Genomic DNA, 56,553 nt, shown 5'->3' on the forward strand with positions numbered 1-56,553 from the left:
AGGTCGTCCTGCGGGTGCAGCGCATGGCGATGGAGCTCGGGGACGAGCTGGCGGAGCTCGACATCAACCCGCTGATGGTGCTGCCCCGGGGGCAGGGGGCGGTGGCGCTGGACGCGCTGGCGGTGTGCCGGTGACCGGGATCCTGCACACGACCGACGGCCACGTCACCCACCTCACCCTCGACCGGCCCGAGGCCCTCAACGCCCTCACACCCAATCAACGGGACCTGCTCATCGAGCTGTTGGCGGACGCGTCGGCCGACCCGGACGTCCGGGCGGTGGTGATCACCGGGACCGGGCGCGGCTTCTGCGCGGGCGCGGACCTGCGCGGTGGCTCGGCGGGCGGTGAGCGGGTGGCGGGGGACGTGGCCCGTGTCCTGCGCCTCGGCGCCCAGCGGCTGACGGCGGCCGTCCTGGACTGCGAGAAGCCGGTGATCGCGGCGGTGAACGGCACGGCGGCCGGCCTCGGCGCCCATCTCGCCCTCGCCTGCGACCTCGTCCTGGCGGCGGAATCGGCGAAGTTCATCGAGGTGTTCGTACGCCGGGGCCTGGTCCCCGACGGCGGCGGCGCCTACCTCCTCCCCCGCCTGATCGGCCCGCAGCGCGCCAAAGAGCTGATGTTCTTCGGCGACGCGCTCTCCGCGACCGACGCCGAACGCCTGGGCCTGGTCAACCGGGTCGTGGCCGACGAGGAGTTGGCGAAGACGGCCCGCGCCTGGGCGGAACGCCTCGCCACCGGCCCCACCCGCGCCCTCGCCCTCACCAAACAGCTCGTCAACGCCTCCCTGGACACCGACCGCTCGACCGCCTTCGCCGCCGAGGCCGCCGCGCAGGAGATCAACATGACCACGCGGGACGCCCAGGAAGGCATACGGGCCTTCGTGGAACGCAGAAGCCCCGAGTACGAGGGCCGTTGACCTTCCCATCTGACGAACCGTCAGCTTCAATGGAGGGGTGATGGGACACGCAGGAGCGGCCGCGGCCGCCGTCCGATACCTCAGGTCGACCGGGGCCACGGCCCCCGTGGAGCCGCTGCCGCGCCCGGAACTGCGGTGCGTCGGCGAGGACGAACGCGCCCCCGTCGACCAGACGGAGTTCCGCCGCGTCCTGGGCACCTTCCCGACCGGCGTCACCATCGTGACCGCGCCCCCCGAGGCCGGCTTCGCCTGCCAGTCCTTCTCCTCCCTCTCCCTCGACCCGCCCCTGGTCGCCTTCATGGTCGGCCGTACGTCGACAACCTGGCCGCGCATCGCCCGCGCCGGCGTCTTCTGCGTCAACATCCTCGCCGCCGACCAGGGCGACCTGTGCCGCGCCTTCGCGGTACGCGGCGCCGACAAGTTCGCGAACGTCCCCCACGACCCGGCCCCCACCACCGGCTCCCCCCGCCTGACCGGCGCGGTCGCCTGGATCGACTGCACGATCCACGCGGTCCACACCGGCGGCGACCACCTGATCGTGGTGGGCCGCGTGAAGTCCCTGGGCACGTCGGCCACCCAGGACGCCCCTCTGCTCTTCCACCGGGGGCGGTTCGGGCGCCTGCACGACGACGAGCCGCCACGGTGAGGACAGATCCTCAGGAGTGCACTCCTTAGAAGTGTGCTCCCAAGGAGATGCCCTTGCCGCAGCCACGAAGCCGCACAAGCCGAGCCACCTCTTCGGCCGGGACGCCAAATGGGGCGCCCTGGCCGCCTTCCTCGGGCGCCCGTCGCCGCACGCGATGCTCGGGATCGTCAGCGGCAGGCGGCGCCTGGGCAAGACGTATCTCCTGAGGGCGCTGTTCGAGCAGCACGGCGGCTTCTATTTCGGTGCCACCGCCGCGACAGCGACGGACGTACGGCACCGGCGACGGGCCCGGGCTAACCGGCCGTCGCGAGCTGCGGCACCCCCGCCCTCGGCCTTCGCCGGATGACCAGGGCCATCAGGGCCGCCGCCGCGCACAGGGCTCCTGAGGCGTACCAGACCATGTCGTAGGAGCCGAAGACGTCTCGGGCGACGCCGCCGAGGAAGGCCACGAGGGCGGCGCCGACCTGGTGGGAGGCGAGGACCCAGCCGAAGACGATGGCGCTGTCGTCGCCGTAGTGCTCGCGGCACAGGGCGACGGTGGGCGGGACGGTGGCGACCCAGTCGAGGCCGTAGAAGACGATGAAGAACAGCATCGGGGGGTGGACCGAGGGCGCGAGGAGCATGGGGAGGAACAGGAGGCTGATGCCGCGCAGGGCGTAGTAGACCGCGAGGAGGCGGCGCGGCTCGAAGCGGTCGGTGAACCAGCCGGAGGCGATCGTGCCGACGACGTCGAACACCCCGATCACCGCGAGCAGCGAGGCCGCCGCCGTCACCGGCATGCCGTGGTCGTGCGCGGCGGGCACGAAGTGGGTCTGGATCAGGCCGTTGGTGGAGGCGCCGCAGATCGCGAAGGTGCCGGCGAGCAGCCAGAAGGGGCCGGTGCGGACGGCCGAGAACAGCACCCGCACCGTGCGACGGGCGGCGCCCTGCGCGGGCGGCGGCTTCGCCACGAACTCCTTCGCGCCGTACGGCTTCACGCCCACGTCCGCCGGATGGTCCCGCAGCAGCAGCCAGACGAAGGGCACGACCGCGAGGGCGGCGAGGGCGACCGTGACCGCCGCCGGACGCCAGCTGTGGTGCTCGACGATCCACGACAGCACCGGCAGGAAGATCAGCTGGCCGGAGGCGGACGCGGCGGTCAGGATGCCCGTGACCAGCCCCCGCCGCACGGTGAACCAGCGGTTGGTGACCGTGGCCGCGAAGGCCAGCGCCATCGAGCCCGAACCCAGACCGACCAGCAGCCCCCAGCACAGCAGCAGCTGCCAGGCCGAGTCCATCCACACCGTCAGGCCGGAACCGAGGGCGATGACCGTCAGGGCCACCGCGACGACCTTGCGGATGCCGAAGCGGTCCATCAGCGCCGCCGCGAAGGGCGCGGTCAGTCCGTACAGCGCGAGGTTGATCGAGACGGCCGCGCCGATCGTGCCGCGCGACCAGCCGAACTCCTGGTGCAGCGAGTCGATCAGCAGCCCGGGCAGGGAGCGGAAGGCGGCCGCGCCGATGATCGTCACGAAGGTGACGGCGGCGACGAACCAGGCACGGTGGATGCGGTGGGTCTTTCCGGTGGACGGGGTTTCCTCTACGGCGGCTGCCGCCTCGGTTGTCTGGGTCACGACATAGAGCATCCCGGCCGGAACCGGGCGTAACCACTGGCCCGAAGGACAGCATTCGTTAGAATCGGGCCATGAGTCCCGACAGGGGTACGGCCATGGAGTGGCGCCCCCACCGTGTCGTCGTCCTCGCCATGGACGGCCTGCTCCCCTTCGAGCTGGGCATCCCGCACCGCATCTTCGGCCGCCCCAAGGACGCCCTGGGCCGTCACCTGTACGAGGTCCTGACCTGCTCGATCCGCCCGCCGGGCCCGGTGCGCACGGACGCCGACTTCTCGATCCACGTCGAGCACGGCCCGGAGCTGCTGGCCACCGCCGACACGGTGATCGTCCCGGCGTCGTACGAACTCGGCCCGGTCTTCGAGGAGGGCGTCCTCACCGACGAGCTGGCCGCCGCCCTCGCCCACATCCGCCCCGGCACCCGGCTGGCCTCGATCTGCACGGGCGTCTTCGTGCTCGCCGCCGCCGGCTACCTCGACGGCCGCCCCGCGACCACGCACTGGGCGGAGACCGACCAGCTCCAGCGCCTCTTCCCGAAGGTCGACGTCGACCCGAACGTCCTCTTCATCGACGACGGCGACGTCCTGACCTCGGCCGGGGTCGCGGCCGGCATCGACCTGTGCCTGCACATGGTCCGCCGCGACCACGGCACGGCGGTCGCCAACGAGGTGGCCCGCCGCACGGTCGTACCGCCGCACCGCGACGGCGGACAGGCGCAGTACATCCACCGCCCGGTCCCCGAGCCCCAGGTGGCGACCACGACCGGCGCCCGCGCCTGGGCGCTGGGCCGGCTGCACGAGCCTCTCCAGCTGCGGGACATGGCCGCCCAGGAGTCGATGTCGGTACGGACCTTCACGCGCCGCTTCCGCGAGGAGGTCGGCGTCAGTCCCGGCCAGTGGCTCACCCAGCAGCGGGTGGAGCGGGCCCGGCAGCTGCTGGAGTCGAGCGATCTGTCGGTGGACCAGGTGGCGCAGGAGTCCGGCTTCGGCACCGCCCAGTCGATGCGCCAGCATCTGCAGGTGGCCCTGGGGGTGACCCCGACCGCGTACCGCCGGACCTTCCGCACCGGCGTCAGAACGTGAGCACGGGTCAGAAAATGAGCACCCCGCGCGCTCAGAACGTGAGCACCCCGCGCGCCACCCGCCCCGCCTCCGCGTCGGCCTTCGCCTTCTCGAAGTCCTCGACCGGGTAGATCTCGGTCACCAGCTCGTCCAGCAGCAGCCGTCCGGCCCGGTACAGCTCGGCGTAGAGGGCGATGTCGCGCTGCGGGCGCGAGGAGCCGTAGCGGCAGCCCAGGATGGACTTGTCGAGGTACATGGCGGAGACGAGGAAGGACGCCTCCGCGGTGGCCGCCGGCACCCCCAGCAGCACCGCCTGCCCGTGCCGGTCGAGCAGGTCGATGGCCTGCCGGATCAGCTCGACCCGTCCGACGCACTCGAAGGCGTGGTCGGCGCCGTCCGGCAGGATCTCCTTCACCCCGTCGGTGGAGGTCAGGAAGTCCGTGGCCCCGAACCGCCGGGCCACCTCCTCCTTCGCCGGATTGGCGTCGACGGCGACGATCCTGAGCGCCCCCGCGATCCGTGCCCCCTGGATGACGTTGAGCCCGATCCCGCCGGTCCCGATGACGAGCACCGAGTCCCCCCGGTCCACCCGCGCCCGGTTCAGCACCGCCCCGACCCCGGTCAGCACCCCGCACCCGATGAGCGCGGCGGACGGCAGCGGAATGTCCTTCGGGATGCGCACGGCCTGCACGGCCTTCACCACGGTCCGTTCCGCGAAGGCGGAGTTGGAGGCGAACTGGTACACCTCCCGCCCGCCCTGCGTGAAGGGCCGCCCCGGGCGCCCGATCGCCTTCCGGCACATGGTGGGCCGCCCCCGGTCGCACTCCGCGCAGGCTCCGCAGTTGGCGAGCGTGGACAGCGACACATGGTCCCCCGGCGCGACATGCGTGACCCCGGCCCCCACGGCCTCCACCACCCCCGCCCCCTCGTGCCCCAGCACCACGGGCACCGGAAACGGGATGGTCCCGTCCACCACGGACAGGTCGCTGTGACACAGCCCGGCCGCCGAGATCGCGACCAGCACCTCCCCGGGCCCCGGGTCCCGCACCTCCAGGTCGTCGACGACCTCGACCCGCTTACCGTCGAACACCACACCGCGCATCAGACGACCCCCTTGGGCTCCCTCGGCAGGCCGAGCACCCGCTCGGCGATGATGTTGCGCTGCACCTGGTCCGAGCCGCCGTAGATGGTGTCGGCCCGCGAGAACAGGAACAGGTGCTGATCCGGGTCGAGTTCGTACGACGCGGAAGGCGACCAGTCCGAACCACTGACGGCAGCCCCGGCCCCCCGCACCAGCACCGCCAACTCCCCCAGCCGCTGGTGCCAGTTGGCCCACAGCAGCTTCGCCACACTCGGCACGCCCGCGTCACCGGAACCCCCCAGCGTGCGCAGGGCGTTCCACCGCATGACCCGCAACTCGGCCCACAGCCGCACGATCCGCTCCCGCACCACCGCGTCCCCGACCGCGCCACTCCGTACGGCCCCCCGCACGACCTCCGTCAACTCCTGGGCGAACCCGATCTGTTGGGCCAGCGTCGACACCCCGCGCTCAAACCCCAGCAGGCTCATCGCCACCTCCCAGCCCCGCCCCTCGCCCCCGACCAGATGTTCCCCCCGCGCGCGTGCCCCGTCGAAGAAGACCTCGTTGAAGTCACTGGTCCCGGTCATCTGCCGGATGGGCCGCACCTCGATCCGCCCCGGCTGGTCCATGGGCACGAGCAGAAAACTCAGCCCGTGATGCCGCCGCGACCCGGCTTCCGTCCGCGCGAGCACGAAACACCAGTCCGCCTCATGGGCGAGCGAGGTCCAGATCTTCTGCCCACTGATCCGGAACTCCGCCCCTTCCCGCACGGCGGAGGTCCGCACCCCGGCCAGATCCGACCCGGCCCCGGGTTCGCTGTACCCCTGACACCACAGCTCCTCCCCGGCGGCAACGGGCGGCAGAAACCGCCCCTTCTGCTCCTCACTGCCATGCGCGATGAGGGTGGGCGCAAGCAACTTCTCCCCGATATGCCCCGACCGCACAGGCGCCCCGGACCGCGCGTACTCCTCGGCCCAGACGACTTGCTGGGTGAGGGTCGCGGTCCGGTTCCCGAAGCCGCCTTCCGGCCACCCGAGCCCGATCCAGCCGGCTTTGCCGAGGGTGCGTTCCCAGGTACGCCGGTCCTGCTCGGAGTCGACGTGTCCGGCCAGCCAGGCCCGCGCCTCCAGCCGGAACGCTTCGTCCTCGGCAGTGAACCCGAACTCCACGAACGTCTCCCCTCAACACAGGACCAGTGACCCCCCCCCAGGGGCGCGGGGCTGTATCGATATGCGGCTCCGCCGCGTGGGCGCGACCAGCCACAAACGACCCGCACCCGCCAACCCAGAACACCCCCGAGCTCTCAGGCGTTAGGCCGCGCACCCTCCCGCGCAGCCCTCTCCATCTCCCGCAACCGCTCCAGCATCGGCATCGGATCCACCCCCACCGACCCCGGCAGAAACTCAGCTATCCGTTCCGGCGTCCAGGACGATCCCTCGGCATACGCTGCGCGCAGCTCGCGCGGCTGCGCCCACACCGCGATCTTCGGCCCGGCAACCGTGTACACCTGCCCCGTCACCCCGGCCTCCCGAGCCCGCTCGGACAGCAGATACACGACCAGCGCGGCCACATCCTCCGGCTCCCCGATCTCGGCCAGCTCCATCGGCACGTTCGCCGACATCCGCGTACGGGCGACCGGAGCCACCGCATTGGCGGTCACCCCGTACTTGTTCAGGCCCAGCGCGGCGCTCCGCACCAGCGAGATGATCCCGCCCTTCGCCGCGCTGTAGTTCGCCTGCGAGACGGACCCCTGGTGGTTGCCGCTGGTGAAGCCGATCAGCGTCCCCGCCCGCTGCTTGCGCATCACGGCGGACGCGGCCCGGAAAACGGTGAACGTCCCCTTCAGATGAGTGGCGACGACCGGATCCCACTCCTCCTCGGACATGTTGAACAGCATCCGCTCCCGCAGGATCCCGGCGACGCAGACCACGCCGTCCAGCCGCCCGTACGACGACAGCGCCGCCTCCACGACCCGCGCGCCGCCGGCCATCGTGGAGACGTCGTCGGCGACCGCGACCGCCTCCCCGCCGGCCGCCTCGATCTCCTTGACGACCGCTTCGGCGACCTCGCTCGTCGGGGACGCGCCGTCCACCGAGACGCCGTAGTCGTTGACCACGACCCGCGCTCCCTCGGCCGCCGCGGCCAGCGCCACCGCCCGGCCGATGCCCCGCCCGGCACCGGTCACGGCGACGACCTTGCCTGCCAAGAAGTTCCCCACGCCCGGCCCCTTCCCGCGGTTTCTGACGGACCGTTAGATTTTATGGCGCGTCAGATACCTGGAGACAAGCCCCGGGGAGGGCCGATGTCGTTGCCCGCCGAGTTCCATGAGATCGCCAAGCGCGTGAACAACTGGGGGCGTTGGGGAGCCGACGACGAGATCGGCACCCTCAACCTGATCACCGACGGGGTCGTCCGCGAGGCCGTCGCGACCGTCAGCACCGGCCGCCGCGTTCCGCTCGCCCTGCCGCTGAAGCACGACGGTGTGCAGTCGGGGATGATCCCGGGCCGGGTCAATCCGCTGCACGCGATGGTGCAGATCAACCAGGAGCTGTTCGGGCCCGGCACGGTGGCGTGCAGCGACGACGCCGTGACGATGGGTCTGCAGGCGGGCACCCACTGGGACGCGCTGACCCATGTCTCGCACTCGGGGAAGCTCTACAACGGCCGCCCCGCCGACACCGTGACCGCGCACGGCGGCGCCGAGTTCGCCGGCATCGACAAGGCTCGGCACGTCATCTCGCGCGGGGTGCTGCTGGACGTGGCCCGCGCGCGGGGCGTGGACCGGCTGGAGGGCGGGCACGCGGTCACACCTGAGGATCTGGATGCCGCCGAGGATCTCGCGGGCACGCGCGTGCGTGCCGGGGACGTCGTCCTCGTACGGACCGGGCAGATCCAGGTGTATCTCGCCGGGGACCGGGACGGGTACGGCTATCCGTCGCCGGGGCTGTCGGTGCGCACACCGGAGTGGTTCCACGCGCGCGATGCGGCCGCGGTCGCCAACGACACCCTCACGTTCGAGATCTTCCCGCCCGAGATCGAGGATCTCTGGCTGCCCGTGCACGCGCTCGACCTGGTGGAGATGGGGATGCTGCAGGGCCAGAACTGGAATCTCGAGGAGTTGTCCACAGCCTGTGGAGAAACCGGCCGGTACGCGTTCCTGCTGTCCGCGATGCCCGAGCCCTTCGTCGGCGCGACCGGAACCCCGGTGGCCCCCGTCGCCGTTCTCTGACATCGACGCGGTGCACCGGACGGCGGCGCGCGCTGCCCGCCCCGAGCACCGCACCGCGCACCGCCGACGCCGATCCACGACCCGCACTCGCCGAGGGCGCCCGTCACCGGGGACCTCGCCGTCCCCTCGCGGCGAATCGATGCCCTCAAGCGTGATCAGGTGGCCACGTTCCGTCAACAGCCCCATGGCGATTTACGTGTTATGCCCCCTTCGCGAGTGCCGCGCACAGAGGCACACCCCGGCGCACGGTCGTCGTACGACGGGACACAGCGGCGCTTCCCGCACCCGCGCACCGACACCCGTGCACCGGACGCATCGGACAGTCCGGACGCACCGGTCCGGTCACACCGCCTCGAACGCCAGCCCCTCATAGGCCGAAGCGGCCCCCGGGTAAGCCGCCGCGGCCCGCGAGGGCCCGTCGCACCGGTCCAGCTCGCACCAGATGCGCTTGCCCGCGCCGTCGGGGCTCCAGCCCCAGCGGTCGGCGAGCCCGTCGACGAGGGCGAGCCCCCGGCCGCCGGTCGCCTCGCCGTCCAGGCAGCGGGGCACCGGCGCCCGGGAGCTTGCGTCGGCCACCTCGAGGCGGACGGTGGCCGAACCGGCCCCGCTGCCGGGCAGGGACAGCCGGAGCACGGCGGGCCGGCCGGTGTGCACGACGGCGTTGGTGACGAGTTCGGAGACGAGCAGGATCAGTGTCTCGGCGAGGGAGTCGTCGACCCCGACACCGGGCCCGGCGAGACGCGAACGCGCCCATTTCCGGGCCCGCCCCACCTCTGCGGGGTCGGGACGGACTTCCAGCTGCACCTGAAGCACCTGCACCGCTCACACCATCCGAACCGGCGGACACATGACCTCACGCCACGCACGCACCGCGACGAGGGCCACGATCGTAGCCATTTTCTGCATGGCCAGAACAACAGCCAGAGCAGAGCCCAAGGCAGGGGTCACGGAACGTGAATCCCTTGCACGACAGCATGGTTGACGTACAGTCACCCCAACAAGCGCTTCGGGCATATTCCAGCGGGAAGGAGTACCCATGCGGCATACTGTGCGACGCTCACCACGAGCAGTCGAACAGGCCTGATCCGGCCTCGCCCCAGGGGCAACACCGGCGTGGCGCGTGCTCGGAACCACTCGCATCCCACAGAAGGTACCGGAGCACACAGCCGACTCCGGGCCGTGACGGGTCACGCATAGGACACAACCCGATATCAACGCTCCGTAATGCCGGTATGCCACGATCCGCGACACCCGTACGCGCGTGTCGTCGACGACCCCCAGCCCAGCCGCCTTTCACACCGTCAGCTCGCCAGCTCCGCCGCGAGCAACTCCTCACTCTCCGTAGCGCCCCCGGCACGCTGTGCCCGCACCCAGGCCCGCTTCAGATGCAGATGCACCTCGCTCTCCCAGGTGAATCCCATACCGCCGTGCACCTGGAGACAGTCCCGGGCGCCGTGTACGGCCGCCTCGTCGGCCAGCAGTCGCCCGGCGGCGATGTCGGCCGGGTCGGCGGTGACGGCGGCCGCGTAGACGGCGGCGCGGGCGACCTCGGCGCGCACCAGCATCCGCGCGCACAGATGCTTCACCGCCTGGAAAGCCCCGATCGGCTGCCCGAACTGCTCACGCGTCCGGGCGTGTTGCACGGCCAGCTCGCACACGCGCGTGGCGGTGCCCAACTGCTCGGCAGCCGTGAGCAGTACGGCGACAGGGTCGGTCCGCCCGGGCGCCGGCACCCGATGCAAGGGCGTCAACGGATCCACGGACCGCAGCGGCACGGCCCCCTCGGCCCCCGCCCGCACGACGTCGGCCTCCTCCATCCACTCCACCAGCCGCCCGTCAACAGCCGCGACAACGGTCTCCCCACCAGCTGCACCGGGCACCTCCCCGGCAGCAAGATGCGTGGCAACCAACGGCCCCGGCAACAAGGCCCGCCCGGCCTCCTCAAACACCAACACGGCTTCAGGCAGCCCGAGTCCAGCCCCACCGTCGGCCTCGGGCAACCGAAGCGAGAAGAACCCCAACTCTCCAAGCTCCCGCCACAGCCCCCGATCAAGACGGGGCCTATCAGCACCGGACTCTGCAACGCCGTTCAGGGGCGCGGTCCTGTGTCGATTTGCGGCTCCGCCGCGGGGCGCGACCAGCCCCCACGCGCCCGCAGACGTTCGACGACCCAAGAACCCCCGAACCGCCCCGCGCAACGCGACCTGCTCCGAACTCAATTGAAACCGCACCGCCCTCACCTCCCTTTCGGCAGCCCCAATATCCGCTCGGCCACGATGTTCCGCTGAATCTGCGACGTACCGGCCGCGATCGTGTACGCCAACGACGACAACCGATCCAGCACCCACCGCCGCTCAAGATCCAGCGCGAACTCCCCCAACACCTCCGCCGCCGCGTCGTACAGCTCCTGCCGCGCATGCGAGTACCGCAGCTTGAACACCGAACCCCCCACCCCCGGCACCCCGCCGGAGGCCTCCGCCTCGCTGACGTTCCACTGCGTCAACCGCCACAGCGCCCGGAACTCCGCGTTCAGCCTCCCCAGCCGCCGCCGCAGAGCGGGATCGTCCCAACGGCCGTTCCGACGGGCCTCGTCGGCGAGTTCACCCAGCACTCGCCGGCAGGCGACGACCTCCCCCACGAACGCCGTGCCGCGCTCGAAGGAGAGCGTGACCATCGTGACCCGCCATCCGTCGTTCTCGGCCCCCACCCGGTTCGCCGCGGGCACCCGCACGTCGTCGAGGAACACCTCGGCGAACTCGGCGGACCCGGCGAGGGTCCGCAGCGGCCGCACGGTGACCCCCGGCGCGTCCATCGGCAGGGCGAGCCAGCTGATCCCCCGGTGTTTCGGCGCCTCCGCGTCCGTGCGCACCAACAGCTCGCACCAGTCGGCGACTTCGGCGTGGGAGGTCCAGATCTTGGACCCGTTGACCACATAGTCGTCGCCGTCCCTGCGCGCGCGTGTCCGCAGGGACGCGAGGTCGGAGCCGGCGTCCGGTTCGCTGAAGCCCTGGCACCAGACCTCCTCCCCGCGCAGGATCGGCGGCAGCCACCGCGCCCGCTGTTCGTCGGTGCCCTCGGCGGCGATGGTGGGCCCGGCGTGCAGCAGGCCGACGAAGTTCGCGCCGACGTAGGGTGCGCCGGCCTTCTCGGTCTCCTCCAGGAAGATGAGCCGTACCGTCGGCGAAGCGTCCCAGTGGACGTCGGCGTACCTGGCGTCGTAGAGCATCCGCTGCCAGCCGAGGTCGTACGCGCGGCGCGCGGGCCAGTCGTCCGGGGACGGCTTCGCGGGCAGCGTGGGCAGCACCTTCGTGAGCCATTCGCGCAGCCGGGCCCGGAACTCCTCCTCCTCGGGCGTGTACGACAGGTCCATCAGCGGTCGAGGTCCAGGCCCAGCATGCGGATCGCGTTGCCCCGCATCAGCTTGTGGATCGTCTCGTCGTCGAGGCCCTTCACATGGTCGAGGGCGACCTCCTTGGTGTGCGGGAAGGTCGAGTCGACGTGCGGGTAGTCGGTCTCGAAGGTGGCGTTGTCGCGGCCCACCACGTCCAGCGAGGCGACGCCGTGCTTGTCGCGGAAGAAGCAGCAGTAGATCTGCCGGTAGTAGTACGTCGACGGCGGCTCGGGGATCGTGTCGCGCACCCCGCCCCACGCGCGGTGTTCCTCCCACACGTCGTCGGCGCGTTCCAGGGCGTACGGGATCCAGCCCATCTGCCCTTCGGAGTAGGCGAGTTTGAGCGTCGGGAACTTCACCAGGACGCCGCTGAAGAGGTAGTCCATCATCGAGGCCATCGCGTTGTTGAAGCTCAGCGCGGCCTGCACGGCGGGCGGGGCGTCGGGGGAGGCGGCCGGCATCTGCGAGGACGAGCCGATGTGCATGTTGACGACCGTCCCCGTCTCCTGGCAGACCGCGAAGAACGGGTCCCAGTACCCGGAGTGGATGGACGGCAGCCCGAGATAGGTGGGGATCTCGGAGAAGGTGACCGCGCGCACCCCGCGCGCGGCGTTGCGCCGGATCTCCGCGACGGCGAGGTCGACGTCCCACAGGGGGATCAGGCACAGCGGGATGAGCCGGCCGCCGCTGTCGCCGCACCACTCCTCGACCATCCAGTCGTTGTAGGCGCGCACGCAGGCCAGCGCGACCTCCTTGTCGTGCGCCTCGGCGAAGGTCTGCCCGCAGAAGCGCGGGAAGGACGGGAAGCAGAGGCTGGCCTCGACGTGGTTGAGGTCCATGTCCGCAAGCCGCGCCTTCGGGTCCCAGCAGCCGCGCCGCATCTGTTCTCGGGTGATGCCCTCCAGGGTCATCTCGTCGCGGTCGAAACCGACGGCGGCGATGTTGCGCTTGTACGGGAACTTGAGGTCCTCGTAGATCCACCAGTCGGTCGGCGGGCCCTCGGGGTCCATCGTGATCTGGTACTTGCCGCCCACGTAGGCGAGTTCACCGATCCCGGCGGTCAGCGGCTGCGGCCCCCGGTCCCGGTACTTGGCCGGCAGCCAGGTCTCGAAGAGGTGCGCGGGCTCGATCACATGGTCGTCGACGCTGATGATGCGGGGCAGTTCGGTCATGGTTCCCCTCCGCCGGACGGTGCGTATCTGATGGACCGTCAGATAGCATGTCACCTGACGAGTCGTCAGCCAAGGCAGGGGGCAGACATGACCGAGACCCCGCACACCCTGAGTTCCTCCCGGACGCTGTGGGAGCTGGTGGAGCGCCGTGCCCGGCTCACCCCCGAGCGTCCCGTGCTCCTCCAGGACGACCGCACGCTGACCTTCGGCGACCTGCGCACCCGGGCCGAGCGCGTGGCGGCCGGTCTCTACGACATGGGCGTGCGCCCCGGCACGGTGGTCGCCTGGCAGCTGCCCACCCGCATCGAGACGGCCCTGCTCTCCTTCGCGCTGGCCCGCCTGGGCGCCGTGCAGACGCCGGTCATCCCCTTCTACCGGGACCGCGAAGTCGGCTTCGCCCTACGCGAGTCGAAGGCGGAGTTCTTCGCCGTGCCGGGCGCCTGGCGCGGCTTCGACCACACGGAGATGGCCCGGCGGCTCGGCGCCAAGGGGATCTTCGAGGCGTACGACGACCTGCCGGACGGCGACCCGGCCGTCCTGCCCCCGCCGCCCGCCGAGGGCACCTCCGTGCGCTGGATCTACTGGACCTCCGGCACGACCTCCGACCCCAAGGGCGTGCTGCACACGGACCGTTCGCTGATCGCGGGCGGCTCGTGCCTGGCCCACGCCCTGCGCCTGACGGCCGACGACGTGGGCTCGATGGCCTTCCCGTACGCGCACATCGCCGGGCCCGACTACACGGTGATGCTGCTGCTGTACGGCTTCCCGGCGGTGATGTTCGAGCAGTTCGCGCTGCCGGACGCGCTGGAGGGCTATCGCCGGCACGGGGTGACGGTGGCGGGCGGATCCACGGCGTTCTACTCGATGTTCCTCGCCGAGCAGCGCAAACAGCCGGGGCGCAAGGTGATACCCACGCTGCGGCTGCTCGCGGGCGGCGGGGCGCCCAAGCCGCCGGAGGTGTACCACGCCGTCGTGCGGGAGATGGGCGTGCAGCTCACCCACGGGTACGGGATGACCGAGGTGCCGATGATCACCATGGGGGCGCCGGACGACACGGTGGAGAACCTCGCCACCACCGAGGGACGGCCGCCGGAGGGGATGGAGATACGGGTCGTCGACGGGGAGGTGCGGCTGCGCGGGGAGGCGGTGTGCCAGGGCTATCTGGACCCCGCGCAGACGGCGGAGGCCTTCGACGAGGAGGGGTTCCTGCGCACCGGCGACCTGGGGTTCGTGAAAGACAGCGGGCATCTGGTGCTCACCGGGCGGCTGAAGGACGTGATCATCCGCAAGGGGGAGAACATCTCCGCGAAGGAGATCGAGGACCTGCTGGCCGCGCATCCGGCGGTCGGGGACGTCGCCGTGATCGGGCTGCCGGACGCCGAGCGCGGCGAGCGGGTGTGCGCGGTCGTCGAACGGGCGTCCGGGGCCGAGGAGTTGACCCTGGCCGCCATGACGTCGTACCTGCGCGCGGAGGGTCTGTCCGTGCACAAGCTGCCGGAGCAGCTGGAGGTAGTGGACGCCCTCCCACGCAACGAGACGCTGCGCAAGGTGCTCAAGTACAAGCTGCGCGAGCGCTACTCGGGGACCGCGGCGGCCAACAGCGCTACTCAGGCACGGTGAAGTAGCGGGCGAACGCCGGGACGATCTCGGCCTCCCCCACCTTGCCGTCGCTGTCGCCGTCGAGGCCGGCGGCGGCCGCCTCGGCGACGGCCGGGTCGACGCCGAGGACCCGCAGCACGCGCGCGGTGTCGGCGACCGTGGCGGCCCCGTCGCCGTCCGTGTCGGCCACGGCGATCGCCGCGTGCAGGAAGGGGCGGGCGATCTCGGCGAACCGCTCGGGGTTGTCCCGCAGCCGCTTGACCGCGCCGGTGACGAACTCCTCGCGCGTGATGCGCTGGTCGCCGTCCCGGTCCGCGATCCCGGCCATGCCCTGCCAGAACGCCTCCGCGCCGGCGTACAGCGCCTGCCCCTTGTCGGAGCGGGCCACGACGGCGAACTCGGCGAGCAGCGCCTTGGCCGCCGTGCCGAAGTCCTCGCGGTCGATGTAGCCGTTGCCGTCCTGGTCGAAGGTGGCGAACCGGGCGGCGATCCTGCGCTCGTACTCGCTGCTGACCATGTCTTCTCGGGCCGCCTAACTCGCGTCGGGTGCATATATCTGGACGGAGCGTACGACGAGCGGGCCCGCCGGGGCGCGGTGGAGCGGCACTTGTGCCAGGACCGGGTGAATTCTGGGACAACCGTGTGGCAATGACCCGGCGACATCCCGCATCGCCCGTGACGTTGCGTGACGTTGCGTGACGTTTTGTGGCTCCGGCGCGGGTTCTACGCCGAGAGCGGGCCGGCCTCGTCGGTGACGGCCTCGTCCAGACCGGCGTACACGTCGAAGAGGCGGCGCACCCCGAGGGCGCCCAGGACCCGGTTGACGTGGGAGCCTCCCCCAATCTCGAGTTCGCTCGATCGGGAGGTGCCCCCATCCGCGCCCTGCGCCGGGAGAATCAGACGCAGGTTGCCCTGACAGGAGCGGAAGAGCCGGCGGGCGGCGATCAGTACGCCGACGCCGCTGGAGTCGCAGAAGACCACCTCGGAGAGGTCCAGGACGAGACTGTGGCGGCCGTCGGCCACCGCGTCGTGCACCCGCTGCCGCAGCACCGGGGACGACACCAGGTCCAGCTCGCCCGACACACGCAGCACGGCCCAGTCGCCCTGCTCGTCGCCGGTCACATGAAACGTCACCACCATGCCCTTCGCTCGCCGGCCCCCGCAAACGGAAGCCGTCACTACGCTTCCTTGCAGCGCGGCTGCCCAGCGGCCTTCCCCGCAAACTCCTCGACGGAAACGGAAAGCGATCGAAAGAGGCTTGTTTTAGTCGCCTTCGATCCTGTTCGATCAGTTCTGCACCGGGTAGACGAACGCGCACTATCACCTGCGGCTCCGTCGGGGGCGCGCAATGCGACAAAGGGGCGTGCGCCGAGACGGGTGCCGACTACATTCGAGAGGACGGTGGGCGCACGCTGGACACAGGCGAGAACACGGGTGGTGAGGGGGGCCGCATGGCGAAGAAGGACGTACCGCCCCGCTGGGACCGCAGGATGCAACAGCGGCTGGCACGCGGTGAGGCGGCCGCCCTCGGCGAGCTCTACGACCGGTTCGCCTCGCTCGTGCACGGACTCGCCCACCGCGTCCTCGGTGACGAGAGCGCCGCCGACGGCATCACGCGTGACGTCTTCGTCCACGTCTGGGAGCACCCCGAGCGCTACGACCCCAAGGAGGGCCCGATGCGCACCTGGGTCGCCACGCTGACCCACCGCCTCGCCGTGCAGCGGCTGCGCGCCACGGAGACCGCGGCGCTGGCCCAGGGCACGGGGGGCTCCGCCGAGGAGCTGGAGCGCAGGGTCCGGCGGGCCTCGGTCGCCGCGCGCGCCGACTACATCGTCACCTCCATGCCCTCTTCCCTGCGCGCCGCGCTGGACCTCGCCTACTTCCAGCGCCGCGACTACCGCCAGACCGCCGCCGACCTCGGCGTCACCGAGGACGAGGCCCGCCGCCGCCTCCGCCTGGGCCTCCAACTCCTCTCCACGGCCCACGAAACCGGCACCCCGCCCGAACCCGGGAGTGCGGCGTGAGCAACTTCGAAACGTTCGACGAGAACGGCGACTTCGAGAACCTGGAGGGTTTCGAGGGCGGGGAGGACAAGGAGGAGGAGCGGCGGCAGCGGCTGCAGCCGGGCGCCGAGGATCCGGGCGCCGCGAGCAGGTCTGCCGCGACGGGCCGGCCGAGGAGCGGTGAGGCCGGGGAGGGCGCCGCCGGAGGCGAGCCGGACGGCGGCTCGCACGACGGGCCGGGGAGCGGTGCGGGTGGCTCCGGCGGCCCTGCGGTTGGTGACGGCCACGGGCAGCCGACGGGCGGCGGTGGAGCCGGGGCGGGCGCCACCGGAGACGGATCGGCCGACGGCACGGGCAATGGACCGGGCGGCGGCACGGGCGGTGACGGCTCGGGCCGGGAGCCCCGGCAGCCGCCCCGTATACCCATGCCGCGTGCCTCCGTCGAGGACGGGGAGTTGCCGTTGCCCGTGTCGGCGCCGGTGCCGGTTGTGTTGGAGCATCAGGTGTTGAAGTCGCTGCTCGGCGCGTGGGCGCTGGCGGCGTGTTCGGCGGAGGAGACGGCGGCCGTCGAGGAACACCTGGGCGGCTGCGGCACCTGCGCGGACGAGGCACGGCGGCTGCGCGAGGCCGTGGGCCTGCTGCACCCCCCGGAGAGCCTCGACCTGGACCCCGCGCTGCGCACCCGCGTCCTGGCGGGCTGCCTCGGCCGGCGGCCGCCGCGCATCCCCGTGCCCGAGTGGGCGGCGCCGTACGACGCGGAGACGGCCCGGCTCGACGCCCTGCTGCAGGACATAGGCGACGCCGAGTGGCACACGCCCGTACGGCTGCGGTGGTTCGAGGGCGACGGGGCGGAGAGCCGCCGTACGACGGTCGCCGGGGTCATCGCCCATCTCCTCTCCGTCGACGGGCTCGTCGCGGTCGCGCTCGGCCTGGAGGACCCCCTCGGCGAGATCGTCGCCGAGGAACCCACCCCGGGGGCGCGCACCGAGGCGTACTGGCGCACCTCCCACTTCCCGCCGACCCGGGGCATCAGGGCGCCGTGGCGCGAGCAGACCCACGACCTCGTCCGCACGGCCTCCTTCACCGGCGGCTCGGGCTCGGCCCGGCTGGCCGTCTCGTACGGCGACTTCGAACTGCCGCTGCACGACGCGATGCTGGACCGTGCCTTCGAGTGCTGGGTGCACGCGGAGGACATCGCCGAGGCGGTCGACTACCCCTACGAGCCGCCGTCCCCGCGTCATCTGCACCGCATGATCGACCTGGCGGCCCGTATGCTGCCCGCGGTGCTGGCGGAACGCCGACGGTCGGGGCTGGCCGCGGCCGCGCAGGGGCGCCACCTCGGGGTCGCCGGGTCACCCGGCCGCAGCCTGCGCCTGGAGATCGAGGGTTCGGGGGGCGGGGAGTGGCTGATCCCCCTGGACTCCCCGGCGGCGGTGGGCTCCGAGGAGTTCGAGGTCGCGCATGTGGCCCTGGACGGCGCGGAGTTCTGCCGGTTGGCCGCAGGCCATGTGCCGCCGGAGGACGCGGCGGCCGGTCAGGTGGGTGACCGTCAGGCCATCCGGGACGTTCTGTTCGCGGCGGCGTCGATGAGCCGGTTGTAGGGGCTGGTGCGGCTGCGGGTGCTTCGTGGCTGGTCGCGCCCACGCGGCGGAGCCGCAAATCGATACAACCCCGCGCCCCTTACGGGCGTCCAGTGGTCCGACCTCCAGGGGCGCGGGGAACTGCGCGAACGGCCCCCACGCACCCGCAGCCGCCGACGCGACCGAACCCCCGAGCTCCTAGGCGAACACAACCGTCCGTCGACCGTTGAGCAGAATCCTCCGCTCCGCATGCCACTTCACGGCCCGCGCCAGCGCCTGGCACTCCACGTCACGGCCGATCGCCACCAGCTGGTCCGGCGTGACGTCGTGGCCCACCCGTTCGACCTCCTGCTCGATGATCGGCCCCTCGTCGAGGTCGGCGGTCACATAGTGCGCCGTCGCCCCGATCAGCTTCACACCCCGCGCATGAGCCTGGTGGTACGGCTTCGCGCCCTTGAAGCTCGGCAGGAACGAGTGATGGATGTTGATGATCCGCCCGCTGAGCTGCTTGCACAGGTCGTCCGAGAGCACCTGCATGTAGCGGGCCAGAACCACCAGCTCCACGTCGTTCTCGCGGACGAGCTCCAGCAGCCGCGCCTCCGCGTCGGCCTTCGTCTCCCTCGTCACCGGGAGGTGGTGGAAGGGAATGTCGTACGACCCCACCAGCTCCGCGAAGTCCGTGTGGTTCGACACCACCGCCGCGATCTCCACCGGCAGCGCCCCGATCCGCGCCCGGAACAGCAGGTCGTTCAGGCAGTGCCCGAACTTGCTGACCATGAGCACGATCCGCATCTTCTCGTCGGCCTCGTTGATCTGCCAGTCCATGTGGAAGGAGTCACCGATCGCCGCGAAGCTCGCCCGCAGCTTGTCCACCGTGACCGGCGCGTCCGCCGAGAAGTGGACGCGCATGAAGAACAGACCTGTGTCGTGGTCGCCGAACTGCTGGCTGTCCTCGATGTTGCAGCCGGTCATGAAGAGATAGCTCGACACGGCGTGCACGATGCCCTTCTTGTCAGGGCAGGAGAGCGTGAGGACGTACTGGTCGGCGGGGGGCGCCTCGGTTCGGGTGGACTGCTCGTTCATGCCCGCCATGGTCCCACGAGCGGGCCGCCGGACGGACCCGCGTCCGTCACGCGGACCGCGTCATGATCCTCAGCAGCTCCAGGGTGCGCGGCGGCGTTTCCGGGTCCTCGCCGTCGGCCGTCGCCATCCGCACGTGCGCGTCCCGCGCCGCCCGCACCGCGTCCGGCCACCCGGGGTTCTCCATGTACACGGAGACCGGGGCGTCCGGGCCGACCTGGTGCATGATCCGCAGCACCCGCAGCACCGCGGTGTCGACGAGGGCCGCCTCCTGAGAGTCACGGAAGATCGTGCCGACGTACTTCTCGGCGGACCAGTTGTCCAGCCAGGTGTCCTCGACCAGGCGGTACACGGCGTCGGTGACGTCCCCGTACCCGTCGACCCCGGCCAGCCAGACGTTCTGCTGGAACACCGGGTCGGAGAGCATGTGCAGCGCGGAGCGCACATTGCTGCGCCAGCGCCACCACGGCATGTCGTTCAGTGGCATGCCGCCCATGGTGGATGAGCGACGCCCGCGTCGGGAAGGGTTCTCCGTACCTTGCACGGTCACTGATCGTACGTTCTTCCCATCGGGTCCCTCTCCGCCCCCTGTAATTCACCTTCGCGTCACCGCTCGCTAACCGAGGGTCACCCCCGGGTTACCGATGTGGCGGAAGCGTGTGTGCCCATGACCGGCAGGCGACGCACCCGCAGCACCTTCCTCCCCCCACTCAACCGGCCCGTCAGAGCGACCGTCCGTATGGCGGGGGCCCTGGCCGCGTGCGCGTCCCTCGCCGCAGGATGCGGGGTCATCCCCGGTGCCACGGGGGGCGGCGTGGATGACCCGATCACCGTCATGACCTGGGCCCCGCAGGACACCGGCGCCACCAACAAGCCCGGCATGCCCGCCTTCGCACAGGCCTACGCCCGCTGGATCAACGCCAAGGGCGGTATCAACGGCCGCAAGCTGAAGGTCCTGACCTGCAACGACCACAACGACAGCGTGGCCGCCGCCAAGTGCGCCCGCGACGCCGTGAAGGCCGGGGTCGTCGCCGTCGTCGGCTCCTACAGCCAGTTCGGCGACTCCTACCTGCCCGACCTGGAGGGCGCGGGCATCCCCTACATAGGCGGATACGGCGTCACCACCGCCGAGTTCACCAGCCCGCTGTCCTACCCGGTCAACGGCGGCCAGCCCACGCTGCTGGCCGGCCTCGGCAAGGAACTCGCCGCGGACTGCGGCCCCGTGGCGCTGGTACGCGCCGACACCATCGCGGGCGACGAACTGCCGCCCATGCTGGACGCGGGGCTCGGGACGGGCGGGCACAAGCCGGCCATCGACCAGCGGGCGGCGGAGGACACCACCGAGTACACGCAGCCGGCGGCCGACGCGCTGGACGCCACGACCGGCGACCCCGTGAAGAAGGGGTGCGTCGTCCCCGCGCTCGGGGACGGCACCAGCACCTTCATGGACTCCTTCCAGCGCGCCCGCCAGGGCCGCCCCGCCGTGCGCACCGCGGCCACCCTGGACAGCGTCGACCAGACGGCCGTCAACGAGTCCGGCGCGCAGAAGGGCCCGTACGAGGGGGCGTACATCACCGGCTGGTACCCGCCGGCCGGCGACCCGCGCTGGGCCGCGATGAAGAAGGTGATCAGCGAAGAGGCCTTCGGCGACAACCGGATCGACGCGGCGGACGCCGGGGTGCAGACGACGTGGATCGCCTACACCGTGCTCACCAAGGTCGTCCAGTCGCTCGGCGGCGGCGACGTGACCTCCGACGCGATCCGCCGGGCCCTGGACGACGGGCTGAAGGTCTCCACCGGCGGTCTCACGCCGACCCTGCGGTGGGGCACCAGGGGTCCCCTGGCGAGCATCGGTTTCTCCCGTGTCGTCAACGCCGACGTCACCCTCCAGGTGGTCAGGCAGGGTCAGCTGGTGGCGGCGCGCAAGGGCTTCGTGGACACGACGAGGGCGCTGCAGGACGCGCGGGTCGACTGACCCGCGCGCCGCTCGCTCACAGCTGGGTCGGCTGGCGCTGGGTCAGGCCGTAGGTCTGCGCGATCGCGTTCCACAGGTCGGCCGCCCTGGCCTTCTGCTGGCTGGCGGTGCCGCTCTCGCGGTTGCCGGCCGCGGTCTGGCCCGTGGTGCGGGCCTGGCCCTTCTTGCAGCCCTTCTTGGCGCCGCCGACCTGGTCGGCCCAGGCCGCGTAGTGGTTGTCGGCCGCCGCGGACGCCTGCCAGGCCCGGGTGAGGGCGGTGGTCAGTTCGGCGTGGTTGGGCAGCTTGTCGACGGACAGGCCGGAGAGGTCGGTGACCAGCTGGGTGCGCTGCTTGGCGGCGTCGCGCAGGTCCGAGGCCGCGCCATCCAGGTTCCGGCACGCCTTCACGTTCGCCACCGCGGCGATCACCGAAGCCCGGCTGTTGCCGCTGTCGGACAGCAGCTTGTCCAACGCGACGGCCTGCTGCTTCGCGGGGTCCGCCGCGGACGCGGAGGAGGAGCCGTCGGTGGCGGGCGCGGTGGCGGAGACGGTCTGGTTCTTGTCCTTGCCGCCGCCGCCTCCGCCGCCGAGCAGCGCGCCGGCCCCGACGCCGATCACCACGATGCCGATGCCGACGGCCGCGATGAGCGGCACCTTCGACCGGCCGCGCCCGCCGCGTTCCTCCTGCGGCGGCGCGTAGGAGGCGGGCGGCTGCTGGTCGTACGGCGGCTGGGGCGCCTGTCGGCCGTACGAGGGCGCCGGCTGCTGTCCGTACGGCGGCTGGGCGGCGGGGGGCTGCTCGTAGCGGGGCAGCTGCTGCGTGGCCCCGGCGGGGCCGTCACCGGCCGGCCCGCCGCGGAACAGGTTGTCGAACTCGGCGGGCGGCTGCCGGTCCCCGCCGGGCTGGGCACCGTAGGGGCCCTGATCGGTCACGGGCGGCAGAACCTGCGTGGGCTGCGCGTCCGAACCAGCGACGGGCATGGGCCCGACCCCCGCGTGCGGGTTGCCGTGCGTCTGCGGGGCCCCCGGGAATCCGGTCGCACCCTGCGGGGGGTGCGACTGCGGGGCTCCCGGGAATCCGGTCGCGCCTTGCGGGCCGTGCCCCCCGAACCCGGCCTCACCCATCCCAGCCTGCGCTTCATGCGCCTGCGCTTCATGCGCCCCGAACCCCGTCGCGCCCGAACCAGCCTGCGAGGCGTGCGTCTGGGCGGTGTGCCCTGCGAACCCCGTCGCGCCCGTCCCGGCCTGCGGGTCATGCGCCTGCGGGGAGCCCGGGAACCCTGTCGGGCCGGTCTCACCCTGGGGAGCGTGCGTCTGCGGGCCGTGCCCCGCGAATCCCGCCGTGCCGGCCCCCGGCTGCGGGGCGTGTCCCGGGAAGCCGGACGCCGCGCCCCCCGTCGGGCCCACCTCGGGTGGCAGCGGGCCCGGGCCTACCGGTGGGATGTACTGGGTCGCGGCCTCGTCGCCGTTCGCGGGGACGGGCGGCAGGAACTGGGTGGCGCCTTCGCTGCCGGGCACGGGCGCACCGGCGGGCATGCCGGATGCGGTGACCGGCGGTATGTACTGGGTCGCCCCCTCGTCGGCCGCGGGGGGCAGGGGGGTGCCGTAGCCGTCGTTGGCCGGCGGCAGGGGCTGGGAGGTGGTGGAGGTGGTCCACTGGTCGGGGGCCGCCCAGGACTGGTCCGGCGGGGTCGGCCAGGACTGGGCCGGGGGCGGCGCCGGGGTCTGGTGCTGGTCGGGGCCCCAGGGCGTGCCCCAGGACTGGCCGCCGGGCGGGGCCGAGGCCGGGGGGCCGGCCGGCGGCGGGGCGGAGGAGCCGCCGTAGGAACCGGTGTGACCGCTCGGTGCCGCGGGCTGGGTGTTCAGCATGCCCGGGAGCAAGGGTTCGCCGCCGTCGGAGGGCAGCACGATGCCTTCGCGCGCCTCGCGCGGCGAGGGCTTCTCGCCCTGTCCACTCTGCGTCACCGGGACTCCTACACATGGGGGGACCTTGTGAATCGTCGGCTCACGCTACCGGGTCCCCCGAGCCGGGTGCCACGCAGCTCAGGCCTCAACCTCCCTCCCTGTGACAGCCGTAACAGAATCGCTCTACAGCGCGCTCTTTATGTCCACCGCGTGCGCGAACCCGCACGACAACCGGCCGTTTCCCGCAACTTCACACACGCGGAACCGGCCGGTCGCCCGCCCTCACGCCGCCGCCTGCAACTCCATCCGCGCCCCGAACTCCCGCACCACCGGCTCCTCCCGGTACGGCTCGAGCCGCTGCTGGAAGTCCTCCAGGTACTCGGCGCCCCGGTTGGAGCGCAGGGTCTCCAGCAGCTCGACCGCTTTGAGTCCGGTGGTGCAGGCCTGTTCGATCTCGCGCTGCTGCACCTGCGCGGTGGCCAGCAGCACGTACCCGATGGCCCGCCTGCGCGCCTTCGTCTCCGGCAGCCCGGCCAGCGACTCCTGCGCGCACCGCGCGGCCGCCTCGGCCTGTCCGAGGTCGCGGTGGCAGTGCGCCAGCTCGTCGGCCAGATACGCCTCGTCGAAGTGCGTGATCCACGCCGGGTCGTCCCCGGAGTCGGCGTCGGCCGCCTCCAGCGCGCTCACCGCCCGCCCGGACGCCAGCTGGGCCGCCCGCGCGTCGCCCATCAGGGCGTGCCCGCGTGCCTCCGCCGCGTAGAACATCGACTCCGCGCGCGGGGAGACCCGTCCCCGCGCCCCTTCCTGCGCCGCCCGCGCCAACTGCGCGATCTCCCGCGGGTTTCCGAGCTGCGCGGCGAGGTGGCTCATGGAGGCGGCCAGCACATAGCCGCCGTACCCCCGGTCGCCCGCCGCCTGCGCGAGCCTGAGCGCCTGGATGTAGTACCGCTGGGCCAGGCCCGGTTGGCCGGTGTCGACGGCCATGTACCCGGCGAGCTCGGTGAGTCGGGCGACCGCGGCGAACAGGTCACGGCCCACCGCCTCCCGGTACGAGCCCGCCAGCAGCCCCGAGACGACGCTGTTGAGGTAGTGCACGACGACCGGGCGCACATGTCCGCTGCCGTACTGGTGGTCCAGGTCCACGAGGGCCTGGGTCATCGCCGAGACGGCCGCCACGTCGGACTGTCCGACGCGCGGGCCCGCCGAGCGCGCCACCTGTGCGTCCGGAGAGGAGATCAGCCAGTCCCGGCTCGGCTCCACCAGCGCGGACGCGGCGACGGACGAGCCGGACAGGAAGTCCCGTCGGCCCACGTCACTGCGCCACAGCTCGCAGACCTGCTCGATGGCTCCCAGTACCGTCGGCGAGAACTGGAGCCCGACGCCCGAGGCGAGGTTCTTGCCGTTGGCCATGCCGATCTCGTCGATCGTGACCGTACGGCCGAGTTTGCGGCCCAGCGCCTCCGCGATGATCGCGGGCGCCCGGCCCCGGGGCTGCTGTCCGCGCAGCCAACGGGCCACGGACGTCTTGTCGTAGCGCAGGTCGAGGCCGTGCTCGGCGCCGCACATGTTGACCCGGCGGGCGAGCCCGGCGTTCGAGCACCCCGCCTCCTGGATGAGCGCCTGCAGCCGTTCGTTCGGCTGCCGCGCGACGAGAGGCCTTGCGGCCATTGGCACTACCCCCTGTGGCTGCGGTGCCTGCCCACGCACCGAGTTGGCGTGTCCTTCCTGCCGGATCCCCTGCCGTGGGGGGCGAAAAGATCCGGCCGGGAAGATCAATGCCCCGCGGACATACCGACAATGCGAGGCATGCGAGGATTGCCGGGGTAAAGCTGATGCCGACCCCGCTACTGGCTACCCAGCTCACACCGGACTTCCTCCTCTGCGCCCCCGCCCGTGCACCCGTGCGCCCCGATGCGGAATCGTTGCCCCTCCCCCGCGCATATGGCGTGCGTAACCCCCGGTGATCACTAGAGTTGTGTTCATCGTGGACGAGACCATCGCGGGGCCCGAAGCAGCCCGAATCCCGAAGCAGCGCGGAGAATCGCTGCTGGAGACCGCCGTTCGCTACGCCGAGGAGCGCCACTGGGACGTCTTCCCCGGCACCTGGCTGGAAGCCGTCGACGGGGTGCAGCACTGCTCCTGCGGCGACGCCGGGTGCGATACGCCGGGGGCGCATCCCGCGCGGGAGGACTGGGCGACGCTGGCGACCGGCAGCGCGACCGTCGCCCGCCGGATGTGGCAGAAGCAGCCGACGGCCTCGATCCTGCTGCCGACGGGGCAGACGTTCGACGCGATCTCCGTCCCGGAGACGGCCGGGTTCCTGGCGCTGGCCCGCATGGAGCGCATGGAGTTGACGCTGGGTCCCGTGACGTTGACGCCGGACCGCCGGATGCACTTCTTCGTGCTGCCGGGCGCCTCGGCGAAGGTTCCCGACCTGGTACGCAGGCTCGGCTGGTCCCCGTCCTCCCTCGATCTCGTCGCGCTGGGCGAGGGGGCCTACGTGGCCGCTCCGCCCACGCGCTACGGGTCCAGGGGGGCCGTGCAGTGGGCCTGCCGGCCCACCCCCGCCAACCGGTGGCTGCCGGACGCGGAGGAGCTGATCTCCCCGCTTGCCTATGCGTGCGGCCGGGACCGGTGACCTGACCGTAGGGTTCAGGCATGACGTCAGCCGCCGTACGCGTACAGGGCCTCTGGAAACGGTTCGGGCAGCAGGTTGCCGTTGCCGGGATCGATCTCGAGCTGCCCGCGGGGAAGTTCATCGGACTGGTGGGGCCCAACGGGGCCGGCAAGACGACCACCCTCTCCATGGTGACCGGGCTGCTCAGGCCCGATCAGGGGACCGTCGAGGTCGTCGGGCATGACGTCTGGCACGATCCGGTGGCCGTCAAGGCACGGATCGGGGTGCTGCCGGAAGGGCTGCGGCTCTTCGAGCGGCTGTCCGGCAGGGAACTGCTCGCCTACTCCGGCCGGTTGCGCGGCCTGCCCGGCGCCGAGGTCGACAAGCGGGCCACCCAGCTGCTCGACGTGCTCGACCTGGCCGGTGCCCAGCACAAGCTCGTCGTCGACTACTCGACCGGTATGCGCAAGAAGATCGGGCTCGCCGCCGCGCTGCTGCACAATCCCGAAGTGCTCTTCCTGGACGAGCCGTTCGAGGGCGTCGACCCGGTGTCCGCGCAGATCATCCGGGGCGTACTGGAGCGGTACACGGCCTCCGGCGCCACCGTCGTCTTCTCCTCCCACGTCATGGAACTCGTCGAGTCCCTGTGCGACTGGGTCGCCGTGCTGGCCGCCGGCCGTATCCGCGCCCGCGGCACCCTCGCCGAGGTCCGCGGCGACGCCCCCTCGTTGCAGCAGGCGTTCCTCCAGCTCGTCGGCGCCGGCGGCCGCGACGCCGGCACCGACCTGGACTGGCTGGGCGGCGGGGCGCGATGACGGGCGACATCACCGGGACCGTCGTACGGCTGAAGCTGTCGCTGCTCAAGAACGGGCTCAGGCAGTCCGGGGGACGGCGGGCCGCGTACGTCGCGTCCGCCGTCGTCGTGCTGCTGTTCGGGGCGCTGCAGCTGCTCGGGCTGATCGCACTGCGCGGGCACGCCCACATCGACGCCGTGGTCGTGCTGCTGACGGCCGTGCTGGCGCTGGGCTGGGCGGTGATGCCGCTGTTCTTCCCCGGCGGCGACGAGACCCTCGACCCCACCCGGCTGGTGATGCTGCCGCTGCGGCCCCGCCCGCTGGTACGGGCGCTGCTCGCGGCCTCGCTGGTCGGCATCGGACCGCTGTTCACGCTGCTCCTGTTGATCGGTTCGACGGTCGCCGTCGCGCACGGGGGTGCGGCCTACGCCGTCGGAGTCGTCGCCGTCGTCCTCGCGCTGCTGGTGTGCGTGGCCCTCGCGCGGGCCGTCGCCGCCGCCAACATCCGCCTGCTGACCAGCCGCAGGGGCCGCGACCTCGCGGTGCTCAGCGGCCTGGTCGTCGCGATCGGGGCGCAGCTGGTCAACTTCGGTGCGCAGCGCCTGGGTTCGAGCGGACTGGCGCAGCTCGCGCCGGTCGGGGACGTGGTGCGGTGGCTGCCGCCCGCGTCGGCGATCGGCGCGGTGCGCTCCGTGAGCGAGGGGTCGTACGGCATCGCCGCCGCCCAACTCGCGCTCGCGGCCGGGGCGTTGGTGGTGCTGATCGCCGTGTGGGCGGGGCATCTGACCCGGCTGATGACCTCACCGGACGGCTCCACCCTGCAGGCCGACACCACGCCGGGCCGACGCGAGCGGACGTCCGGGAGGATGGCGCGGCTGCTGCCCGCCGGGCGGACCGGGACCGTCATGGAGCGCAGCCTGCGGTACGTCTGGCGGGACCCCAAGACCAAGGCCGCCTGGGTGACCTCGCTCGCCATCGGCCTCATCGTGCCGGTGTTCAACGCCCTGCAGGGCACCGGCTCCGTCTACTTCGCGTGCTTCGCCGCCGGGATGCTCGGCATTCAGATGTACAACCAGTTCGGGCAGGACACGTCCGCGTTCTGGATGGTGGCGACCACGATCTCCTCCGCGCACGACGCCTACGTCGAGCTGCGCGGACGGGCGCTGGCGCTGCTGGTGATCACCCTGCCGTACGCCACGCTCGTCACGGTCCTCACGACCGCGATGCTCGACGACTGGCCGCGCCTGCCCGAGGTGCTCGGTCTGTCCTTCGCCCTGCTCGGGGCGATGCTGGCCACCGGCGCGTGGACCTCGGCCCGCTTCCCGTACTCCATCCCGCAGGAGGGCTACAAGAACGTCGCCCCCGGCCAGACCGGCCTCGCCTGGATCTCCATCTTCGGCGGCATGGTCTCGGCGGCCCTGCTGTCCTCCCCGGTCATCGCCGTGACGATCTGGGTCAACGTGGTGGAGGACGGCGACAGTTGGAGCTGGGTCCTGCTGCCCCTGGGCGCGGCCTACGGGGCGGCGATCACCTGGGCGGGGCTGCGGCTCGCGGCGCCGCGCACGGCGGCCCGTCTCCCGGAGATCCTGACGGCGGTGAGCAAGGGGTGAGGGGCACGTGGTGCTTCGCGGAGTGCTTCAGCGAGCGCTTCAGCGAGCGCTTCACGGAGTGCTGAGCACGGAGTCCAGGAACGGCTCGATCGCGGCCCGCCAGGCCTCCGGCTGGTCGTAGTGGACCAGGTGGCCGGCGTCGGCGACCTCCGCGTACTGGCCACGGGGCAGTACCCGCACCATTTCCTGCGCCTCCGCCCGCCCCAGCTCCCCGTCGAGCCCCCGCACCACCAGCGCCGGGCAGCACACCTGGGTGAGCTCCTCCCAGTGCGCGTCGTACACCCAGGTCTCCCGGGACTTCAGCATCTGCTCGGGTTCGAAGACCGGCCGCCAGCCGTCGGCGGACTCGTGCATCACCTCGGCGTAGAACTCCCCGCGCGCCGGATTGCGCCGCTCCACCCAGGGATCGTCCTCACCGAACCACTTGCGTACGTCCGCCAGGGTGGCGAAGGGGACGGGCCAGGCCCGGAACCAGTCCGCCCATTCCCGCTGCGAGGCGGCGCCGAGGGCGGAGGCCCGCATGTCGCAGATGACCAGGCCCCGCACCAGCTCGGGACGCTTCGCGGCGAGCTGCCAGGCGGTCAGCGCGCCCATGGCGTGGCCGACGAGGACGGCCGGGGCGAGGCCGAGCTGTTCGAGGGCGGCCTCCGCGTCCTCGACGTATGCCTCACGGGTGTACGCGGCCTGTGGGGGCTTGTCGCTCTGGCCGTGTCCGCGCTGGTCGAGGGCGACCGCCCGGTGCCGTTCGGAGAGCCAGCGGGCGGTGGACGCCCAGTGCGAGGCGCGGCCCATCAGGCCGTGCAGTAACAGCACCCCGGGCGCGCGGTCCTGCTCGGCGTGCGGCGCGGCCCGGTGCGGGGGCCCCGCCTGCCGGGGGACGAGGCCGGACAGGTCAGTCTCGGGCAGGTCCGTCTCGGGCAGATCCGTCTCGGACAGATCGGTCCTGGCCGGGTCCGTCATGGCCAGGTCCGTCATGGCCGGGTCCGTCTTGGGCGGGTCCCCGAACTCCCAGGCCGCGAGGCGAACGCCGCCCGCCCCGGTCACGTCGATGCGTCGCGCCATGGTCCTGGCACCCCCCTAGCTCTGCTCGGACCGCTCCCGCTCGAGCCGGCCGGTCCTGTGAACCGTGTCCTGCCGTTGCCGTGCACTCACTCCTGAAGCGCAGATTCCGCGTTCCCCGTCACTCGCAGACTATCGAATGGGTATTCGAAAATGCCGTTCCGCCGGACAACACCCCTCGTTCGAGTGACCACACTCGAGGAATGATCGCCGCCGCCCAGGGGAGATCTTCAGCGGGAGGCGGACCGCTCGGGGAAAACGGTCCGAGGGGAATGACCCTGAGAGCTCGGGGCTCCGGGTCAGCACAGGGGAGGACAGGCCCCGGCGCCACAAGGCGCCGGGGCCATCCACATGTCCGCGGCACATCCCTGTCCCCCCTCGGTCATATGCCTCACGCGACAGCCTGGCACGCGATCCGGCCGAGCGCTCCGATTTCGGCGCACAGACTCCGGGCCGTGACCTCACCCCCGCACGGACCGGCACGACGCCCCTACCTCACACAGGCGCCGGGAAGGCGTCAGCGCTTGGCGGCGAAGGCGTGGTCAGCGCTTGGCGACGAAGACATGGGAGGCGACGTCCGCCTCCAGCTCGGCGGCCTCGCCCCCGCTGCCCACCAGCACACCGCCCGCCGACTCCGTCACGCTGACCACCGAACCGGGCTGCACACCCGCGCGCCGCAGCGTGTACATCAACTGCGCGTCCGTCTGGATCGGCTCGCCGATACGGCGCACCACGACCGTCTTCCCGTCCGACCCCGGATCCAGGTCCGCCAGCGACACCATGCCCTCGTCCAGGAACGGGTCCGCGCCGTCCTTCTCGCCCAGCTCCTCCAGGCCCGGAATCGGGTTCCCGTACGGCGACTCCGTCGGGTGCCGCAGCAGCTCCAGCACGCGCCGCTCGACGGCCTCGCTCATCACGTGCTCCCAGCGGCACGCCTCCGCGTGCACCTGCTCCCACTCCAGGCCGATCACGTCGACCAGCAGACACTCCGCGAGCCGGTGCTTGCGCATCACGCGCGTGGCGAGCCGGCGGCCCTCGTCCGTCAGCTCCAGATGCCGGTCGGCGGCCACCGCGACCAGTCCGTCCCGCTCCATCCGCGCCACCGTCTGGCTCACGGTCGGCCCGCTCTGGTCGAGCCGCTCGGCGATCCGGGCACGCATGGGGACCACACCTTCCTCCTCCAGCTCGAGGATGGTGCGGAGATACATCTCCGTGGTGTCGATCAGTCCGGACATACGTGCCCCTCGATGAGATCTGCCGGAAGCACGAGCAGCTTCCCGGCGCGTGCGCTGGCCCTGGACTCAATTCTGACGCATACCACTGACAACCGTGCCGCACCGTGCGAACGCGGGCCACACGCCCTCGACCAAGGGTCCTGCCCCACCGTATTGACACGGCAGTGGTCCAGACCGCACGGTGATCCGCGACACAGCCGCCCCCACCCGCCCCGGAAGGGACCCGCATGAGCGACGCCACCCTGGCCGACCAGTTCCTCGACGCCGCGATCGAGCTTCTGCGACGGGTCCGGGACGAGGAGACGGAGGCCGTCGCGGCGGCCGGCACACTGCTCGCCGACACCGTCGCCGACGGGGGCCGCCTCTTCGCCTTCGGCGCCGGCCACTCCTCGCTGCCCGCCCAGGACGTCGTCTACCGCGCCGGCGGGCTCGCCCTGATGAACCTGCTCGCCGTGCCCGGCGTCGTGGGCGTCGACGTCATGCCCGCCACCCTCGGCTCCGCCCTGGAGTGCGTCGACGGACTCGCCAGCGCGGTCCTGGACACCTCCCCGCTCCGCGCGGGCGACGCGCTGGTCGTCATCTCCCTCTCCGGCCGCAACGCCCTCCCCGTGGAGATGGCCATGAAGGCCCGCGCCCTCGGCGTGAAGGTCATCGGCCTCACGTCCGTGGCGTACGCGACGGAGACCCGCTCCCGCCACGCTTCGGGCACCTACCTCAAGGACCACTGCGACATCGTCCTGGACTCCAAGATCGCCATCGGGGACGCGACCCTCACCGTGGACACCGTCCCGGCCCCCTTCGCCCCCGCCTCCACGGTCGTCACCAGCGCGATCATGCAGGCCGTGATGGCGACGGCAGCGGGTTCTCTGGCCGAGCGGGGCATCGAGCCGCCACTGCTGAGGTCCGGCAACGTGGACGGCGGCCACGACTGGAACACCAGGGTGATGACCGAGTACGCGGACCGCATCTTCTACCGGCGTTAGAGCCGCCTGATCGCGTCGGATCCGCCTGGCCCGTGCCTAGCCCGCGTCCAGCACGCCCGCCAGATCCAGCGCGGCGGCGATCCGGACGGCCACGTCCTCCGCGTACACGGCGTCGACCCGCTCGAACTGGCTCCGCCCGCTCCCCCGCAGAAACGTCACCACTCCCAACGTCCGCCCCCGACTGCGCAACACCGCGCACAACGCGTGCACCACATCCGCGGGCCACTGCCGGGCCACGGCCCACTCCCGCGCCTGCTCACCGCCGACGGCACCCACGCTGGCCCGCACCGACCCGGCCCGCTCCACGCACTGCAACGCCGGATGCCCCTGCCCGTAGCGCACGGGCAGCCCCGCCTTCCCGGTGAGCAGACTCGGCCCCGGCCCACCGGACGGCGTGGCGGCGACCCGTACCAGCCGGACCGGACCCTCCAGCGCCGCGTCGGCCACCGCGCCCCCGGCCACCCGGTCGATCAGCGCGTGATCGGCGAACCCGGCGAGCGCGAAGTCCAGATGGACCGTCGCCGCCTCCCGCGGATCCTCGCACTCCGCTGCCGCCCGCGCCGCCCGGTGCAACTGGTTCGACCTGAACCGCAGCAGCGCCGCCTCCTGCTCGCCCTGCTTGCCCTCCGTCACGTCCTGGAAGAGCCACCCCACCCCCAGCGGCACCGGCTCCTCCGCCAGCGGTGAAGCCAGCCGCACGAACCCGCACCGCCAGCACCGCCGCTGCTCACCCTCCGACGTGCGCACACTCACCCAGATCTCGGCGGGCGCCGGCGGCGCGCCCTCCGCCAGGACGTGCGTGAACGCGCTCTCCAACTCCTCGACACCCTGCGCCAGCAACTCCCCGAGCGGCCGCCCCAGAGCGGACGTACGCCCGCTGCCCAGCGCCCGCGCGGCATGGGCGTTGACCACCGCCGGCCGCAGATCCGCGTCGACGAGCACGACACCCCAGCTGGCGTCCTCGAACAGGGCCTCGCTCAGCGCGATCGACCGCTCCAGATCGATCTGCGTGTGCACCTCGCTGAAGGCGCAGTACACCCCGGCGGGCTTCCCGTCCGGCCCTCGCACGGCGGCCGACTGCGTCCGTACGAGCACCCGCCCGCCGTCCTTGGTCAGCAACGCGAACTCGTGCACCTGCCGCCCCGGGGCCTGCATGGCGGACATCAGCCGCTGCTCGACCTCCTCGGCGTCGGCCTCCCGCACGGCCCAGCCCGCGAATCCGTGCCGGCCCACCGCCTCGGCCGCCGTCCAGCCCAGGATCCGCTCGGCCTCGCGGTTCCAGTGGGTGACGACCCCGTCCGCGTCGAAGGCGCACAGCGCCGCGTCCATCCCGTCGAGCAGCGCGGCGAGCAGATCCGAGCCGTCGGGGCCCACGGGGCCGGCCCGCTCGGGCTCGTCCGGCCCCAGCTCATCGGTGGTCCCACTACGCCGGGAAGCACTCACCTGGACCCCCTGCCAGCTGCGTCCGCAGGTACGGCGCGTCGGTTCGCTCACTAGCAATCATCTAACTGGAACGTGACGCAGCACACACCGAGTTCCCCAAGATTGAGAGAATCGTTGCCGGCCACTCCCCTCCACGATCACCCCTGACCCAGCCGAAGATCAACCCAGAGATCGCTCTCTCCGTCGAGCACATACCGCTCCACCTCGACGAACCCCCGCTTCCCGGCAAACCGCAACCCGTCCTCATTGACCGCCAGCACACACGTCTCCACGCCCCGCGCCCCCAGCACACGCGCGTGCGCGAGCCCCCGCTCGTACAGCGCGGTCCCGAAGCCGCGCCCCCGGTACTCGGGCAGCACGCGCGCGATGACGGTCGCGACCGCACCCTCCCCCTCCGGCGGCCGCACGGTGGAACACCCCACGAGCACGTCCCCGAGATAGGCGTTCTCCATCCGATACCGCGCCAGCCGCCCCCGCGCATCATCAACGGACATGGCGGCGGCCGGCACCACGGCGTTGTGCACGTACCGCCACTCCTCCAGCATGTCCTCCCCGTGCACGGCGTCGATCCGCAGCACCCGGCGCCGCGCGTACACCTCGATCTCGATCCGCATCCGGGGATCCGACAGCCCGCACACCATCATCGTGGCCGCCGGCCGCACCTCCCCGAACACCCGGCGCAGCACGGGCCAGCACGGCTCGAAGTCCGCCCGCTCGGGCAACAGATAACGCACCCGAACAACGTCCTCGAACCCACACCCGGCCCGCTCCAACGCCTCCCCGATATTGCGCAGACACTGCTCGGCCTGCTCGACGACGTCCCCGGAGATCGTCATGGCCGCGTAGTCGAACCCGGTGGTCCCGGACACATGCACCCAGTCCCCGTCCACGACGGCCCGCGCATACCCGATCCGCTCCTCGAACGTCGAACCACTGAGAATCGCGCGTCGCTGTGTCATGCGCGGAAAGCTAGGTGAGCTGCGGAGATACGTCCATCGCTTTCGGGTCGCGCCCTAGCACGAAGATCGGCTGAGCGTTCGACGAATCCTCCGAATTCGCATAGATGGGCGACTTTCGACGGAGTGGACCGCCGGGGCGGATCTTTGTCACCAGCGTCAGTCATACACATGGGAAAGGAGGTCACTCGCCCCCGACCACATGGTTGTTGAGTGACCAGCCCCAGTCATCACGATCGAAGGATCAGGGGAGGTGTACCCGATGACTACGTTTCCTGTAGGCGGGCAGACCCACCAGGCTGTGCTTCCGTGCGCCCTTGCGGCGTGATCCTGGCTGCCTCGTAGTGAGGCCCTACTGATGGCGATGTAGGTAAGGCGACCGGCTTACCTGAACGAGAAATCCGGAGGGGACAACAGCATGCCGGGTAAGCCCCGTGAGCCCCAGGTGACAGCGGGCGAGAAGCGGGGTGCGCCAGGCCACCTATGGCCAAGGCTTGATTGCCTCAACCCCAGTCCAGTTGGAATTCAGCTCTTCCCCGGGATAAGTCACCGCACATCCCGGCCCGCGATCGACCCGACAGGGGAAGCGTCGGGACGAAGCCATCTCGCAGGGGACAACCACAAGAAGTGGGAGATAGGACGAACGGGGGACCTAAGGGTGGACGCACCAGGTTCACGTAACTAGGGGATCGCCTAAGGCTGGCAACGGCTATGGCGACGGAGCTGCCGTAGTACCCGCCCGGCAGACGGATACGGCCGGGGTAATGCCCTGCGAAGGGGAAGGGCAGCAGGTAATGACGACGCAAGGAGAAAGGGGTTACGTCGGATGACGGAGATCGATCTCGGACGCCTTGTGACTATCGGTCGGCTGAACGCGGACCCGAGCCGGGTCAACCGCGACCTGTATCGGCTCATGTACCGGCCCGAGATGTATATGGCCGCCTACGAGCGGATCAAGAGCAAGCCCGGCAACATGACGAAGGGCAGCGACGGCTCAACCCTGGATGGGTTCTCGGAGAGGACGATTCAGCGGTTGATTCGCTCCATGAAGGACGAGAGTTTCCAGTTCACCCCGGCCCGGAGGGTTTTTATCCCGAAGGCCAACGGTAAGCTCCGCCCCCTGGGAATCGCCGCCCCCGTCGAGAAGGTGGTCCAGGAGGTGATCAGGATGGTTCTTGAAGCTGTCTACGAGAGCCCCGGAAACGAAACCTTTGAAGACACGTCACACGGGTTCCGCAAAGGCCGTGGACCTCACACAGCACTGAAAGAAGTCAAGAACATCTGGTCAGGCACGAGATGGTTTATCGAAGGCGATATCAAGTCGTTCTTCGACAACATCGATCACGACGTTCTGATCAGTCTTTTGCGCAGAAGGATTAGCGACGAGAGGTTCCTGAACCTGATCAGGAAAGCCCTTCGGGCAGGGGTCCTGACGGACCTCCGCTACGAAGCAACCCTGGCAGGGACCCCGCAGGGAAGTGTTCTCTCGCCCACCCTGGCGAACGTGTATCTACACGAACTCGACAGGAAGATGCGGGAGATCACGGCCCGGGAGGAGAAGGGCAAGAAACCGGCTCTCAACAAGGAGTACCGGTCACTTGTCAACCGACTCGACAGGGGCCGCAGGAACGGCACGATCTCCGGAGCCGAAGTGAAGGAGATCAGGCGCAAGATGCGGGAGCTGCCATCGCGCTCGATGATGGACCCCTCCTACATCCGAGTTCGCTACATCCGCTACGCGGATGACTGGCTGGTCGGAGTGATCGGGCCTCGACACCTGGCGGAGAAGATCCGATCGGAAGTGAGGGAATTCCTCGCGAACGAGCTGAAGCTCGAACTCAGCCTGGAAAAGACCCACATCCGACATGCATCCTCGGAGGAAGCCTTCTTCCTGGGAACAAGGATCAGCTGTGCCGGGGAAAGAGACTCGGATGTCGTGAAGCACGCTCCAGTGGAAGGGCGTCGCTCCGCAAAGCGACGTCGTCCCCGAGGAGTGGTTCGGCTGAGCGCCCCGGTCTCCGAGGTGGTCTCGCGCCTTCACCAGAAGGGATTTTGCACCAAGGAGGGAATCGCGCTGAGTAAGCGGAGCTGGACCGTACTCGATGATGTCGACATCATCGCCAGGTTCAACGCCGTACTCAACGGGATCCTGAACTTCTACTCTTTCGCCAGCAACTATGGCGAGTTGACGTGGGTTCAGCACATCCTCCAGCTTTCAGCAGCTAAGACTCTGAGCCACAAGCACAAGATCGGCTCACTGCGGAAGACGTTCGCGAAGTACGGCAGGAACCTGACCGTCTCGGTTACCGGGGACGATGGGAAGGCTCGTAAGGTCTCCCTGAATCTCCGGCGTAGGTCAGGGGCGGACCCGTTCAACTTCAAGACGTCGGACGGTGGCCCCACGGGGGACATCAGCGCGGCCAGTTGGGGGTTGAGGACCAAGAGCAGTCTCGGCAGGTTCTGCGCGATCTGCGGTAGTAGCCATGAGGTGCAGATGCACCACGTGCGGCACATCCGGAAGATGGGAGAAGACGTCACCGGCTTCACGCGGGTGATGGCTTCCCTCAATCGCAAGCAGATTCCGGCCTGTCATGGATGCCACGTGAAAATCCACAATGGCAGCTACGACGGGATGAGACTGGCCGACCTCGAATGGAGGCCGGTATGACCGGGAGGGGAATCCCCACCATTACTGGAGAGCGGTATGCGGTGAAAGCCGCACGTACCGTTCGGAGGGAGGCAGTTTCGTCCCGCACTCGTGCGGGCGGGGCTGCCCACCCTACTCAGCAGCCTGCTCTGGAATCCGTGAGAGCAGACAACCCCGGGAGCAGGGACGAAACGGCTCACGGACACCCCGCCACCGCGCGGGACACCGGCAGGGAACATGGGCGAGGGGAGACCGTCGGGCGTAGCACCAGAGCCCGTCGGCGTCACGGCGAGCACGCTGCCGCGGCAGCGGATTCGGCAGAGAACAGAAGCGGTGACGCTTCCACGCACAGCAAGTCGTACACGGGTGGGATCGGTGCGAGCAGGGTCTTCGTCCTCGCCAAGGACGGACAACCCCTCATGCCGTGCCACCCCGCCCGCGCCCGCGAACTCCTGGGCAGGGGACGGGCAGTCGTCTCACGACAGGTGCCCTTCACCATTCGACTGAAGGACCGAACCCGCGCCGAGTCGGAAGTCGACGGAGTGCAGTTACGCATCGACCCTGGCTCCAAACGCACCGGTATCGCCCTCACTGACGAGAAGAAGGAAACCGACGCGCACGGCGCCGTCTTCGCCGTCAGGCGTGGTCTCGTGACCATCGAACTCCACCACCGCGGCGATCAGATCCACCGATGCATGCAGCAGCGTGCTGGCTACCGCCACCGACGACGGTCCACCAACTGCGGCTATCGGGCGCGTCGTTCCAACAATCGAAGCCGCACCCCAGGATGGCTGCCACCCTCCCTGCGCCATCGCGTCGACACCACCCTCTCCCAAGTGACGCGGCTGTGTCGATATGCGCCCGTCACCGAGATCCACATGGAGCTCGTCTCGTTCGACACCCACGCCATGAGCGCCGGAAGACCCCTCTACGGACCCGAGTACACACAGGGGCCGCTCGCCGGAACCACCACCCGCGCTCACCTACGCGCCAGGTGGAACAGCGCCTGCGCCTACTGCGGCGCCACCGGCGTACCCCTGAACATCGAGCACGTGCGCGCACGCAGCCGAGGAGGGTCGAGCCGCGTCTCCAACCTCGTCGTCTCCTGCATCCCCTGCAACAAAGCCAAGGGCAGCAGATCGATCGAATCCTTCCTCGCCGACCGACCGGCTCTCCTGGCCTCCATCCTCACTCAGACCCAGGCCCCACTCCGTGACGCCGCCGCTATGAACGCGATCCAGGGACAGCTCTCGGAAAAGGTGGCAACACTCGGCAGACCGCTACATCTCTGGCCAGGCCACCTCACCAAGGCGAACCGCGAGGCCATGGGGCTCGACAAGACGCATACCCTGGATGCCCTGGCTGTCGGGAAACTTGATCACGAAGTCAGCGATGTGATCGTGCGGTTCCCCGAACAGGTGCTGGTCGTCAAAGCCACAGGCCGGGGTTCCTACGCCCGCACGACCCCGGATCGGTTCGGTTTCCCGCGCCTCCGTCGAACCCGCGCCAAGATGCACTTCGGCTATGTGACCGGCGACCTCGTGCGAGCCACCATGCCGTCCGGCAGGTGGGTCGGCACCTGGACCGGCCGTATCTCCGTCCGAGCCAGAGGGCAGCACAGCCTCACCACGCCGAGAGGACGGATCAACGTCTCCCACTGGAATCTGCGTCTCCTGCAGCGGGGTGACGGCTACGGCTACCGCCTTCGGCCGGAGTCCACTCCGTCAACATCCCGAAAAACCGGTTGAACGGCCCTCGACGGGTTCTTAGGGTGTGGCCTACGTGGAAAGGAGGTGATCGGGTAAATGAGTGAAACCCGGACGCGCGAGGTGACTGCGGGCTAGTGGCCCGTCATCACACCCAGTGCGGTGCCGGACCAGCGTGTGAGCGAAACACGCAGCCGGCCTAATCCAACGCAGTCACCCGACCCGCGAGCTCGCCGGTACGTCCGGCCGGCTCCTTCGCTGAGGCGGAGGGACCAGAGCTCGCGGGTCGCCTGCGTTTCGCGGGGGCTGGGACCGTCAGGGGCTGAGGCGCTCCACGCGCCAGCTTCCGTCCGGCTCTGCCACGTACCGCAGCCGGTCGTGCAGGCGGTTCTCGCGGCCCTGCCAGAATTCCACCGTCTCGGGGGCCACCCGGAAGCCGCCCCAGTTCGGGGGCACGGGGACCTGCTCGCCCTCCGGGTAGCGGGCCGCGAGTTCGGCGTAGGCGGCGTCGAGTTCGGCGCGGGAGGGGATCACGCTGGACTGGGCGCTGGACCAGGCTCCGAGCTGGGAGCCGTGCGGGCGGCTGCGGAAGTAGGCCGCGGTCTCGTCCCGGCCGGTGCGGCGGGCGACACCGCTGACGATGACCTGGCGGGCCATGGGGTGCCAGGGGAAGAGCAGCGAGACGTACGGGTTCTCGGCGAGGTCGCGGCCCTTACGGGAGTCGTAGTTGGTGTAGAAGACGAAGCCCTGCTCGTCGAACGCCTTCAGCAGCACGGTCCGCGAGCTGGGGCGGCCCTGGGCGTTCGCCGTGGAGACGACCATGGCGTTCGGCTCGAAGAGATGGGCCTCGGTCGCGGCCTGCGCGAACCAGTGCGCGAACTGTTCCACGGGCGTGGCGGCCAGCGCGGACTCGGCGAGGCCCTCGGCCCGGTACTGCTTGCGCATCGCGGCGGGATCGAGGGGGACGGCGTCTCGGTCGGTCACGCGGTCATCTTGCCGTACGCACGAGTGCCGCGATGAAGCGCCTCCGCGGCACCGAAGCAGCATGGAAGCGGAACGGAAGCGGAACGGAAGCGGCACCCACGCGCCCAGCACCATGGCACTGAGTGCCGTAACCCTCCCAAAATGTGGCACTCGGAGATATCGTGCTGATGCCGTTCCGGTTGAACGACCAACCGCCCGGGACCGCGAGTCGCACGAGCCGACCGGGGATCCGACGGGCCGGGCCGCCATTGAGCCGTACACACACGAGGAGCCGCCTGATGTCCGACTTCGTACCCGGACTCGAGGGAGTCGTCGCGTTCGAGACGGAGATCGCCGAACCGGACAAGGAGGGCGGCGCCCTGCGGTACCGGGGCGTCGACATCGAGGACCTGGTCGGTCACGTTTCGTTCGGCAATGTCTGGGGGCTGCTGGTCGACGGCGCCTTCAATCCCGGTCTGCCGCCCGCCGAGCCGTTTCCGATCCCCGTGCACTCCGGCGACATCCGGGTGGACGTCCAGTCGGCGCTCGCCATGCTGGCGCCGGTGTGGGGCCTCAAACCCCTCCTCGACATCGACGCCGACGAGGCCCGCGAGGACCTCGCCCGGGCCGCCGTCATGGCCCTCTCCTACGTCGCCCAGTCGGCGCGCGGTCAGGGCCTGCCGATGGTGCCGCAGCGGGAGATCGACAAGGCGCAGTCCATCACCGAGCGGTTCATGATCCGCTGGCGCGGCGAGCCGGACCCGAAGCACGTCGCCGCCGTAGACGCCTACTGGACGTCCGCCGCCGAGCACGGCATGAACGCGTCCACCTTCACCGCCCGGGTGATCGCCTCCACCGGCGCCGACGTCGCGGCGGCCCTCTCGGGCGCCGTGGGCGCCATGTCGGGCCCGCTGCACGGCGGCGCGCCCTCCCGGGTGCTGCACATGATCGAGGAGATCGAGCGAACCGGGGACGCGGAGGCCTACGTCCGCCAGGCCCTCGACAACGGCGAGCGGCTCATGGGCTTCGGGCACCGCGTGTACCGCGCCGAGGACCCCCGCGCGCGCGTGCTGCGCCGTACCGCCCGGGAACTGGGCGCGCCGCGCTTCGAGATCGCCGAGGCCCTGGAGAAGGCGGCCCTCGCGGAGCTCCACGCCCGCCGGCCGGACCGGGTGCTGGCGACCAACGTCGAGTTCTGGGCGGCTATCGTCCTGGACTTCGCCGAGGTCCCGGCGCACATGTTCACGTCGATGTTCACGTGCGCGCGTACGGCCGGCTGGTCGGCGCACATCCTGGAGCAGAAGCGGACGGGCCGGCTGGTGCGGCCGTCGGCGCGGTACGTGGGCCCGGCGGCCCGCGGCCCGCGCGAGATCGAGGGGTACGACAGCATCGCCCACTGAGGGGTGTCCGAGGGGCGCTGGTACGGCTCAGCCCAGCGCCTCGTCGAGCAGTGCCGCCCACTGCGCCACCACCCGCTCCCGTCTCCCGGTGTCGTCCGTAAGGAGGTTGGCGAGGCCGAGGCCGCGGGACATGTCGAGGAGGCCCTGGACGGTTTCGCGGACGCCGGGGCGGGATTCGTCGGCGTTGAGGAGCTCGATCGCGATGCGGTGGGTCTCGCGGCCGACGTGGGATTCCAGTTCGGTGACGCGGGGGCGGAGCTGGTCCTCGTTGGAGGCGGCGACCCAGAGCTGGAGGGCGGCGCGGAAGAGGGGGCCGGTGTAGAGGTCGACGAGGGCGGCCACGACGGCCCGGCGGTCCGCGGCGCCCTGGGGGAACAGGGCGCGCAGGGCGGTGGAGCGTTCCTCGGCGACGTACTCCACGGCGGCCGTGAACAGGTCCTCGCGGGTGGGGAAGTGGTGCTGGGCGGCGCCTCGGGAGACGCCGGCGCGTTCGGCGACGACAGTGACCGTGGAGCCGGCCCAGCCGTGTTCGGCGAGGCAGGCAACGGCGGCTTCCAGGAGCCGTTGGCGGGTGGCCCGGCTGCGGTCCTGTTTGGGGACGCGCTCGGCGCGCTCCTCGCGTTCTTCGGTGGTCACAGTGCCCATAGGGGGTCCCGTCGTTCCAGGAAGGCCGTCATGCCCTCGCGGGCCTGCGGGGAGGCGAAGAGCCGGGCGGAGAGCGCGGTGAGGTCGGCCGCGTCCCGGTCGAAGGCCTCCAGGACCCTGGCGGTGAGCAGTGCCTTCGTCTCGGCCAGGCCTTGCGGGGAGGCTCGGCGGAGGCCGTCGAGGATGGGTTCGAGTACGGCGTCCACGTCGTCGCCGGCGGCGGTGAGCAGGCCGATGCGGGCGGCTTCGGCGGTGTCGAGGCGTTCGCCGGTGAGGTAGTAGCGGGCGATGGCGCGCGGGTCGGTGCGGGGCAGGATCGGCAGGGAGATGACGGCGGGGGCGACGCCGATGCGGACCTCGGTGAAGGCGAACGTGGAGTCGGTGGAGGCGGCCGCGATGTCGCAGGCGGCGAGCAGTCCGAGGCCGCCGGCGCGGACGTGGCCGGTGACCCGGGCGACGACCGGTCTGCGCAGTTCGACGATCTGCCGCAGCAGTGCCACGAGGGTGTCGGGGTGGGGCGGGTCGCGCAGGTCGGCGCCGGCGCAGAAGGTGGTGCCGGTGTGGGTGAGGACGACCGCGCGGACGTCGCTGTCCTTGGCGCAGTCGGTGAGCGCGCCGGCCAGTTCGCCGACCAGGGCGGCGGAGAGCGCGTTGCGGTTGGCGGTGGAGTCGAGGCTGAGGGTCTCGACGCCCCGCGCGCGGGTACGTCCGATCAACGTCATGACCGCCCCCTGAGTTCCCGGCGGAGGATCTTGCCGGAGGCGGCCCGGGGGACGCCGGCGATGAAGGTGACCTGGCGGACGCGTTTGTAGGGGGCGACGCGTTCGGCGACGTACATCATCACCTCTCCTTCGGAGAGGTCGGTGGCGGTGGGCTGGCGGACCACGAAGGCGTGCGGGATCTCGTTGTTGTCGTCGTTGTAGACGCCGATGACGGCGGCGTCGGCGATGCCGGGGTGGGTGAGCAGGAGGGCCTCGAGTTCGGCGGGGGCGACCTGGAAGCCCTTGTACTTGATGAGTTCCTTGACCCGGTCCACGACGAACAGCCAGCCGTCGGCGTCGACATGGCCGACGTCGCCGGTGTGCAGCCAGCCGTCGGCGTCGATCATGGCGGCGGTGGCGTCGGGGCGGCCCAGGTAGCCCTTCATGACCTGGGGGCCGCGGATGAGGATCTCGCCGGATTCGCCGGTGCCGAGGTCCTTGTCGGGGTCGTCGAGGGAGACGATCCGCATCTCGGTGCCGGCGATGAGCTTGCCGACGGTGCCGGGCGGGGCGTCGCGCATGGCCTCGCGGGGGACGACGTGGGTGCCGGGGGACAGTTCCGTCATGCCGTACGCCTGGCCGACGGGCGGCAGGCCGAGCCGTCGGGAGCAGGCGGCGGCGAGGTGGGCGTCGAGCGGGGCGGCGGCGCTGAGGATGTAGCGGAGGGAGGAGAGGTCGTACTGCTCGACGGCGGGGTGTTTGGCGAGGGCGAGGACGATCGGCGGGGCGACGTACAGGCCGGTGATGCGGTGGTTCTGGATGGCGGCGAGGAAGGTGTCGAGGTCGAAGCGGGGCAGGACGACGACGGTGGCGCCGAGCCGGAGGGGCGCGTTCATGAGGGCGGTCAGGCCGTAGATGTGGAAGAAGGGCAGGACGGCGAGGATGCGTTCGCCGGGTCCGGACGGCATGACGGACTCGAGTTGGGCGAGGTTGGTGGCGATCTGCCGGTGGGTGAGCATCACGCCCTTGGGGATGCCGGTGGTTCCGGAGGAGTAGGGCAGCGCGGCGACGTCCTCGGCGGGGTCGATGTCGACGGCCGGTTCGGGGGCGGCGGAGGCCAGCATGTCGATGAGGGAGCGGTGGCCGGGCGCGCTGTCGCAGACGAAGACCTCCCGTACTCCGCCCGCGAGTTCGGCGGCCCGGCGCGCGGTCTCCAGCAGCGGGGAGACGGTGACGATCCAGCGGGCGGCGGAGTCCTTGAGCTGTTTGGCGAACTCCTCGGGTGTGGCGAGCGGGTGCACGGTGGTGACGGAGGCGCCCGCGCGCGTGGCGGCGTAGAAGGCGGTGGGGAAGGCGATGGTGTTGGGGCTGTGCAGGGCGAGTACGTCGCCCTTGCGGACGCCGGCCTCGGCGAGTCCGGCCGCGACGCGACGGTGGAAGCGGTCGAGTTGTTCGTACGTGAGGGTGGTGCCGTCGGTCCCGTCGATGAGGGCGGGAGCGTCACCGTGTTCGGCGGCCCGGCCCAGCACCGCCTCGTGGATGGGCAGGTCGACGGCCGCTACATCGGCGTACTCGCTCCGGAACACGGTTCCTCCTAGTACGACTTGGGCAGGCCCAGGGTCTGGTGGGAGACGTAGTTGAGAATCATCTCCCGGCTCACCGGGGCAATACGAGCCACGCGCGAGGCGGTTATCAACGAGGCGAGCCCGAATTCCCGGGTGAGGCCGTTGCCGCCGAGGGTGTGCACGGCCTGGTCGACGGCCCGTACGCACGCCTCGCCCGCCGCGTACTTCGCCATATTCGCGGCCTCGCCCGCGCCGGTGTCGTCCCCGGCGTCGTAGAGGTGTGCGGCTTTCTGCATCATCAGGCGGGCGAGTTCGAGGTCGATGTGGGCCTGGGCGAGGGGGTGGGCGATCGCCTGGTGGGCGCCGATGGGGGTGTTCCATACGGCGCGGTCGCGGGCGTACTCGACGGCGCGTCCGAGGGCGTAGCGGCCCATGCCGATCGCGAAGGCGGCGGTCATGATCCGCTCGGGGTTGAGTCCGGCGAACAGCTGCAGGAGACCGGCGTCCTCGTCGCCGACCAGGGCGTCGGCGGGCAGCCGTACGTCGTCGAGGACCAGTTCGAACTGCTTCTCGGCGGCCTGGAGTTCCATGTCGATCCGGCGTCGGGTGAAGCCTTCGGCGTCGCGCGGGACGATGAAGAGGCAGGGCTTGAGGCGGCCGGTGCGGGAGTCCTCGGTGCGGCCGACGACGAGGGTGGCGTCGGCTATGTCGACTCCGGAGATGAAGACCTTGCGGCCGGTGAGCAGCCAGTCGCCGGTGTCGGGGTCGCGGCGGGCGGTGGTGGTGATGCGGTGGGAGTTGGAGCCGGCGTCGGGTTCGGTGATGCCGAAGGCCATGGTGCGGGTGCCGTCGGCGAGGGCGGGGAGCCAGGCGCGTTTCTGGGCGTCGGTGCCGAAGCGGGCGATGACCGTGCCGCAGATCGCCGGGGAGACGACCATCATCAGCAGCGGGCAGCCGGCGGCGCCGAGTTCTTCCAGGACGATGGAGAGTTCGGCGATCCCGCCGCCTCCGCCGCCGTATGCCTCCGGCAGGTTGACGCCGAGGTAGCCGAGCTTGGCCGCCTCGGACCAGAGTGCCTCGCGGTCGAAGGTGCGGCCGTGGCGTTTGCCGAGGGCGGCGACGGCGGCTCGCAGGGCTTTGTGTTCCTCGGTCTCGATCATGACGCTCACCGCTCCTCCTCCACGACGGCCAGCAGCGTGCCGACCTCCACCTGTCGGCCCGTGGTCACGTGGAGGGCGCTGAGCCTCCCCGTGACGGGTGCCGCGATCTTGTGCTGCATCTTCATCGCCTCCAGCCACAGCAGGGGCTCTCCGGCCCGTACGGCGGCTCCTACGGCCAGTCCGTCGGCCACCTTCAAGACCGTTCCCGGCATGGGGGCGAGGAGGGAGCCGGGGGCGTGCTGGGCGGTGGGGTCGGGGAAGCGGGGAAGTGCTTTGAGCGCCGTGGCGTTCACGTACACCTCGTCGCCGTACCTCGACACCGCGAACTTCCGCTGTACGCCGTCCACTTCGAGGACGACGAGGTCGGGGGCGGCGTGCACGACCCGGACCCCGTCCGCCTCCAGTCCGCCCGCGCGGGTGTGCCGGTAGTGGACCTCGTGCTCCTCGCCCCCGGTCGCGTAGCGCTTGACCTGCGGCTGGGAGGGGACGTTGCGCCAGCCGCCGAAGCGGGAGCCGCCGGCACGGGCGTCGGCGAGGGCGGCGGCAAGGGGGGCGTGGGGGTCGGGGGCCGGTTCGGTGAGGGCGGTCAGGTGGCGGTCGTAGAAGCCCGTGTTCATGCGGGCCGACGTGAACTCCTCGTGGCGCAGGGAGCGGACCAGCAGGTCGCGGTTGGTGGTTGGGCCGTGGATCGTGGCGCGTTCCAGGGCGCCGGCGAGTCGGCGGACCGCCTCCGCGCGCGTGGGGGCGTGGGCGACGGCTTTGGCGAGCATCGCGTCGTAGTGGACGTCGATGGTGTCGCCGTCTTCGCAGCCCGTGTCGAGGCGGATGCCGGGGACCGTGAAGCGGTGCAGGGTGCCTGTCTGCGGGGACCAGTCCCGCGCGGGGTCCTCGGCGTAGAGACGGGCCTCGACGGCGTGGCCACGCGCGCGTGGTGGTTCGCCGTCGAGGGCGTGGCCCTCGGCGACGCGGAGTTGCAGCGCCACCAGGTCGACGCCGAACACGGCCTCGGTGACCGGGTGTTCCACCTGGAGGCGGGTGTTCATCTCCAGGAAGTGCGCCGTGTCGTCGGCGACGAGGAACTCCACCGTGCCCGCGCCGACGTACGAGACGGCGCGCGCGGCACGTACGGACAGCGCGCGCAGCTCCTCTTCGAGCGCCTCGGAGAGTCCGGGCGCGGGCGCCTCCTCGATCACCTTCTGGTGGCGTCGCTGGAGGGAGCAGTCGCGTGTGCCCAGCGCCCACACCGTGCCGTGCGCGTCGGCGAGCACCTGCACCTCGACATGGCGGCCGTTCTCGACGTACGGCTCGACGAACACCTCGCCGTCCCCGAAGGCGCTCGCGGCCTCGGCGCGCGCACCCTCCAGCGCGGCGCCCAGCTCCTCAAGGCGGCGCACGACCCGCATCCCGCGCCCCCCGCCGCCCGCGGCCGCCTTGACCAGCACCGGCAGGTCGGCCTCGGTCACGTCGGCCAGGGGCGCGAGCCCCATCAGCTCCTTGGCGCGGGTCTTGGACGCCATGGCCTCGATGGCGGACGGCGGCGGCCCGATCCACACCAGACCCGCGTCGAGGACCGCGCGCGCGAAGTCGGCGTTCTCGCTCAGGAAGCCGTAACCGGGGTGGACGGCGTCCGCGCCCGCCGCGATCGCCGCCTTCACGATCAGGTCGCCGCGCAGATACGTCTCCGCGGGCGCCGCGCCAGGCAGCCGTACCGCCGTGTCGGCCACGCGTGCGTGGAGCGCGTTCTCGTCGGCGTCGGAGTGCACCGCGACCGTCCGGATTCCCAACTCACGGCAGGTGCGGAAGATCCGGCAGGCGATCTCGCCCCGGTTGGCGACCAGTACGGAAGTGATCATGGAAGTCACTGGGTCCCTCACATCCGGAAGACGCCGAAGCCGCCGCGCGCACCCTCGTACGGCGCGGTGTGGATGGCCGACAGACACAGGCCGAGGACGGTGCGGGTGTCGCGCGGGTCGATGACGCCGTCGTCGTAGAGCCGCCCGGACAGGAACATCGGCAGCGACTCGGACTCGATCTGCTGCTCCACCATGGCCCGCAGGGCGGCGTCGCCGTCCTCGTCGTACGGCTGCCCCTTAGCGGCCGCCGACTGCCGGGCGACGATCGACAGGACCCCGGCGAGCTGCTGCGGGCCCATGACGGCCGACTTGGCGCTGGGCCAGGCGAACAGGAAGCGGGGGTCGTAGGCCCGTCCGCACATGCCGTAGTGCCCGGCGCCGTAGGAGGCGCCCATCAGGACGGAGAGGTGCGGGACCTTCGAGTTGGCGACCGCGTTGATCATCATCGCCCCGTGCTTGATGATCCCGCCCTGCTCGTACTCCTTGCCGACCATGTAGCCGGTGGTGTTGTGCAGGAAGAGCAGCGGGATGTCGCGCTGGTTGGCGAGCTGGATGAACTGGGCCGCCTTCTGGGACTCCGCGCTGAAGAGCACTCCCTGGGCGTTGGCCAGGATGCCGACGGGATAGCCGTGCAGGGTCGCCCATCCGGTCGCCAGGCTCGTCCCGTACAGCGGCTTGAACTCGTCGAAGTCGGAGGCGTCGACGATCCGGGCGATGACCTCGCGCGGGTCGAAGGGGGTCTTCAGATCGCCCGGGACGATGCCCAGCAGCTCGTCGGCGGAGTACTTGGGGGGCTCGGCCGGGCCCGGATCGGCGTGCGCCTTGCGGTGGTTGAGGCGGGCGACGACCCGCCGTGCCTGCCGCAGCGCGTCGGGTTCGTCTACGGCGAAGTAGTCCGCGAGTCCCGACACGCGCGCGTGCATCTCGGCGCCGCCGAGGGACTCGTCGTCGCTCTCCTCACCGGTGGCCATCTTCACCAGGGGCGGGCCGCCGAGGAAGACCTTGGCGCGCTCCTTGACCATGATCACGTGGTCGGACATGCCGGGGATGTACGCGCCCCCCGCCGTCGAGTTGCCGAAGACGACCGCGACGGTCGGGATCCCGGCCGCCGAAAGCCGCGTCAGATCCCGGAAGATGGCGCCCCCGGGGATGAAGATCTCCTTCTGGGACGGCAGATCGGCGCCGCCCGACTCCACCAGGCTGATGCAGGGCAGACGGTTGGCGAGGGCGATGTCGTTGGCCCGCAGGGCCTTCTTCAGCGACCAGGGGTTGCTGGCGCCGCCACGCACGGTCGGGTCGTTGGCGGTGATCAGGCACTCCACGCCCGCCACCACCCCGATGCCGGTGACGAGCGAGGCACCCACCGTGTACTCGCTGCCCCAGGCGGCCAGCGGCGACAGCTCCAGGAAGGGCGAGTCCGGGTCGAGCAGCAGCTCGATCCGCTCACGGGCCAGCAACTTCCCCCGCTTGCGGTGCCGTTCGACGTACTTCTCCCCGCCGCCCGCCAGCGCCTTCGCGTGCTCGGCCGTCAGGTCGGCGAGCTTGGCGAGCATGGCCTCGCGGTTGGCCCGGTAGTCCGGACCGGCGATGTCCAGGCCGGATTCGATGACGGTCACAGCAGAGCCTCCGGGATGTCCAGATGGCGGGAGCGCAGCCATTCGCCGAGCGCCTTGGCCTGCGGATCGAAGCGGTGCTGGGCGGCGACGCCCTCGCCGAGGATCCCCTCGACCACGAAGTTCAGGGCGCGCAGGTTCGGCAGGACGTGCCGGACGACGGGCAGTTCACCGGACTCGGGGATCAACTCCCGGAAGCGGTCCACCGTCAGCTCATGGACGAGCCACCGCCAGGCCTCCTCCGTCCGCACCCACACCCCCACGTTGGCGTTCCCGCCCTTGTCCCCACTGCGGGCCCCGGCGAGGAGCCCGAGCGGAGCACGGCGGACGGGCCCGGCGGGAAGAGGTTCCGGCAGTTCGACGGCCGGTGGATCGTCGAGTACGAGGGTGTCGTGGGCCGGCGCCACCGGCTCCCGGCGCCCGTCATGGAGGACGGCCACATGGTCGACGGCACCCTGGGGGACGTACACATCCTCGAAGACCCCATACGGCGAGCCCTTTCCAGGGGGCGCCAGCACATGGAACCCCGGGTAGCTGGCCAGCGCCAGCTCGACGGCGGCCCCGCTCAGCGCCCGCCCCACCGCCTCCTGGTCCGTATCCCGCACCACGAGCCTGAGCAGCGCGCTCGCCGTCTCCTCGGTGGACGCGTCGGCCCGGTCGGTACGCGCCAACTCCCACCGCACGTCCGCGACCTTGCTCACCGCCGGCTCCATCTGCTCCCGCACGAGCGCGGCCTTGGCCTCGATGTCGAGGCCGGTCAGGACGAAGACGACCTCGTTGCGGAAGCCGCCGAGCCGGTTGAGGCCGACCTTGAGGGTCGGCGGCGGCGCCTCACCGCGCACCCCGTCGATCCGCACCCGGTCCGGTCCGTCCTGAGTGAGCCGTACGGTGTCCAGCCGTGCGGTGACGTCCGGCCCCGCGTACCGGGCGCCCCCGGTCTCGTACAGCAGCTGCGCGGTGACGGTCCCGACGTCGACGAAGCCACCGGTGCCGGGATGCTTGGTGACGACGGAGCTGCCGTCCTCATGGATCTCCGCCAGCGGAAAACCGGGCCGCCGGACGTCACGACCCCCCTCCGCGAAGAACGCGTAGTTGCCGCCGGTGGCCTGCGTCCCGCACTCCAGGACATGCCCGGCGACGACGGCCCCCGCGAGCCGGTCGTACTCCCCCGGCCCCCAGCCGAAGTGGGCGGCGGCGGGCCCGGTGACCAGCGCGGCGTCCGTCACGCGCCCGGTGACCACGACGTCCGCGCCCTCCCGCAGACAGGCGGCGATCCCGAAACCGCCGAGGTAGGCGTGGGCGGCGAGGCTGCCCGGGTGGGCGGCGGTGAGGTCGTCGCCCTCGACATGGGCGACCCGCACGGGGATGCCGAGCCGGTCCGCCAACTGCCGTACCCGGTCCGCCAGTCCGGCCGGATTGAGCCCGCCGGCATTGGCGACGATCCGCACCCCGCGCGCGTGGGCGAGCCCCAGACACTCCTCCAGCTGCCGCAGGAAGGTACGGGCGTAACCGGCGCCGGGATCCTTCAGCCGGTCCCGTCCGAGGATCAGCATGGTCAGTTCGGCCAGATAGTCCCCGGTCAACACGTCCAGCTCACCGCCGGTGAGCATCTCACGCATGGCGTCGAAACGGTCGCCGTAGAAGCCGGAGGCGTTGCCGATGCGCAGGGCCGCCGTCATGCGCCCTCCCCCTTCGGCGGGCGCCCGGCGCCGGGCGGTCCGGCGAAGGCCTGGGCGATGTCCAGCCAGCGGTCGGCGTCGGGGCCGACGGCTTCGAGGGCGAGGTCGGCGCGGTGGGCGCGCTGGGTGACGAGGAGACAGAAGTCCAGGGCGGGCCCGGTGACACGGTCGTCAGTGTCCTCCGGGCCGAAGATCCACAACTCCCCGGACGGCGCGGTGAGTTCCACGCGGAACTCCTCGAACGGCACGGGCAGCCCGTGCACGCCGAAGGCGAAGTCGCGGGTGCGGACGCCGAGGCGGACGATGTGCCGGAGCCGGTCGGTGGGAGTGCGCTTCACGCCGAGCGCGTCGGCCACGTCCATGCCATGGGCCCAGGTCTCCATGAGACGGGCGGTGGCCATGGAGGCGGTGGACATGGGCGGGCCGTACCAGGGGAAGCGGGCGCCCTCGGGTGCGGCGCGCAGGGCCGCCTCCAGCGCCTCGCGTCCGGCCCGCCAGTCGGCGAGCAGCCGCTCGGGCGGCTTCCCGGCCCCCTCCTCCGCGCCGTTGTCGACGAAGTCGCCGGGGGCGGCCAGCGCCCTCTCGACCTCGCGGGAGAAGGCCTCCCGATCGGTCACCGCCAGCACCGAGGAGTGGTCGGTCCAGGCGAGATGGGCGATCTGGTGGGCGATGGTCCAGCCTGCCGCGGGAGTCGCGAGCGCCCATTGCTCCGGGCTCAACTCGGCCACGAGCCGGTCGAGTTCCTCGCTCTCCGCACGCAGGTCGTCGATGACGGGCGTCGGGTCGGCCATGGGGCGAGCATGGCAGGGGCCCCAGAAACAAGCAAGCGTGCTTGCATTAATCGGCCCGGAAGGTTTTCCACAACTCCGGGACCTGCGCGCGACCGTTCCGCTACTCTGAGTGACGGGAGGTGGTGGCCGTGCATATCCGCGAACTTGATCCCAGCGCGTCGCCCTTGGACTGCTACGGCTACGAGCTCTCCTCGAGGGAGTCGGCCGCCCTGATCGCCCGCGTGATGGAGGAACGCTATGGAGAGCAACCTGGACGTGACGCGAGTGCAGTGGCGTAAGTCGTCGTACAGCGGCAGCAGCGGCGAGTGCATCGAGTGCGCCCCTCTGGGCACCGCCGCGTGGGCCAAGTCTTCCTACAGCGGCGACACCGGAGGTGACTGCGTAGAGGTTGCCGACGTGGCCCCCCACATAGCCGTCCGCGACTCCAAGAACCCGTCCGCCGGGGTGCTCACCCTCAGCCCGACCGCCTTCTCCGCCTTCGTTCGGGGGGTCGCCGAGAACGCTCACCGGTGAGGGTCAGGCAGGCCACGTCACGCCACGCGTACCGCCTCGGCCGCTTCTCGGTAGATGGCCGCAGCTCGGGCCAAGTGGTCCCGCGCCTCGTCAGGACCGGGGTCTGTGCCCGCCGCCCGGGAAGAGGACCCCGAACGTGCCGCGCCCGGCTCTGAGCGCGCAGCGACTCCCCGGTGTGGTGTCACCAGTCGAGTTCCTCGATCCGGGAGGCCAGGAACCGCCGCTCGACAGCATTCTCGGTGAGCATGAGCGCTTCCTCATAGGCGGTCCTGGCGTCGTCATGTCGGCCGAGGCGGCGCAGGAAGTCGGCGCGTGCTGCGGCGAGGTAGCCGTAGGTGGACAGTTGTGGGTTGTCTCCGAGTTCGTCCAGTGCGGCTAGGCCGGCTTCGGGGCCGTGGGCGAGACCGACCGCGGCCGCCCGGTTGAGGGCTACGACGGGGGATGGCCAGTACTGGATCAACAGGTCGTACAGGCCCACCAGTTCCGCCCAGTCGGTATGCTCCCAGCTCGGAGACTCGGCGTGTACCGCAGCGATCGCAGCCATGACGGACCACCGGCTGGGGCGGCCGCAGCGCAGGGAATGCCCGATCAGCGAGAGGCCTTCGGCGATGGCGGCCCGGTCCCAGCGGCTGCGGTCCTGATCGGCGAGGAGCTGGAGGTGGCCCTCGTCGTCGACCCTGGTGGCCCCGCGGGCGTTGGTGAGCAGGATCAGCGAGAGCAGCGCGGCCACACTGGGATCATCGGGGAGCAGGGTGTGCAGCATCCGGGCCAGATCGAGCGCGCGTTCGCACAGGTCGACCCGCAGGAGTTGGTCACCGACGGGTGCAGTGTGCCCGGTGCTGTAAATCAGATGGACGACGGTGAGCACCGCGTCGATTCGCTGGGACAGTTCGCCACCGGCGGGGACAAGGTACGGGATCCGGGCATGGGCAATCTTTTTCTTGGCCCTGGTGATCCGTGCCGCCATGGTGGGTTCGCTGACCAGGAAGGCGCGGGCGGTCTCGGCGGTGCTCAGTCCGCACAGCAGTCGCAGGGACAGGGCGACCTGAGCCTCCTGGGGAAGGCTGGGGTGGCAGCAGGTGAAGATGAGCCGCAGCCGGTCGTCCGGGACTTCGTCGGGCTCGACGATCTCGGGCTCCGCCAGGACGTCGGTCACGAGCTTGGGCATCGTGCGGTGCGCCGCGTCCTGATGACGCAGCAGTTCAAGAGCTCGTCGCCGGGCAACCGTGGTCAACCAGGCCCCCGGTTTGACGGGGATACCTTTTTCGCCCCAGGTGCCCAGCGCCTGCGCGTACGCGTCCTGGACGCATTCCTCAGCCACGTCCAGGTCGCGAGTCACACGCACGGTGGCGGCGAGGACGAACGCCCACTCGGTACGGTGCGCCACCGCGACCGCCGCGTTGACCTCAGCACTCATCGTGTCACCCTTCCCTTGCAAGAGGACTCTACGGAGGTTTCCATGCCGCGGTACCTACTGATGATTTACGAGGAGGAGGCCAGATGGGCTCGGCTGAGCCCGGAGGCCGCCGACAAGATCATGGAAGATCACGATGCCTTCAAGACCGCCAACAGCAGGCATCTGCGTGGCGGCAACCCGCTCATGCCGACAGCGACGGCGACCACGGTGAGGAAGGACCCGGACGGTGGACTCGTCGTCACCGATGGCCCGTTCGCCGAGACCAAGGAGGCTCTCGGAGGCTACTACCTTGTTGAGGTGTCCGACCTGGACGAGGCGCTGGCGATCGCCGAGCAGGTGCCGGCGCCGTTCGGTTTCGTAGAGGTCCGCCCGGTACGAGAGTTGGCCTGATCGGCGGCTGGGCGACCCCGGTGCCCACCAGCAGCGCAGGCACCGGGGCGCCAGGTCAACGGCGGGCGGACGGCACCTGGTCGGACCAGAACCGCTGATACTCGGCTGAACCGTAGTTCACGAAGCGGTGGCAGTGATCACCGGTGAACGACCACACGTGTGCGCCGGTCCAGGCCACCGTGTGGCCCTGCGGGCTGCCCGACTCGCGGGTGAGCACGATGGCGTGGTCGTCGTCAGCGACGACCGCCACGATCTCGACACGCAGGCTACCCTCGTAGACCTCCATCATCTTGGCGAAGAACTCCGGCACCTCGGCCTTGCCCCGATAGGTGCCGGCCAGCGGGCCCAGCGTCGAGTCGATCCAGGTGACGTCATCGGTCAGCAGACCGAGCATGGGCTGCATGTCGCCCTGTTCGAGAGCCTGGTATGCCTGGTGCAGTCGTGTGGCGTTGGGGTGGGTGGTCATGGCCGTGTCTCCGATCTCATCGTCCCGGCCTCGTCTGCCGGATCTGTACCTCCGATGCGCGACGGCCTCCCGGATCGACAACCCGACGGAAAATTCTTTGGTCAGCGTGCGGCGGCTCATACTCCAGCTGTAGATCGTGATCTTCATGGCTGGGATGCGGCTTGCCGCCGGTAGTGACTGGTGCGTGATCGTGCCTGGTGGCGGCCGCGCCAGTCGGACCAGGCAAGCGGGTGGGCCGCGTCGCGGACGGGCCGGGCGACGAGAGCGATGAATAGGCGGCGGAGATCCTCGGCCGGGCGGTGCTGCGCAGGCGGGGTGCGGTCCGGGTGGTCGTCGCCTCGACCATCGCGAAACCCTCGGCGTCGAAGGACCGTCCCGCCCACCGCTTCGGACTCATCGAGCACGCTCTCGCCCCGTGGGCCGAGACATGCGGTTCCGCTCGGCGCGCGGACGTTGAGCAGCTGGTCCGCGATCTCGCCCTCGTGATCAACGCCGAATCGCTGCTCGCCCTGATCGACCTCTGCGGTCTGGCCCCAGACGAGGCGGTCGCGAGCCTCGTGACCACCGCACGACACATGACCGCGGCGGCGGTCGCGGCCGTCCCCGGGGGACCCGACGCCGGCTGAACCGCCGGCCGGCCCGGCAGGGCGCGCGTCAGGAGACCGTCGCCTCCGGCAGGGACGTCTTGCCCCGCCCCACCTGCGTCCGTACCGCCCCCATGCTCGCGCCGATGACCAGGGCGATCGCCGCCGCCTGGACGGGGCTCAGGGTCTGGCCCAGGATGAGGAAACCGGCCGTCGCGGCGAGGGCCGGCTCCAGGCTCATGAGGATCGCGAAGGTGGGCGCGGGCAGACGGCGCAGGGCCAGCAGCTCCAGGGTGTAGGGGAGGACGGAGGACATCACCGCCACCGCGGAGCCCAGCGCGATCGTCACCGGGTCCGCCAGCTTCGTACCCGACTCGGCGATCCCCAGCGGCAGCATCAGCAGCGCCCCCACGCCCATCGCCAGCGCCAGCCCGTCCGCCTGCGGGAAGCGGCGGCCCGTGCGGGCGCTGAAGACGATGTACGCCGCCCACATGGCCCCCGCGCCCAGCGCGAAGGCGACGCCCAGCGGGTCGAGGGCGCCGAAGTCGCCGCCGCCGAGCAGGAACACGCCCACGAGGGCGAGGGCGGCCCACACGGCGTTGATCAGGCGGCGGGAGGCGAGGACGGAGAGGGCGAGCGGGCCGAGGACCTCCAGGGTGACCGCCGCGCCGAGCGGGATGCGGTCGACGGCCTGGTAGAACAGGCCGTTCATCGCGCCCAGGGTCGCGCCGAAGGCGAGCACCGTGCCCCAGTCGGTGCGCGAGTGGCCGCGCAGCCGGGGACGGCAGACCAGCAGCAGGACCACGGCCGCGGCGAGCAGGCGGAGGGTCACCACACCCAGCGCGCCCGCCCTGGGCATCAGGTTCACCGCCAGCGCCGCGCCGAACTGCACGGAGACGCCGCCCGACAGCACCAGGCCGATCGGGCCGAGCGAACCCCGGCCGCGCGCGGCCGCGGAGGCGGACGTCGTCGGCGAGGAAGTCGTCGTGCTGGGCGTGGTCACGGGCGGTCCAGGTGATCGGCTCGGGTTCGTTCAGCGTGCTGCACTGCGAGGTCTACGGTAATAGACCCGGTCAGGCGTGTGAACCCGTTTTGCAGCTGTCCCGCATGCTGGAATCAGATCCCGGGCCAGGCCTCCTCGTCCCGGAAGAGCGGCCGGCCGTCGGGGAGGGTGGTCGGGACGTAGTCGTACGACGGCGCTTGCCACGTCGGCTGCGGCATGTAGGGCGCGTATGGCGCGTACTCGGCGTACTCCGCGTACTCCGTGTGTTGCGGCTGCTCCACGCCCGCCGCCTGCTCCAGGTGGCCGTACCCGGGCTGGACCAGGTCCAGCGGCAGCCGCAGTTCCCCCGTGTCCATCACGGCGTTGTTCTGCGAGCGGTGCAGGCGCGCGTAGGCGCCGCCGCGCGCCAGCAGTTCCTCGTGCCGGCCCGTCTCCACGATCCGGCCGCGGTCGACGACCAGGATGCGGTCGGCGTCGGGGGCGAGGTTGAGGTCGTGGGTGATCATGATGGTCGTACGGCCGGCCATCAGGCGACGCAGCGGCTTGACGACCCGGCGGGCGGCCATCGCGTCGAGGCCGGTCGTCGGCTCGTCCAGGACCAGGACCGGGGCGTCGCGCAGGATGGCGCGGGCGATGGCGAGGCGCTGGAGCTGACCGCCGGACAGCCGGGCGGAGTTGGGGTCGACCCGGGTGTCGTAGCCCTCGGGCAGCCGGACGATGAAGTCGTGCGCGTCCGCCGCCCGCGCCGCCTCCTCGATGGCCTGGTCGCTGGCGCCGGGTCGGCCGCAGGCGATGTTGGCGCGGACGGTGTCGTGCAGCACGAGGGTCTCCTGCGGGAGCAGGGTGACGTACTCGCGCAGGCGGGCGAGCGGGAAGTCGCGTAGGAGGACGCCGTCGAGGAGAAGGTCGCCCGCGTCGGGGTCGTAGAAGCGCAGGAGGAGCTTGGAGACGGTGGACTTGCCGGCGCCGCTCGGACCGGTGACGATCACGAGTTCGCCGGGATTCACCGTGAAGGAGAGGTCCGTCAGGGCGGTGGTGTCGGCGCCCGGGTAGCTGAAGGAGACGTTCCGGACCTCGACGGTGCCGTCCGGGCGGCCGGGTTCGGCGCCCCGGCGGGGGTCGGTGACCGAGGGCTCGACGTCGAGGACCTCGATCAGCCGCTCGGCGCCCGCGGTCGCGGCGGTGACGGTGAGGCCCAGCTGGGCGAGGCCGCGGACCGGCGGGTAGAGGTAGCCGAGGAAGGCGGCGAAGGCGAGGAGCTGGCCGAGGGTCATCCGGCCGGTGGAGATCTCCCAGGCGCCGATGCCGATCACCGCGAGCACGCACACCGTCTCGATGACGGCCACCAGCTGCTCGTACGCCTCGTTCAGGCGGGTGGAGCGGACAGAGGCGCGGAACCAGGCGTTCGCCTCCTTCCGCAGCCGCCGGCGCTCGGCGTCCCGGCGGTCGTAGGCCTGGGTGAGCACGATGTTGGACAGGGACTCCTCGACGACGGAGGTGATCGCGCCGTCGGCGACCCGGCCCGCGCGGGA

At 71.1% G+C, this 56,553-nt stretch carries 50 protein-coding genes and 1 pseudogene (2 of these 51 running past the window's edge); 19 read left to right on the forward strand and 32 right to left on the reverse strand.

Annotated elements, in window-relative coordinates; all coding sequences use genetic code 11:
• The 3 genes in view from MKW14_RS29095 to MKW14_RS29105 are tightly spaced (at most 40 nt apart) and all read left to right on the forward strand, a layout consistent with a single transcriptional unit that may run on beyond the window.
• Positions 1–134: the end of an acetate--CoA ligase family protein gene (locus MKW14_RS29095; protein ID WP_240867294.1), read on the forward strand. 2,092 nt of this gene lie to the left of the window's left edge; the window shows 134 of its 2,226 coding nt (coding positions 2,093–2,226); its start codon lies beyond the left edge, outside the window; it ends in the stop codon at positions 132–134.
• Entirely contained in the window at positions 125–916 is a 792-nt protein-coding gene (locus MKW14_RS29100) for an enoyl-CoA hydratase/isomerase family protein (RefSeq protein ID WP_240867299.1), read from the forward strand. The genes MKW14_RS29095 and MKW14_RS29100 overlap by 10 nt, the downstream gene beginning before the upstream one ends.
• A gap of 40 nt (positions 917–956) precedes the next feature.
• On the forward strand, positions 957–1,562 hold the full coding sequence (locus tag MKW14_RS29105; RefSeq protein WP_240867301.1) for a flavin reductase family protein: 606 nt from the start codon (positions 957–959) through the stop codon (positions 1,560–1,562).
• Positions 1,563–1,855: 293 nt separating this feature from the next.
• Here MKW14_RS29105 and MKW14_RS29110 read toward each other — a convergent pair whose 3' ends face one another.
• A complete protein-coding gene (locus MKW14_RS29110) occupies positions 1,856–3,175 on the reverse strand; it encodes an MFS transporter (protein WP_240867304.1) in 1,320 nt (439 codons plus the stop codon).
• Between the two features lie 71 nt (positions 3,176–3,246).
• Between MKW14_RS29110 and MKW14_RS29115 the strand changes: the two genes are divergently transcribed.
• Positions 3,247–4,254 (forward strand): GlxA family transcriptional regulator, encoded by a 1,008-nt coding sequence (locus MKW14_RS29115; protein ID WP_240867306.1) that lies wholly within the window; start codon positions 3,247–3,249, stop codon positions 4,252–4,254.
• 31 nt (positions 4,255–4,285) lie between these two features.
• Here the strand turns inward: MKW14_RS29115 and MKW14_RS29120 are convergent, their stop codons facing one another.
• From MKW14_RS29120 to MKW14_RS29130, 3 genes are all read right to left on the reverse strand, one after another.
• The gene (locus MKW14_RS29120; protein ID WP_240867309.1) at positions 4,286–5,335 is read right to left on the reverse strand and encodes a Zn-dependent alcohol dehydrogenase; all 1,050 of its coding nucleotides are present in this window, start codon (positions 5,333–5,335) and stop codon (positions 4,286–4,288) included.
• On the reverse strand, positions 5,335–6,483 hold the full coding sequence (locus tag MKW14_RS29125; protein WP_240867314.1) for an acyl-CoA dehydrogenase family protein: 1,149 nt from the start codon (positions 6,481–6,483) through the stop codon (positions 5,335–5,337). The genes MKW14_RS29120 and MKW14_RS29125 overlap by 1 nt, the downstream gene beginning before the upstream one ends.
• A 134-nt stretch (positions 6,484–6,617) precedes the next feature.
• Entirely contained in the window at positions 6,618–7,532 is a 915-nt protein-coding gene (locus MKW14_RS29130) for an SDR family NAD(P)-dependent oxidoreductase (protein WP_240867316.1), read from the reverse strand.
• A gap of 84 nt (positions 7,533–7,616) precedes the next feature.
• Between MKW14_RS29130 and MKW14_RS29135 the strand changes: the two genes are divergently transcribed.
• A complete protein-coding gene (locus MKW14_RS29135) occupies positions 7,617–8,543 on the forward strand; it encodes a cyclase family protein (protein ID WP_240867319.1) in 927 nt (308 codons plus the stop codon).
• 342 nt (positions 8,544–8,885) lie between these two features.
• Here MKW14_RS29135 and MKW14_RS29140 read toward each other — a convergent pair whose 3' ends face one another.
• The 4 genes from MKW14_RS29140 to MKW14_RS29155 form a co-directional block, all read right to left on the reverse strand.
• Positions 8,886–9,347: an ATP-binding protein gene (locus MKW14_RS29140; protein ID WP_240867322.1), complete on the reverse strand. Its 462-nt coding sequence runs from the start codon at positions 9,345–9,347 to the stop codon at positions 8,886–8,888.
• A gap of 497 nt (positions 9,348–9,844) precedes the next feature.
• Complete coding sequence (locus tag MKW14_RS29145; protein WP_240867324.1) at positions 9,845–10,774, reverse strand: acyl-CoA dehydrogenase family protein; 930 nt, start codon at positions 10,772–10,774, stop codon at positions 9,845–9,847.
• Positions 10,775–10,779: 5 nt separating this feature from the next.
• Positions 10,780–11,913 carry an acyl-CoA dehydrogenase family protein gene (locus tag MKW14_RS29150; RefSeq protein ID WP_240867326.1) on the reverse strand — a complete coding sequence of 378 codons (1,134 nt, stop codon included), beginning with the start codon at positions 11,911–11,913 and terminating at the stop codon, positions 10,780–10,782.
• The gene (locus tag MKW14_RS29155) at positions 11,913–13,106 is read right to left on the reverse strand and encodes an amidohydrolase family protein (protein WP_240867328.1); all 1,194 of its coding nucleotides are present in this window, start codon (positions 13,104–13,106) and stop codon (positions 11,913–11,915) included. The genes MKW14_RS29150 and MKW14_RS29155 overlap by 1 nt, the downstream gene beginning before the upstream one ends.
• A gap of 87 nt (positions 13,107–13,193) precedes the next feature.
• On the opposite strand from MKW14_RS29155, the gene MKW14_RS29160 reads away from it, so the two are divergent.
• A complete protein-coding gene (locus MKW14_RS29160) occupies positions 13,194–14,726 on the forward strand; it encodes a class I adenylate-forming enzyme family protein (RefSeq protein ID WP_240867330.1) in 1,533 nt (510 codons plus the stop codon).
• On the opposite strand, the gene MKW14_RS29165 is transcribed toward MKW14_RS29160, so the two are convergent.
• Together MKW14_RS29165 and MKW14_RS29170 are read right to left on the reverse strand one after the other, a co-directional pair.
• Positions 14,710–15,222, reverse strand: a complete 513-nt coding sequence (locus MKW14_RS29165; RefSeq protein ID WP_240867336.1) for an EF-hand domain-containing protein — start codon at positions 15,220–15,222, stop codon at positions 14,710–14,712. The genes MKW14_RS29160 and MKW14_RS29165 overlap by 17 nt on opposite strands.
• Before the next feature lie 206 nt (positions 15,223–15,428).
• Entirely contained in the window at positions 15,429–15,845 is a 417-nt protein-coding gene (locus tag MKW14_RS29170; protein ID WP_240867484.1) for an STAS domain-containing protein, read from the reverse strand.
• Between the two features lie 311 nt (positions 15,846–16,156).
• On the opposite strand from MKW14_RS29170, the gene MKW14_RS29175 reads away from it, so the two are divergent.
• Entirely contained in the window at positions 16,157–16,729 is a 573-nt protein-coding gene (locus MKW14_RS29175) for a sigma-70 family RNA polymerase sigma factor (protein ID WP_240867340.1), read from the forward strand.
• Entirely contained in the window at positions 16,726–18,309 is a 1,584-nt protein-coding gene (locus tag MKW14_RS29180; RefSeq protein ID WP_240867343.1) for a zf-HC2 domain-containing protein, read from the forward strand. Before MKW14_RS29175 ends, MKW14_RS29180 begins: the two co-directional genes overlap by 4 nt.
• Before the next feature lie 177 nt (positions 18,310–18,486).
• On the opposite strand, the gene purU is transcribed toward MKW14_RS29180, so the two are convergent.
• Both purU and MKW14_RS29190 read right to left on the reverse strand, forming a co-directional pair.
• A complete protein-coding gene (purU, locus tag MKW14_RS29185; protein WP_240867346.1) occupies positions 18,487–19,371 on the reverse strand; it encodes a formyltetrahydrofolate deformylase in 885 nt (294 codons plus the stop codon).
• Positions 19,372–19,417: 46 nt separating this feature from the next.
• The gene (locus tag MKW14_RS29190; protein ID WP_240867350.1) at positions 19,418–19,918 is read right to left on the reverse strand and encodes an SCO4402 family protein; all 501 of its coding nucleotides are present in this window, start codon (positions 19,916–19,918) and stop codon (positions 19,418–19,420) included.
• Positions 19,919–20,035: 117 nt separating this feature from the next.
• Here MKW14_RS29190 and MKW14_RS29195 point away from each other — a divergent pair, with 117 nt between their 5' ends.
• The gene (locus tag MKW14_RS29195; protein WP_240867353.1) at positions 20,036–21,343 is read left to right on the forward strand and encodes an ABC transporter substrate-binding protein; all 1,308 of its coding nucleotides are present in this window, start codon (positions 20,036–20,038) and stop codon (positions 21,341–21,343) included.
• Positions 21,344–21,359: 16 nt separating this feature from the next.
• Here the strand turns inward: MKW14_RS29195 and MKW14_RS29200 are convergent, their stop codons facing one another.
• Both MKW14_RS29200 and MKW14_RS29205 read right to left on the reverse strand, forming a co-directional pair.
• Positions 21,360–23,288 (reverse strand): hypothetical protein, encoded by a 1,929-nt coding sequence (locus tag MKW14_RS29200; protein WP_240867356.1) that lies wholly within the window; start codon positions 23,286–23,288, stop codon positions 21,360–21,362.
• A 222-nt stretch (positions 23,289–23,510) separates the two neighbouring features.
• Positions 23,511–24,896, reverse strand: a complete 1,386-nt coding sequence (locus tag MKW14_RS29205) for an NsdA family TPR-like regulatory protein (protein WP_240867361.1) — start codon at positions 24,894–24,896, stop codon at positions 23,511–23,513.
• A 307-nt stretch (positions 24,897–25,203) separates the two neighbouring features.
• Between MKW14_RS29205 and MKW14_RS29210 the strand changes: the two genes are divergently transcribed.
• The 3 genes from MKW14_RS29210 to MKW14_RS29220 are packed head-to-tail and all read left to right on the forward strand — an operon-like array spanning position 25,204 to position 28,249.
• Positions 25,204–25,866 carry a bifunctional DNA primase/polymerase gene (locus MKW14_RS29210; protein ID WP_240867364.1) on the forward strand — a complete coding sequence of 221 codons (663 nt, stop codon included), beginning with the start codon at positions 25,204–25,206 and terminating at the stop codon, positions 25,864–25,866.
• A 20-nt stretch (positions 25,867–25,886) separates the two neighbouring features.
• Positions 25,887–26,660: an ABC transporter ATP-binding protein gene (locus tag MKW14_RS29215; protein ID WP_240867367.1), complete on the forward strand. Its 774-nt coding sequence runs from the start codon at positions 25,887–25,889 to the stop codon at positions 26,658–26,660.
• Positions 26,657–28,249, forward strand: coding sequence for a transporter (locus MKW14_RS29220; protein ID WP_240867370.1), 1,593 nt, complete (start codon positions 26,657–26,659; stop codon positions 28,247–28,249). The genes MKW14_RS29215 and MKW14_RS29220 overlap by 4 nt, the downstream gene beginning before the upstream one ends.
• Positions 28,250–28,300: 51 nt before the next feature.
• On the opposite strand, the gene MKW14_RS29225 is transcribed toward MKW14_RS29220, so the two are convergent.
• On the reverse strand, positions 28,301–29,311 hold the full coding sequence (locus MKW14_RS29225; protein WP_240867372.1) for an alpha/beta fold hydrolase: 1,011 nt from the start codon (positions 29,309–29,311) through the stop codon (positions 28,301–28,303).
• Positions 29,312–29,850: 539 nt separating this feature from the next.
• Positions 29,851–30,543, reverse strand: a complete 693-nt coding sequence (locus tag MKW14_RS29230; RefSeq protein WP_054216870.1) for an iron-dependent transcriptional repressor DtxR — start codon at positions 30,541–30,543, stop codon at positions 29,851–29,853.
• A 227-nt stretch (positions 30,544–30,770) separates the two neighbouring features.
• Between MKW14_RS29230 and MKW14_RS29235 the strand changes: the two genes are divergently transcribed.
• Positions 30,771–31,526 (forward strand): SIS domain-containing protein, encoded by a 756-nt coding sequence (locus MKW14_RS29235; RefSeq protein ID WP_240867374.1) that lies wholly within the window; start codon positions 30,771–30,773, stop codon positions 31,524–31,526.
• A 36-nt stretch (positions 31,527–31,562) separates the two neighbouring features.
• Here the strand turns inward: MKW14_RS29235 and MKW14_RS29240 are convergent, their stop codons facing one another.
• Positions 31,563–32,969, reverse strand: coding sequence for a PAS domain-containing protein (locus MKW14_RS29240; RefSeq protein WP_240867376.1), 1,407 nt, complete (start codon positions 32,967–32,969; stop codon positions 31,563–31,565).
• Positions 32,970–33,106: 137 nt separating this feature from the next.
• A complete protein-coding gene (locus MKW14_RS29245; RefSeq protein WP_240867378.1) occupies positions 33,107–33,928 on the reverse strand; it encodes a GNAT family N-acetyltransferase in 822 nt (273 codons plus the stop codon).
• A gap of 823 nt (positions 33,929–34,751) precedes the next feature.
• Here MKW14_RS29245 and MKW14_RS29250 point away from each other — a divergent pair.
• Together MKW14_RS29250 and iscB are read left to right on the forward strand one after the other, a co-directional pair.
• A complete protein-coding gene (locus MKW14_RS29250) occupies positions 34,752–36,593 on the forward strand; it encodes a reverse transcriptase/maturase family protein (RefSeq protein ID WP_240867380.1) in 1,842 nt (613 codons plus the stop codon).
• Positions 36,594–36,943: 350 nt separating this feature from the next.
• Positions 36,944–38,320 carry an RNA-guided endonuclease IscB gene (gene iscB, locus MKW14_RS29255; protein WP_308314645.1) on the forward strand — a complete coding sequence of 459 codons (1,377 nt, stop codon included), beginning with the start codon at positions 36,944–36,946 and terminating at the stop codon, positions 38,318–38,320.
• Between the two features lie 273 nt (positions 38,321–38,593).
• Here iscB and pdxH read toward each other — a convergent pair whose 3' ends face one another.
• Positions 38,594–39,262, reverse strand: coding sequence for a pyridoxamine 5'-phosphate oxidase (gene pdxH / locus MKW14_RS29260; protein WP_240867383.1), 669 nt, complete (start codon positions 39,260–39,262; stop codon positions 38,594–38,596).
• Between the two features lie 278 nt (positions 39,263–39,540).
• On the opposite strand from pdxH, the gene MKW14_RS29265 reads away from it, so the two are divergent.
• Entirely contained in the window at positions 39,541–40,641 is a 1,101-nt protein-coding gene (locus tag MKW14_RS29265) for a citrate synthase 2 (RefSeq protein ID WP_240867386.1), read from the forward strand.
• A gap of 27 nt (positions 40,642–40,668) precedes the next feature.
• Here MKW14_RS29265 and MKW14_RS29270 read toward each other — a convergent pair whose 3' ends face one another.
• From MKW14_RS29270 to MKW14_RS29305, 8 genes are read right to left on the reverse strand one after another with little or no spacing between them, the layout of a single operon-like run.
• Entirely contained in the window at positions 40,669–41,286 is a 618-nt protein-coding gene (locus tag MKW14_RS29270; RefSeq protein ID WP_240867390.1) for a TetR/AcrR family transcriptional regulator, read from the reverse strand.
• The gene (locus tag MKW14_RS29275) at positions 41,274–42,008 is read right to left on the reverse strand and encodes an enoyl-CoA hydratase family protein (protein WP_240867392.1); all 735 of its coding nucleotides are present in this window, start codon (positions 42,006–42,008) and stop codon (positions 41,274–41,276) included. The genes MKW14_RS29270 and MKW14_RS29275 overlap by 13 nt, the downstream gene beginning before the upstream one ends.
• Positions 42,005–43,573 carry a 4-coumarate--CoA ligase family protein gene (locus tag MKW14_RS29280; RefSeq protein WP_240867395.1) on the reverse strand — a complete coding sequence of 523 codons (1,569 nt, stop codon included), beginning with the start codon at positions 43,571–43,573 and terminating at the stop codon, positions 42,005–42,007. Before MKW14_RS29280 ends, MKW14_RS29275 begins: the two co-directional genes overlap by 4 nt.
• An 8-nt stretch (positions 43,574–43,581) precedes the next feature.
• Complete coding sequence (locus MKW14_RS29285) at positions 43,582–44,712, reverse strand: acyl-CoA dehydrogenase family protein (protein ID WP_240867488.1); 1,131 nt, start codon at positions 44,710–44,712, stop codon at positions 43,582–43,584.
• Positions 44,713–44,717: 5 nt separating this feature from the next.
• The gene (locus MKW14_RS29290; protein ID WP_240867397.1) at positions 44,718–46,565 is read right to left on the reverse strand and encodes an acetyl/propionyl/methylcrotonyl-CoA carboxylase subunit alpha; all 1,848 of its coding nucleotides are present in this window, start codon (positions 46,563–46,565) and stop codon (positions 44,718–44,720) included.
• 17 nt (positions 46,566–46,582) lie between these two features.
• A complete protein-coding gene (locus MKW14_RS29295) occupies positions 46,583–48,223 on the reverse strand; it encodes an acyl-CoA carboxylase subunit beta (protein WP_374116610.1) in 1,641 nt (546 codons plus the stop codon).
• Entirely contained in the window at positions 48,178–49,857 is a 1,680-nt protein-coding gene (locus tag MKW14_RS29300) for an acyclic terpene utilization AtuA family protein (protein WP_240867401.1), read from the reverse strand. Before MKW14_RS29300 ends, MKW14_RS29295 begins: the two co-directional genes overlap by 46 nt.
• On the reverse strand, positions 49,854–50,648 hold the full coding sequence (locus tag MKW14_RS29305; RefSeq protein ID WP_240867404.1) for a TIGR03084 family metal-binding protein: 795 nt from the start codon (positions 50,646–50,648) through the stop codon (positions 49,854–49,856). The genes MKW14_RS29300 and MKW14_RS29305 overlap by 4 nt, the downstream gene beginning before the upstream one ends.
• 237 nt (positions 50,649–50,885) lie before the next feature.
• Here MKW14_RS29305 and MKW14_RS29310 point away from each other — a divergent pair, with 237 nt between their 5' ends.
• Entirely contained in the window at positions 50,886–51,161 is a 276-nt protein-coding gene (locus MKW14_RS29310) for a DUF397 domain-containing protein (RefSeq protein ID WP_240867406.1), read from the forward strand.
• A 181-nt stretch (positions 51,162–51,342) separates the two neighbouring features.
• On the opposite strand, the gene MKW14_RS29315 is transcribed toward MKW14_RS29310, so the two are convergent.
• Positions 51,343–52,578 carry an RNA polymerase sigma factor gene (locus MKW14_RS29315; protein WP_240867409.1) on the reverse strand — a complete coding sequence of 412 codons (1,236 nt, stop codon included), beginning with the start codon at positions 52,576–52,578 and terminating at the stop codon, positions 51,343–51,345.
• Between the two features lie 42 nt (positions 52,579–52,620).
• Between MKW14_RS29315 and MKW14_RS29320 the strand changes: the two genes are divergently transcribed.
• Positions 52,621–52,968 (forward strand): YciI family protein, encoded by a 348-nt coding sequence (locus tag MKW14_RS29320; protein WP_240867413.1) that lies wholly within the window; start codon positions 52,621–52,623, stop codon positions 52,966–52,968.
• Between the two features lie 55 nt (positions 52,969–53,023).
• On the opposite strand, the gene MKW14_RS29325 is transcribed toward MKW14_RS29320, so the two are convergent.
• On the reverse strand, positions 53,024–53,434 hold the full coding sequence (locus tag MKW14_RS29325; RefSeq protein WP_240867417.1) for a nuclear transport factor 2 family protein: 411 nt from the start codon (positions 53,432–53,434) through the stop codon (positions 53,024–53,026).
• A gap of 143 nt (positions 53,435–53,577) precedes the next feature.
• A pseudogene (locus tag MKW14_RS29330) lies at positions 53,578–53,715 on the reverse strand (IS701 family transposase); the annotation flags it as partial.
• 18 nt (positions 53,716–53,733) lie between these two features.
• Between MKW14_RS29330 and MKW14_RS29335 the strand changes: the two are divergent.
• The gene (locus MKW14_RS29335; protein ID WP_240867497.1) at positions 53,734–54,060 is read left to right on the forward strand and encodes a hypothetical protein; all 327 of its coding nucleotides are present in this window, start codon (positions 53,734–53,736) and stop codon (positions 54,058–54,060) included.
• Between the two features lie 28 nt (positions 54,061–54,088).
• On the opposite strand, the gene MKW14_RS29340 is transcribed toward MKW14_RS29335, so the two are convergent.
• Positions 54,089–55,021, reverse strand: coding sequence for an EamA family transporter (locus MKW14_RS29340; protein WP_240867420.1), 933 nt, complete (start codon positions 55,019–55,021; stop codon positions 54,089–54,091).
• Between the two features lie 113 nt (positions 55,022–55,134).
• Positions 55,135–56,553, reverse strand: the 3' portion of a protein-coding gene (locus MKW14_RS29345; RefSeq protein WP_240867422.1) for an ABC transporter ATP-binding protein. It continues 606 nt past the right edge of the window; the window shows 1,419 of its 2,025 coding nt (coding positions 607–2,025); its start codon lies off the right edge, out of view — the gene reads right to left on this strand; it ends in the stop codon at positions 55,135–55,137.

This window comes from Streptomyces gilvus, from assembly GCF_022513565.1.
Classification (GTDB): Bacteria; Actinomycetota; Actinomycetes; order Streptomycetales; family Streptomycetaceae; genus Streptomyces; species Streptomyces gilvus.

Bases quoted from the DNA above. Each gene is read 5' to 3' on its own strand.
- MKW14_RS29105 (WP_240867301.1), top strand. From the start codon at position 957: ATGGGACACGCAGGAGCGGCCGCGGCCGCCGTCCGATACCTCAGGTCG.
- MKW14_RS29115 (WP_240867306.1), top strand. From the start codon at position 3,247: ATGAGTCCCGACAGGGGTACGGCCATGGAGTGGCGCCCCCACCGTGTC.
- MKW14_RS29120 (WP_240867309.1), bottom strand. From the start codon at position 5,335: ATGCGCGGTGTGGTGTTCGACGGTAAGCGGGTCGAGGTCGTCGACGAC.
- MKW14_RS29135 (WP_240867319.1), top strand. From the start codon at position 7,617: ATGTCGTTGCCCGCCGAGTTCCATGAGATCGCCAAGCGCGTGAACAAC.
- MKW14_RS29150 (WP_240867326.1), bottom strand. From the start codon at position 11,913: ATGGACCTGTCGTACACGCCCGAGGAGGAGGAGTTCCGGGCCCGGCTG.
- MKW14_RS29155 (WP_240867328.1), bottom strand. From the start codon at position 13,106: ATGACCGAACTGCCCCGCATCATCAGCGTCGACGACCATGTGATCGAG.
- MKW14_RS29160 (WP_240867330.1), top strand. From the start codon at position 13,194: ATGACCGAGACCCCGCACACCCTGAGTTCCTCCCGGACGCTGTGGGAG.
- MKW14_RS29165 (WP_240867336.1), bottom strand. From the start codon at position 15,222: ATGGTCAGCAGCGAGTACGAGCGCAGGATCGCCGCCCGGTTCGCCACC.
- MKW14_RS29170 (WP_240867484.1), bottom strand. From the start codon at position 15,845: ATGGTGGTGACGTTTCATGTGACCGGCGACGAGCAGGGCGACTGGGCC.
- MKW14_RS29175 (WP_240867340.1), top strand. From the start codon at position 16,157: ATGGCGAAGAAGGACGTACCGCCCCGCTGGGACCGCAGGATGCAACAG.
- purU (WP_240867346.1), bottom strand. From the start codon at position 19,371: ATGAACGAGCAGTCCACCCGAACCGAGGCGCCCCCCGCCGACCAGTAC.
- MKW14_RS29195 (WP_240867353.1), top strand. From the start codon at position 20,036: ATGACCGGCAGGCGACGCACCCGCAGCACCTTCCTCCCCCCACTCAAC.
- MKW14_RS29205 (WP_240867361.1), bottom strand. From the start codon at position 24,896: ATGGCCGCAAGGCCTCTCGTCGCGCGGCAGCCGAACGAACGGCTGCAG.
- MKW14_RS29215 (WP_240867367.1), top strand. From the start codon at position 25,887: ATGACGTCAGCCGCCGTACGCGTACAGGGCCTCTGGAAACGGTTCGGG.
- MKW14_RS29220 (WP_240867370.1), top strand. From the start codon at position 26,657: ATGACGGGCGACATCACCGGGACCGTCGTACGGCTGAAGCTGTCGCTG.
- MKW14_RS29225 (WP_240867372.1), bottom strand. From the start codon at position 29,311: ATGGCGCGACGCATCGACGTGACCGGGGCGGGCGGCGTTCGCCTCGCG.
- MKW14_RS29230 (WP_054216870.1), bottom strand. From the start codon at position 30,543: ATGTCCGGACTGATCGACACCACGGAGATGTATCTCCGCACCATCCTC.
- MKW14_RS29235 (WP_240867374.1), top strand. From the start codon at position 30,771: ATGAGCGACGCCACCCTGGCCGACCAGTTCCTCGACGCCGCGATCGAG.
- MKW14_RS29245 (WP_240867378.1), bottom strand. From the start codon at position 33,928: ATGACACAGCGACGCGCGATTCTCAGTGGTTCGACGTTCGAGGAGCGG.
- MKW14_RS29250 (WP_240867380.1), top strand. From the start codon at position 34,752: ATGACGGAGATCGATCTCGGACGCCTTGTGACTATCGGTCGGCTGAAC.
- MKW14_RS29265 (WP_240867386.1), top strand. From the start codon at position 39,541: ATGTCCGACTTCGTACCCGGACTCGAGGGAGTCGTCGCGTTCGAGACG.
- MKW14_RS29270 (WP_240867390.1), bottom strand. From the start codon at position 41,286: ATGGGCACTGTGACCACCGAAGAACGCGAGGAGCGCGCCGAGCGCGTC.
- MKW14_RS29275 (WP_240867392.1), bottom strand. From the start codon at position 42,008: ATGACGTTGATCGGACGTACCCGCGCGCGGGGCGTCGAGACCCTCAGC.
- MKW14_RS29285 (WP_240867488.1), bottom strand. From the start codon at position 44,712: ATGATCGAGACCGAGGAACACAAAGCCCTGCGAGCCGCCGTCGCCGCC.
- MKW14_RS29290 (WP_240867397.1), bottom strand. From the start codon at position 46,565: ATGATCACTTCCGTACTGGTCGCCAACCGGGGCGAGATCGCCTGCCGG.
- MKW14_RS29295 (WP_374116610.1), bottom strand. From the start codon at position 48,223: ATGGCTGCGCTCCCGCCATCTGGACATCCCGGAGGCTCTGCTGTGACC.
- MKW14_RS29300 (WP_240867401.1), bottom strand. From the start codon at position 49,857: ATGACGGCGGCCCTGCGCATCGGCAACGCCTCCGGCTTCTACGGCGAC.
- MKW14_RS29305 (WP_240867404.1), bottom strand. From the start codon at position 50,648: ATGGCCGACCCGACGCCCGTCATCGACGACCTGCGTGCGGAGAGCGAG.
- MKW14_RS29310 (WP_240867406.1), top strand. From the start codon at position 50,886: ATGGAGAGCAACCTGGACGTGACGCGAGTGCAGTGGCGTAAGTCGTCG.
- MKW14_RS29315 (WP_240867409.1), bottom strand. From the start codon at position 52,578: ATGAGTGCTGAGGTCAACGCGGCGGTCGCGGTGGCGCACCGTACCGAG.
- MKW14_RS29320 (WP_240867413.1), top strand. From the start codon at position 52,621: ATGCCGCGGTACCTACTGATGATTTACGAGGAGGAGGCCAGATGGGCT.
- MKW14_RS29325 (WP_240867417.1), bottom strand. From the start codon at position 53,434: ATGACCACCCACCCCAACGCCACACGACTGCACCAGGCATACCAGGCT.